The organism is Tumidithrix elongata BACA0141 (assembly GCF_036349135.1).
Lineage (GTDB): Bacteria > Cyanobacteriota > Cyanobacteriia > Pseudanabaenales > Pseudanabaenaceae > Tumidithrix > Tumidithrix elongata.
On record NZ_JAZBJZ010000036.1, the window covers coordinates 1 to 43,746 of the forward strand.

18 protein-coding genes are annotated in these 43,746 nt (G+C 46.0%); 15 read left to right on the forward strand and 3 right to left on the reverse strand.

The genetic code is table 11. The features are described from left to right. The 7 genes from V2H45_RS10815 to V2H45_RS10845 all read left to right on the forward strand — a co-directional run. Positions 1–818 (forward strand): response regulator (locus V2H45_RS10815; RefSeq protein WP_330483656.1); only part of this gene is annotated, 818 nt, incomplete at its 5' end. A 49-nt stretch (positions 819–867) separates the two neighbouring features. Next, a complete protein-coding gene (locus V2H45_RS10820; RefSeq protein WP_330483657.1) occupies positions 868–1,227 on the forward strand; it encodes a response regulator in 360 nt (119 codons plus the stop codon). A 50-nt stretch (positions 1,228–1,277) separates the two neighbouring features. Beyond that, entirely contained in the window at positions 1,278–1,640 is a 363-nt protein-coding gene (locus V2H45_RS10825) for a response regulator transcription factor (RefSeq protein WP_330483658.1), read from the forward strand. Further along, the gene (locus tag V2H45_RS10830) at positions 1,641–2,129 is read left to right on the forward strand and encodes a chemotaxis protein CheW (RefSeq protein ID WP_330483659.1); all 489 of its coding nucleotides are present in this window, start codon (positions 1,641–1,643) and stop codon (positions 2,127–2,129) included. A 76-nt stretch (positions 2,130–2,205) separates the two neighbouring features. After that, the gene (locus V2H45_RS10835; RefSeq protein WP_330483660.1) at positions 2,206–5,022 is read left to right on the forward strand and encodes a methyl-accepting chemotaxis protein; all 2,817 of its coding nucleotides are present in this window, start codon (positions 2,206–2,208) and stop codon (positions 5,020–5,022) included. 213 nt (positions 5,023–5,235) lie between these two features. Next, on the forward strand, positions 5,236–8,121 hold the full coding sequence (locus tag V2H45_RS10840) for a hybrid sensor histidine kinase/response regulator (RefSeq protein WP_330483661.1): 2,886 nt from the start codon (positions 5,236–5,238) through the stop codon (positions 8,119–8,121). 5 nt (positions 8,122–8,126) lie between these two features. After that, entirely contained in the window at positions 8,127–8,654 is a 528-nt protein-coding gene (locus V2H45_RS10845) for a chemotaxis protein CheW (protein WP_330483662.1), read from the forward strand. Between the two features lie 267 nt (positions 8,655–8,921). On the opposite strand, the gene V2H45_RS10850 is transcribed toward V2H45_RS10845, so the two are convergent. The 3 genes from V2H45_RS10850 to V2H45_RS10860 all read right to left on the reverse strand — a co-directional run bounded on the left by V2H45_RS10850 (position 8,922) and on the right by V2H45_RS10860 (position 15,512). Beyond that, a complete protein-coding gene (locus tag V2H45_RS10850) occupies positions 8,922–9,845 on the reverse strand; it encodes a hypothetical protein (protein ID WP_330483663.1) in 924 nt (307 codons plus the stop codon). 242 nt (positions 9,846–10,087) lie between these two features. After that, positions 10,088–13,723: a WD40 domain-containing protein gene (locus tag V2H45_RS10855; protein ID WP_330483664.1), complete on the reverse strand. Its 3,636-nt coding sequence runs from the start codon at positions 13,721–13,723 to the stop codon at positions 10,088–10,090. Positions 13,724–13,772: 49 nt separating this feature from the next. Continuing rightward, the gene (locus V2H45_RS10860; RefSeq protein WP_330483665.1) at positions 13,773–15,512 is read right to left on the reverse strand and encodes an AAA-like domain-containing protein; all 1,740 of its coding nucleotides are present in this window, start codon (positions 15,510–15,512) and stop codon (positions 13,773–13,775) included. 396 nt (positions 15,513–15,908) lie between these two features. Here V2H45_RS10860 and V2H45_RS10865 point away from each other — a divergent pair, with 396 nt between their 5' ends. The 8 genes from V2H45_RS10865 (at position 15,909) to V2H45_RS10900 (ending at position 43,715) form a co-directional block, all read left to right on the forward strand. Next, positions 15,909–19,250, forward strand: coding sequence for a PAS domain S-box protein (locus V2H45_RS10865; RefSeq protein WP_330483666.1), 3,342 nt, complete (start codon positions 15,909–15,911; stop codon positions 19,248–19,250). 147 nt (positions 19,251–19,397) lie between these two features. Continuing rightward, positions 19,398–24,872 (forward strand): PAS domain S-box protein, encoded by a 5,475-nt coding sequence (locus tag V2H45_RS10870; RefSeq protein WP_330483667.1) that lies wholly within the window; start codon positions 19,398–19,400, stop codon positions 24,870–24,872. A gap of 80 nt (positions 24,873–24,952) precedes the next feature. Next, positions 24,953–29,629, forward strand: coding sequence for a PAS domain S-box protein (locus V2H45_RS10875; protein ID WP_330483668.1), 4,677 nt, complete (start codon positions 24,953–24,955; stop codon positions 29,627–29,629). Between the two features lie 357 nt (positions 29,630–29,986). Next, positions 29,987–34,417: a PAS domain S-box protein gene (locus tag V2H45_RS10880; RefSeq protein ID WP_330483669.1), complete on the forward strand. Its 4,431-nt coding sequence runs from the start codon at positions 29,987–29,989 to the stop codon at positions 34,415–34,417. Beyond that, on the forward strand, positions 34,411–38,784 hold the full coding sequence (locus V2H45_RS10885; protein ID WP_330483670.1) for a PAS domain S-box protein: 4,374 nt from the start codon (positions 34,411–34,413) through the stop codon (positions 38,782–38,784). Before V2H45_RS10880 ends, V2H45_RS10885 begins: the two co-directional genes overlap by 7 nt. After that, positions 38,762–39,211 carry a response regulator gene (locus V2H45_RS10890; protein WP_330483671.1) on the forward strand — a complete coding sequence of 150 codons (450 nt, stop codon included), beginning with the start codon at positions 38,762–38,764 and terminating at the stop codon, positions 39,209–39,211. Before V2H45_RS10885 ends, V2H45_RS10890 begins: the two co-directional genes overlap by 23 nt. 75 nt (positions 39,212–39,286) lie before the next feature. Further along, complete coding sequence (locus V2H45_RS10895; protein WP_330483672.1) at positions 39,287–41,284, forward strand: response regulator; 1,998 nt, start codon at positions 39,287–39,289, stop codon at positions 41,282–41,284. A gap of 430 nt (positions 41,285–41,714) precedes the next feature. Further along, positions 41,715–43,715 carry a PAS domain-containing protein gene (locus V2H45_RS10900; RefSeq protein WP_330483673.1) on the forward strand — a complete coding sequence of 667 codons (2,001 nt, stop codon included), beginning with the start codon at positions 41,715–41,717 and terminating at the stop codon, positions 43,713–43,715. Positions 43,716–43,746 lie beyond the last annotated feature (31 nt).

Consider the following 43,746-nt stretch of genomic DNA (forward strand, 5'->3'; position numbering starts at 1 on the left):
CCTATAACTTTGGGGGCTTTTTTTCTACCCTAAACTTCTCAAACACGCTCTTAGTGAGCAAGCGTTTGCAATCTTGGCAAGAGATGGGGCCAACCCTGTTTTCACCCTATCAATGCCCCTATCTAGTTAGCCAAACCATCGCAGAAAAGCGAATGCCCGCTGATACCGTCCAAAGGTTGGGGCGAATGCTTAAAGGATTTAATCTGCGGCAATTAGGAGCCATGCTTGGTCGAGACGATCTAGCCGTTGCCAAGCAGTTGTTGCCATTGGTTCGCGATGGCGCAGTTTTACTCCGAGATCCTGTCTCGCCCTTTGACTTGCTTCCGCGATTCCATCGGTTAGCTCCAGAAAAAAAAGCAGAAAGTTTTGTAGAGGAGGAATCAGCAGGCAGTAATGTCAGCCAAGATCAAGATTTTGACAGCATAACCCAATCCTTAATTAAGGAAAAGGCGAAAACTTGGAAGATTGCCTGTGTGGATGATAGTCAGGCAATGTTAAATGAGATCGAACGTTTACTAGGTGGTGAAGAATATGAGGTCTCTTTAATCAATGACTCACTCAAAGCATTGATGAAATTAGCTTCTATTCGTCCAGACTTGATTTTGCTCGATGTTGGCATGCCCAATGTCGATGGCTATCAACTTTGTACGCTAATCCGCAAAACCCATATTTTTAAGGAAACGCCTGTGGTGATGGTAACTGGACATAAAGGCTTGCTCGATCGCGCTAGGGCAAGAATGGCAGGGGCAACTGACTATCTTACCAAACCCTTTACCCGCGCCGATCTGCTCAATATGGTCATGCGACATTTAATCTAAACAACTCGTTAAAAATCTCACAAACTAAAAATAAAGGATCGAAATCATTATGACGACCGTTCTCGTAGTTGAAGATACGCCTTCCCAGCAAGAGCTAATTGTGAGCTATCTGATCGAAGCTGGGTTTACAGTGATTACTGCGAGTAATGGGCAGGAAGCTCTCAAAAAAATTGCAGGTAAAAGTCTGGATGTGGTGCTAACCGATCTGGTAATGCCCGATATGAGCGGACTGGAACTCTGTCGCAATCTCAAAAAAAATCCAGCTACAAAGGATGTGCCCGTTGTTGCCTGTACTTCTAAAAATCAAGAGCTAGATCGATTGTGGGGAATGAAACAGGGGATTAACGTTTATATCACTAAGCCCTTTACGCGAGAAGATATCCTACGGGCAGTTCGTTCCGTTGTATAGGTTCTTGGGTAAATCCAGTAAATTTAGCTAATTAGCAAGAAGGTAAAAAGATGATAACAGTGATGGTAGTTGATGATATACCTTCAGCGCGGGAATTAGTCAGCAATTACCTACGCGAAGCTGGGTATCAGGTAATCAGTGCTGTGGATGGTCAAGAAGGCTTGCAGAAATTTGAGCAGTTGAAGCCCCAAGTTGTAATTACCGATTTAGTCATGCCAGGTATGAGTGGCTTGGAACTGTGTCGCGCCATTAAAAAGAGCGAACAAACAGTGCCCGTAATTGCTTGCACTTCCAAAAATACAGAGTTAGACCGAATGTGGGGATTGAAGCAGGGCATTAACATCTATCTCACCAAACCTTTTAAACGAGAGGAGTTATTGAAAGCCGTGCGATCGCTAACAGGAGAAGAATAGATGGCAAACCAAGTTATCGAATTAACTGAAAAACGAGTTTTAGAAGTAGCGGGACTACCCTATTTAACTTTGCAGTTGGAGCCAAAGTTTACTGTGGCGGTTCCCTTGCATCAGGTGCAAGAAACATTTGTCGCACCTAGAGATCGCTTGACTTTACTCCCCAATATGTCCATGCATGTCTTGGGTTTGATCGCCCATCGCAGCATGGTGTTTTGGGTGATCGATCTGCCCCAGTTGTTTGGGTTAGGGCTATTGGAACCGAGTTCGCGAGAGTATCAGATTGCAGTTCTGAGATCGGCGGATGGAGAGCCGTTAGGAATTGCTGTGGAGGCAGTAAAAGATGTGATCCGACTGACCTTAGAAGAGATTTCCTCACCCGATGGAATTGTCGAGCCTAATTTAATGCCCTATTTGGAGGGTTGTGTAAGTAGATCTCAAGGAAATTTATGGGTACTTAATGCAGAAAAAATAACATCTCATTCTGCATAATTTTAGAACTTCCAAAAACCTGATTTACTTGCTTAGTTCATTACTGCTTAATTCATTACTTAAAGGGAGAGAACCTATGTCATCTACGAAACAAAGAGAGTCTGAGCCTCAAACCTCAAACCTGAATGGAGCCAGTAATCGTGCTGCAAATCTATCCGATCCAAGGCCTACCTTAGTCCCTCGCAACTTTAGAGTAAACAAGAGAAATGTGATTAGCCGTAAGTCTCTTGGTTCTCGTCTGTTTGTTTGGGTACTTAGCGGCGCTCTGGTTGGAATTGGTGGCATATCGATACTTTTTTATCAGAGAATTGAGAAAGCCGCAGTAAATGATGTGAAAACATCCCTTGACATCCAAGCCTTTGAGGTGGAAATCCAACTTAATCAAGTCAAAGAGTTTACTGAAAGTTTAGCCGCCTCCAGCCGTTTCACCTATAGGAATGGAGAGAGAAGACTAGAGGCTTACAAGGCTTTAGTGTTTGAGTTTTTCAATAAGCGCCCCGCCCTAGCAATGGCGGCTGGTATTGGTCAGACTCCCTATGGGATTTTGCCAAAGCAGGAATGGTTTTGGCCGTACTACTATGTCGATCAGGGGAAAAAAGAACAACAAGGGACTCGCCTTCCTGCGCCTTTTGATAAAGTCTTTTATTCAGAGCTTTTTAAAGATGATAATTACCCTACCCAAAACTACTACAAACAGCCCGTTGCCGCAAACAAACCCCTCTGGACTGAAACCTATCCATGGTACGGCGTTACCATGACAACCTACCTTGCGCCTGTAAGGAACGACGAAGGTAAACTGATCGCGGTAGTTGGTACGGATGTGAACGTTACCACGATCGCAGAGGGTCTCACCAACGATAAGGTCTATCAGGATAGAGGTTACTTTGCCTTAATCAGTGAGGAAGGCAAGATGCTGGCATACCCACCCGATCTCCAAAGAGCGATCGAACGGGTCGATTTCAAACAGATTCCCGAATTTGCCGCGATCGAAACACAGCTAAAACAAGGGAAAGAAGGTTCCATTCGATCTGGAGGCAATCTGATCTATTACAAGCGGTTGCCCAGTACAAACTGGCTCTTTCTGGCGATCGTTCCAGAATCTGTCATTTACACGCCTGTGCTGATCACAACCTTAAGCAGTGCCCTTGGTGTGACGCTTTTGCTAGCAATTATTGTGTTGCTCTTTGTCCGAAATCTCAACAAGCGGCTGCAACCAATTTTGGATGAATGTAACAAAATGGCTGCCACAGACGATATCGCGAACGACTCGACCAAAGACAGCGATGAAATCGATCGCCTGTCCAGTTCTTTCTTTAATCTAGTTGGGCAACAAACCAATCAGTTAGAACAGCAAACGAGAGAAGCAAGACAGCTAGGGATTTTGGCAACCATTTCTAGAATGCGCGATATTATGGGGCTGGTAGAGCCTTTTGAGCAGCTTTTGGCTGAAATCAGGGCAGAGCTAAATTGCGATCGCTTGGTCGTTTATCAGTTCAAGCCCGATTGGTCGGGTGAAATCAATGCCGAATCAACGATTCCAGGTTTACCCAGTGCCAAAGCAGAAGAATTTCACGATCCTTGCATCGGTCAAGTATTAATCGAAGCCTATCAAAAAGGACGGATTGTCGCAAACAATGACGTCTATAATGCGGGCTTCCATCCCGATCATTTGGCATTGATGCAGCGCTTGCGGATCAAGTCCAATCTTGTCGTTCCCATTTTCCGTGCGGGTGAGCTAACTGCATTATTAATTGCCCATCACTGTAACAACCTACATCAATGGCAAGAATCAGAAATCGAACTTCTCAAGCAAAAGGCATTTAGTATTGGGCAAGCCCTAGGCGGTTTGGGTCTTTTGGAGCAAAAGGCTGTAACCGAGTTGGAAAAGCAACGCAGTCAAAAGATTCAGTCCGATCTTTTCAGCCTACTTAACGAAGTTGAAGGCGCTGCCAGTGGAGATCTAACGGTTCGCGCTCAGATCAGCGATGATGAAATTGGGATTGTTGCTGACTTTTTTAACGCGATTATCGAAAACCTGCGGGATGTTGTAACGCAGGTAAAACAGACGACGGCTAAAGTGAATACCTCGATCAGTTCCAATGATGTGGCGATTCGGGGTCTGGCTGAAAGTGCAATGCTCCAAGCCCAACAACTCGACGATGCGCTGCAATCCGTAGAAAAGATGACCATATCGATTCAAGATGTGGCACGCAATGCCAAAAAGGCATCCGATGCTTCAAGTACGGCGGCAAATACTGCAGAATCAGGCAGTCAGGCGATCGAGCGATCGGCAGAAAGTATCTTGCAACTGCGGCAAACCGTGGCAGAAACAGCGAAAAAGGTGAAACGACTGGGTGAAGCTTCACAACAGATTTCCAAAGTGGTCGTGCTAATCGATCAGATTGCGCTCAAGACCAACATGCTTGCCGTGAATGCCAGTATTGAGGCAGCCAGAGCAGGTGAAGAAGGTAGAGGCTTTGCCGTAGTTGCCGAAGAAGTGGGTGCTTTGGCAACACAGTCAGCTACAGCTACGAAGGAAATCGAACGGATTGTTTCCAATATTCAACAAGAAACCAGTGAGGTGGTAGAAGCAATGGAAGCTAGCACCGAGCAGGTTGTGGCTGGTACGCAACAGGTAGAATCAGCGCGAAAGAGTCTCGGACAGATTGTGGAAGTATCGCGGCAGGTTAATGAGCTATTCCAAAGTATCTCAGGGGCAACTGTGTCTCAGGTACAGACATCAGAGGCGGTGAAAGCATTAATGCAAAATCTCGCTACGATGTCTCACCAATCATCCAAAACCTCGCGGGATGTGTCTGAAGCGCTACAAGACACAGTGGGTGTTGCTAACCAACTGCAAGCATCCGTCGAAACATTTAAGGTTGAAGCCTAGGCTTCGACTCAGTTCGACATCGATCGCTGACCTTCACTCAGCCTAGAGTGTATTCCCCCCCTTAATTCCCCCCTGCACTAGCCGCGAAGCGACTTCCCGCAGGGTAGAGGGGGGAAACTTAAATCCTCAAAAACGCTCTGGCATGGAAAAAGGAATAATGTTCTGATGCAAAGGGAATGGATAGCAAAATCGCTTAGATTAGGATAGCCAACTATGGTAGATGCGCAAGAGTGGAAAATTCGATTGCAATTTCTTGACGAAGCCCGCGACTATCTAAATGAGATCGAATCGGAGGTGATCGGGATGAGCGATCGCGGCTTGCAACGACAGTCAATCGATAAGGTGCTACGCGCAGCGCACTCGGTCAAAGGAGGCGCTGCGATGATGGGGTTTGAGTCGCTCAGCGAGATTGCCCATCGCCTAGAGGACTCATTTAAAGTTCTGCGCGTCGGTAAAACTGAGTTAATTACTGGCGAAGTGGAGGGACTTTTTCTAAAAGCGCTCGACACGATGGGGCAGGTGGCGGTCAAGAACAAACAACAGATCGCGATCGAACCGATCTGGTTAGAGGAAAATGCTTTGCCAACCTTTGCGCGACTGCAAGAACTGCTAGGCGAACTGTCCGCTCAAGATGAAACTGCAGCTCTTTCTGCCGAAGTAGGACAGGATATGCGACTCCTGATGTTTGAGACAGAGGTAGATGCCTGTCTGCAACGCTTAGAAGGAGTGATTGCCGATCCTGATACGAAGGTACTGCGGGAAGAATTTGCGATCGCCAGCCAAGAACTCGGTTGTTTGGGCGAGATTCTAGACCTACCTCCCTTTGTCTCGCTCTGTAATGAAATTACTGAGACGCTTGAAGCCAATACCCACGATCTGCATGAGGTAGCAGTGGCGGCTTTAGATATTTGGCGGCGATCGCAAGCCCTAGTATTGGTTAGCCAATTTGCCCTCCTGCCATCTCAGTTTTTCATATCCCCTCTGAGCGATCGAACGCTAATAGAAGCTGAGAAGACAGAAGTTGAGAAGTCGGAAGTTGAGAAGTTAGAGGTTAAGCAATCAGAGAATTTAGCGATACCCAATCAAGCCGAGAAGATTGAGGTTCCGTCACCCCAACTCGCACCACAGCTACCAACTGAACCCACCACAATCGGCGATGACTCCGATGAAGCCACTGTGCGCATTCCCGTGAGATATCTCAAAACCCTTACCAATCAAATTGGCGGACTCAATGCCGAGCGTAGCAGTATGCGTTTGCAACTGCAAAGAATGCGCGATTTGGTGCAGTTATTTGGTTTACGTGTCAATGGTCTGGAGCAGTCCAATACCCAACTACGGGAGACCTACGATCGCGTTGCCACCTCCTATGAGCCACTGGTTGCAGTTTCTGAGCGCGATCGGCTCAGGAGCTTCAGGAGCAGTGAAAGTGAGGATTCTTCGAGCTTTGCCAATCGGTTTGACCTACTTGAGATGGATCGCTATAGCGAAATGCATCTACTCTCTCGCGAAATCATGGACAGCATCGTGCAACTCCAAGAAGTTTTTGGTGACATCGATACGGCTCTTAGCGATACCGAAGGAACAGAACGCGAACTGGGACGCGCCGCCGTTCAACTGCAAAAAGCGATCGCTCAAGTACGCATGCGTCTGTTAGATGACGTTCTCAGTCGATTTCCCCGCATGTTACGAGAATTATCCTTGGCGCATGGCAAGCAAGTAGAACTTTTCGTGCGCGGGAGTTCCACCCTCGTCGAGCGCTCGATCTTGGAAGTGCTCGAAGCGCCATTATTACATCTAGTTCGCAATGCCTTCGACCACGGTATTGAAGACCCTGACACCCGTGTCAAACGCGGCAAGCCCCCCAAAGGCAAAATCGAAATCGCGGCAGGCTACCGTGGTAATCAGATCGTAATTACGATCGGCGATGATGGTGGCGGCATCGATCTCACCAAAGTCCGAGCGAAAGCCTTGGAAATGGGATTGAGCCAAACCGAAGTCGATCGCGCCAGTGACTCCGACCTATTCGATTTAATTTTTGAGCCAGGATTTAGTACCGCCGATCGCGTCACAACCCTCTCAGGGCGTGGCGTAGGTATGGATATCGTGCGTTCCAACCTGCGATCGATTGGTGGCAATGTGATTGTGGAGTCCGTACTAGGGAAAGGTACCGTATTTGTCCTGACCATTCCGATGTCGCTGTCGATCGCCCGCGTACTCTTGGTTGAGAGTAGCGGCTTAATGATGGCAATTCCCACCAGTGCGATCGAGGAAATGCTACTCCTCCGATCGCTAGAAATTACGCCTAATCCCCAAACTATGAATGGCAAAACGCAAGAAGTATTCGATTGGGAAGGCTACGCCGTTCCACTTTTACGCCTGCGCGATCGCTTAAATTTTGCCCGACCCCAACAGCAGATCGACAGCATTATCGAGCCCATTATTGATGAGCCCCTCGCCTTGGTTACAGCTCCTAATAACATCCCCTTTGCCTTCCAAGTCGATCGCTACTGGGGCGAACAAGAGGTCACAACCCGCACGGTGCAGGGACATCTCCCTCTGCCAGAGGGCTTTTCTGGTTGTGCAATTTTAGGCGGTGGACGGATCGTGCCTTTGCTCGATCTAGATAAACTACTGGAATGGTCGTTCTCTACAGATGCCGTGCCTAGACAGACTCAATCGCTGTTTTTTGGCAAGCGCGATCGCCGCACCACCGTGATGGTTGTTGACGACTCGATTAATGTTCGTCGCTTCCTTGCTATGACCCTCGAAAAAGCAGGATTTCGGGTCGAACAGGCAAAAGATGGTCAAGAGGCGATCGAAAAGCTACTGGCTGGAACCAATGTCCGCGCTGTGGTCTGCGATATTGAGATGCCGAGGTTAGATGGGTTTGGGTTCTTAGCCCAGTCCCGCGCTCACGATGCCAGTAAAGATATCCCGGTGATCATGCTGACCTCACGTAGTGGCGCTAAGCACCGCGATCTGGCGATGCGGCTGGGCGCATCTGGCTATTTTTCTAAGCCCTTTAAAGAGCAAGATTTATTACGTACATTGTCTCAACTCACGATTTCAGTTTCATCTAGTTCATCTTCTCAAAGCTAATTATTATGGCTTCACTCTCCTCTTTGCGATCGCGCCGCGCCTCTGACCGCCAAGCTCAGGTTTCACAACAGTATGTTGCGTTTCGTCTGCGAGCTGCCTGGTTTGTATTGCCTGTGACGGCTATCTATCGCGTCCTGCCCCTTGAGAATAAAATATTACCCAAAGTGACATTTGAAGGGAAATCCATTCCAATCGTCGATGCGGGAAGATTGTTGTTTGGCAAAGAACCTGTCAAACCTGCTGCTCCTCTAGTGCTAGGCGGTTCGGCGGTTGCAGAGCAACCATCTCTTTTCGTGATCCAATCTGGTGATGGTGTGATGGCGTCTCTGCCCAGTAATTCTCAGCCTGGGCTCCTCAGACTTTCTCAAGATAAGTTAATGACCTTGCCACCCCAACTCGCTCAACGCTGGCAGGTAGACTTTATGGCAGGGATGATTCAGCCAACAGCAGAACGCCCCGCTCTATTTGCGATCGATCCCGATCGGTTTGTGGCGATCGCAAACGGACTAAACCCACATTCTTCAGGCTTATAGGAATCACAAAAAACAATATTTTACCTGAGTTTGGGTTAAGGATTTCGGAACAAATCAAGCCGACTTGCTGGAACCGAACGGTTTGATCCCCCTGCCCGATAGGGCATCCCCCTTGAAAAAGGGGGACAAGTAAGTTCTCCCCCCTTTTTTCAAGGGGGGCTGGGGGGAATCCTTGGGATGTATAGCGTTTCAGGTTTTCTTATCCCGAACTGACGTTATTTTGATGCCTCTATCTGTGGAATATGGGTTGATTCAGCCTACATCAAATTAGAAAAAAGCCACTCTGGAATCAAAGCCCTGTTTTCTCATCGCCGCATTTAATGCTTCCGCACCTGTGCGATCGGGATAGCCTTGCACTTCAATGTATGGCCCGCGATTAGAGGTTCTCACTTGAGCATTCGGAGAAACCATCTTAGCCCGTTGTAAAACCACATAGGAAGTGGTCGGAATAATCACAAAGTAGCGATATGGATTAGGAATAGCCGTGGGAGTAGGGTCGATCGCTGCGGTTGGAGGTAACGTAGTGGGGACTGGCGTAACAGGAATTGGCTGCACTGAACGATTGATTTCAATGGTTCCACCTGTTTGCTGGTCTATGCTCGTCGTAGGTACGCCAGGAAGCACATTACTATTTTCAATTTGAATGGGTTGTACGTTGGCGATCTGCTGCATACCACCCGTGTTGTTGGGATCGGTAGGTATTGAAGATGGAATGCTAGGTGTAGTTGGAACCGATGGTAATGTATTGGGAAGTGGCGCAGAAACCACAGGAGTTGTCGATTTAGGCGTTGTTGCTACAGGAACTGCGGAAGGAACTGTTGGAAGCGCACTGGCAAATTTTGTCGATACAGGTTTAACCTCAGGAGATAGACCTGCTTGTCTAAGTTGATCGGCTTTTTTTTGGGCTAAGTTCATATTATTAAACCGACCAATCTGCAGCACCTTCTGACCAGAATCTAAACGGCTAAAAAAGGCGTCGGGCGCGATCGCCTTAACCTGTGGCATGACTGTAGGGTTTACGTTAGCTAGGTAAACAATGTATTGACTAGATGGCGTATAAGCCGTTGGTGTTGATGATGTTGATGGTGTAGGGGTTGTGGTCGGTACTAATGCAGCATCATCAGGGAAAGATGAAGAATTTTGCGCGATCGCAGGGGTAGCGATACCGCAGGATAGTGATGCTAACCCCAAGGAAAATGCAATAGATAGCGGAGTAAGGTGTTTTCTCAACATAAAAATCAATGCCGTTGGCGTGAATGAGCCTACTAACTGTGTGGGAGCGATCGCGAAGCGAAAGTTGGGCGAGATTATATCACATTTTATGTATTATGCAATAGCAATATTTTGCATGTTCTTCCAAATTGGCTTTATTTGCCGAATTAAAGATATTCGTGGCTTAGTAAGGTTTATATTTCGCCGAAATCTTTCTGGCTCTAGGGAATATCTTTGCAAAGCAGGTCGCGCTCTTTTTGCGTTACCGCACTACTGTTTTTTAAATAATTTCGCACCCAATTGCAGGCAAAGGTATATTCATCGAGTTGCGAAATCTTGTCCAGATGCCACACGATGACGCGGCGATCGGTGCCAGCCGAAGCGATCGCTTTGCCATCAGGGCTAAAGGCAACAGTTTCTACCGTACCCTCATGTTCTGTGAGCGTTCTCACCAGCGTGCCATCAAGTTGCCAAACCTTAACCGTTCCATCGTAAGAGGCAGATGCGAGTTGCTGACCGTCGGGACTAAATCCCACATCTGTCACGCTGGCTGCGTGGCTGGTGTTGGTTAAACCTGTAGCGCGATCGCTGAACGTTCTCACGAAAGTCCCATCTTTTCGCCAGAGCTTAATCGTATTATCACTAGAGGCAGAGGCGATCCAATCGCCATTGGGGCTGAACTTCACGGAGGTAACGCCAGCCTTATGCTCGGTCAATGTTTTAAGTAAAGTACCATCTGGATTCCAAAGTTTAATGGTCTTATCTCCCGAACCAGACAATATCAGTTTGCCATCGGGACTAAAGGCTACACTGTTGACAGCACCTTGATGCCCTAAAAGTACCCTAGGAAGATCGATAAACTGTCCTGAATCATCTCTAGTCCAAAGTTTAACCGTATTATCGATACTCCCCGCCGCGATCGCCTTGCCATCAGGACTGAAAGCTGCTCCTCTCAAGCCAATTTTGGCATCAAGCTGTTGAATCGAACCATCGCGTCGCCGAACTTCAACTTTCCCTTCTCGAAATGCCATCGCAATTTGCTTGCCATCAGGGCTAAAGGCTAAACCCGAAATTGCCATCCAATTAATAAACTCTTGATGGGGCTTGAGATTAAAATCTCCCCCCGTTTCGCGCTGCCAGAAGTTCATCCGCATATCCACAGAGACAGAGAGCAACTGGGAATTATCTGGTGCGAATGCGATACGGAGAATCACATCTGAGTGACTGGAGAGGATATCCCATAAGGGGCGATGGGGTTGCCAAAACCTTGCCGTGCCATCATCAGAGGCAGAAGCCAACCATTGACCATCGGGACTAAAAGCAAGACCTTGAATGTTGGCTTGGTGTCCGTAAAAGCTTTTATCTAAGCCCCCTTCTACCTGCCACAGGCGCAACGTTTTGTCCGCGCCGCTGGTTGCCATCCATTTGCCATCAGGACTAAAAGCGATCGCTTGTACCTTCGATTCATGGCCGATAAATTGTTTTAACCGTTTGCCATTCATATCCCAGATACTCACATTGCCATCCACAGAAGCCGTTGCAAAGGTTTGGCTATTGGGACTGAATGCGATCGCAAAAATCGGGCCTCTTTCTGTAGGGAACTCCGCGATCGAGCTGCCATCGGTTCGCATCAGTCTGGTGTTCGGTGGTGGCGTTGGTTCGTCCGACGATTCAACTTGAGCGGCAGGGTCAGTGGTTTGCAATCCGCGTTTGCGGCTGGGCAAAATAGGCGCAATCGAAAGGATAAATTGTCCATCTGGACTGAATGTAGCTAATAAGCTTGGTGGTAGTTCCTTAACTAGCGTTCCATTGATATCCCATAGTTGGGTCTTGCGATCGCTATTGATGGAAATAAGCTGTTGTCCATTGGGGTTAAACTCAACTTTTTGGAAAGGAAAATCGCCATTAATCGTTCTCACAAGCGTACCGTCGGGTCGCCAAAGTTTTATGGTCTTATCCGCTGAGGCTGTGGCAATCAGCGTGCCCTCGCGATTAAATTTCACAGAATAGACGATTCCTTGATGTCCTAGCAAATCCTTGATAAGTTTGCCATCAGGCTGCCATAGTTGAACTCTGCCATCTACGCTAGCCGTGGCAATTCGTTTTCCATTGGGGGCGATCGCCACATCCCTAACACCCACACCCACAGATAGGATGTTAGTCTCGGTAATGCCATCTACAATTTTTCGTAAGATAGTTTGGACTTTTTGAGTTAGTTCGAGATCGGGAATTCCTACATTTTTAAGTTTGGTTCTCGCCTCAAGTGCTTGGAGTAAAGCTTCTAGCTGACGATGGGAATCAAAATTCCCTGAAGCGGAAGAGATTAAGGCTTCAACCTCACTCGTTCGAGCTTTAACGGCGCTAATTTTGGCTTCGTCCCCACTCTGGCGAGCTTGGCGATATTGCAGAAAGGTCGCAATCCCCAAGCCCACAGTAGCCAGTAGGGCGAGGCTAACTGTGCCTAAAAACCATCGTTGCAAACGCATGTTTTTTTTCACTGCAATCAGTTGTGCTTCCACGGCCTCAGTTCTTTCTGCCTCCAATGCCTGTTGGACTTGATGGCGATCGCTCTCCACCGAAGAGGCAATAAATTGATAATCCAAATCGCTCAACCATCTTCCATGAGCCCATGCTTGCGCTTCCCGCAGTGCCTGACCGCGTAACAACCGCGATTCATCTTGGCGATCGGAGAGTACCCAGCGATCTAGCATTTGAGAATAGGGGCGCAGGTTGTTCAGTTGCTGCTGAACCCAATCGAGATTGAATACTTCCGCATATATGCGATTTTTAACACAAAGATGACCGCCATCTTTGATGATTAAGCCCGATAGGATTAGTTCGACTTGTTCGCGGCTATCATCGGCAGGAACGGCAGGTGATTTACTCGTGCTAGATTGCAGTACCTGCTGATAAATTCCCAACAGTCGCCCCGAAAATTCGCGATGGTTGAGAATGCGATTGCGAATCGTCCTCAAATGTTCGGGTTCGTCTTGAGATTCCCACGATTTAAGCAATCTCTCTCTCACCATATTCTCAACCCAATAGGCCTCAGTACCAGGGGGAATGGTAAGCTGCCCGCTAACGGCATCTTGACTGTAGCCGATCGCAAGCTGGCATAACTTTTGCGTTAAAAAGGGCTGCCCTCCCGTCCAATTTAAGATTTCCTGAAGTACGATCTGGGCATTTCCTTCCTGTACCACCAATCCCTGCGCTAGGGGTTGCGATTCCTCTAGGGTGAATCCGCTCAAGGCGATCGCTTTGCCCAAATTAAAGGCAGTGCGCTTACGATCGCGAATTAAATCGCCGGGAGTCGCCACACCAAAGATGGCAAAGTTGATGCGCTTATATTCTGGCGCGATCGCACGTTGGTTATAGCAAAAACGGATAAAGGCAAAAAAATCATCCACGGGAAAAGGCAGACTGAGAATGCTATCGATTTCGTCAATAAAGATAACGATCTTTTGGTCGGGTATTTCATTGAGTAGGACATCATCAATAAATCGACTTAAGCGCTGCAATAGGGAGAGATCGCTCTCATCATTCCACCAAGTCTTTAAATCGAATTTTCGTAATGGTTTAAACCCTCGCCATAGGTCAGTGACAATACCTTTGTACCATTGCAATGGCGTAATATTGTCGCTACCAATATTGGTCATATCCACAACCGTACAGGCATAGCCCTCCTGTTGAAGACGGTGACGGGTGCGAACGAGTAACGATGATTTTCCCATCTGACGCGAATTGAGTACAAAGCAGAATTCATCTTGTTTGAGTGCTTCGTAAAGGTCGAGATCGGACTGTCGAGTTATATAGCTGTGATTGTTACTGGTTAGACTTCCACCCACCTGGTAATACATCGATTTGCCTCACTGATCGCTTACTCTCTATCACGCCAATCTTTCTATCCTAGTTTTCTTCCGTTCGTCGTTCAATTTCATCAAGTTGCGTGAGAATATGATCCCAAGTCTCGTCATCTTCAGATGTATGCTCGGGATGAAGGTTAGCAAGTACCAAGCGATCGCGCCCCTGTTGCTTGGCTTGATAAAGGGCTTCATCCGCTGCTAAAAGTAAGCTATGGCGATCGCTTTCGGCATGGGGAATGGCACTGATGATGCCCAAACTCGAAGTAACGATGCCCGAACCCACTCTAGAATTGGCATGGGGAATGGCTAGGTTCCGAATCGCTTGCCGAATTACTTCGGCGATTTTGACAGCGCCATCGGTATCCGTTTGAGGTAAAATCACGGCAAATTCCTCACCGCCATAGCGTGCTGCCAGATCCCCTGGACGCTTGAGGCAGTTATGAATGGCACTGGCAACCCGAAACAAGCAATCATCCCCCGCAGGATGCCCGTAGGTATCGTTGTAGGCTTTAAAGTCGTCGATATCTATCAAAATTAGGCCGATCGGAGTTTTTGTCCGCACGGCCTGTAATAAATTCATGACAAGATAGCGATCGAAATGGCGGCGATTGGCAATTTGGGTCAGTGCATCCGTATCCACCAGACTCTTTAGCTGTAAATTTTCGGCTTCTAAGGCTTTTAATCGAGCAATGCTAACCGATAAGGCATCGTCCGACGATTTTCCCGACAACTGCGTATGAAAGAATTGTCGATAGAGTTCGCAGCTAAAGGTGGCACGATTGCCATGCAGTTTCATTACCCCCAAGCTATTGAGCTTATAAGCAATGTTGGCATCTAATTCTATGGGTGTATTGGATGCGATCGCCTGTTCTAATGCTTTTTGCAGGGCGATATCCTGTTGCAGCCTAAATAGCAGATCTTGGAGATGCGAACCAAAGATTCCCGTAAGAGTAGGGGCAGTTTGGACGATTTGTTCTAGGGATAGTTCTTCGCATTTTAGATAATAGAATACTAGCGATAAATGGTAGGGACTCCCTCCCACCATATCCAATAGGGATTCCAATTGCTTGGTTTCCAATACGTTTGAGCCATCGAAGCCAAAACGTTCTCCTAATTCCCGAACCTGTATCAAGCTAAACTCAGGAAGTCTAACTGGTAACCCAACATTAAAAGGGGATTGATGAATCTTGAGTGGCACGTAAATATCAGTAGAATGCACGATAATCAAGCGTAAGTTCTGAAAGGCTTCTACTTGCTTGGCCTGCTCGTGCCAAAAGCGCAATAATGGCAGAAATTCCTTGGCAATCTCAGGATACTCAAAGATCAGATTGACTTCGTTTAAGGCTAGAACAAGGGGAGTATCTACCTGTTCGAGCAGGTAATCTTCAAAATAATAGGTGCAACTGACCTTACTACCGATTTCATCATCCCAATAGTTATCCAATTGAGGTTTTAAACGTAACCGCCGACTGATATTCAGACTAAACCAGCGCAGAAATTTGTCTAAACTACTAAAGATGGATTCATCAGCTTCCTGAAAGTCTAATCGAGCAACCTTATAGCCTTGTATTTCAGCATGGTCAATTAGTCGGGCGAGCAACGAACTCTTGCCCATTTTACGAGGTGCTTGAATGCGGATAATACTTCCTGGCTTTTGAACTTCCTGACAGACAAGTTCTTCCAATGGAGGTCGATCGATATAAAGATGTGAGTTAAGAGGTAACGGTCCACCTGGAAACTCTAAATCCGCTCTGTTTAAATAACTTGGCTGCTCTTGAACCATAGACTAAGAGGCATAATTAGTAATTCTACTGCGGGGTTTTCCCATGTTTCGTTAACCTCTAGATTGCACCATTAAGGTAGCCTAGTATGGGTTTTTAGCCATTTAAATTCATTCTCTTAATACTTGGGTAAAAACAGATTGAAGTTCACAATATCGTATCACGATTCATTACAGATTAAGGCATTACGAAGGGGGGCGAGATGTTATGGAAGTGAAGATACATTTAGGTTTTTGTTTAATTGCTAAAAATATACTGAATTATTTTTGTTAACTTTGGTTGGGTAAGTTTTTTTGTGAGCTATACTGCTTTAAGGAGAGGGGCGATCGTCATCGTCGGTTTGAAAAACAACTATTTTTGGACATTCATGACTCAAGAAAAATGTCCCGTTAGAGCCTATGTCAGACATCAATCTTGTCCAAATTGACCTAAACTTGGCGATCGATCGCAACCCACCGACGATCGCTTCAACTGCTAGTGCTATGGATGCGATCGCTTCGATCGATGATAGGGATAATTCATCGGGAGTACTGGTCGTGGAGGCAGATCGGCATCTCGTAGGCATTTTTACAGCAACAGATGCGATCCGTCTTTGCAGATCTGGGCAAAATTTGGCAGAAATCTCAATCTCAGACGCGATCGAACCTTCCCCTATCACTTTGCGAGAGTCAGAATTTACCGACATATCCATACCTCTCAGTCTCTTCCAAAGCCATCATATTAGCCATTTGCCGTTAGTGAGCGATCGCGGCGAGTTGCGGGGTAATATTTCGCAAGCTAGCCTCTTGAATGCGATCTCGCGACCAGAAACTTCTAGTGTTTCTTCTGAAAGCGATCGCTCGGAATTCTTACAGATTCATAATTTCGAGCTAGAGCAGGAACTTGCTGCGGCACTTCAGTCCAAAATAGAGATAGAAAATGCACTGCACCAGAACGAATTACAGAAGCAAGCGCTTTTAGGTGCAATTCCCGACTTAATTCATCGCGTTAGTTCAGAAGGTATCTATTTGGAGATCTTCTCAACGAACTGCGTGGCTGATTTGGTGCCAGATGGTTGCGACCCAATTGGCAAACATCTTTCAGAGCTTTTACCCCTTGATGTGGCTCAGCGTAAGTTGCACCTGATCGAACGAGCCTTGGCGACAGGAGAAGTGCAGCATTTTGAACAGCAAAATAAAATTGGCGATCGGCTTCAGTATGAGGAAGTACAGATTGTTAAGGTTAATAACAGCGAAGTATTATCGATTATTCGGAATATCAGCGATCGCAAAATGGCTGAGGAAACCCTACGCCAAAGTGAAGCGCGTTTTCGAAACATGTTTGAAACAGCCGCGATCGGGATATCCTTTGCTTCGCCAGAGGGAAAGTTTTTAGCAGTCAATCCCTATCTCTGCAAAATACTAGGTTACTCTGAAGCTGAACTATTATCACTAACATTTCAAGAAATCACCTATCCAGATGACCTAGAAGCCGATCTTACCTATTACCAACAACTGCTAAGTGCTGAGATTAACAGTTTTCATCTAGAGAAAAGATATCTTCACAAAAATGGTCAGGCGATCTGGGTATCGTTAAGCATTTCCCTCGTGCGAGACCAAGAAGGGAAACCTCTTTATGACATCGCTCTAGCTCAGGATATTAGCGAGAGAAAACGGCTCGAAGCCGAACGCGATCGCATAGAAAAAGCCCTCCAAAACCAAACCTATTGGCTCAGTACCTTGATTGACGCGATTCCTGATTCAATTTACTTAAAAGATGCCCAAGGCAGGTGGCTGGTCTGTAATGACCCCGGACTAAGACTATTCCAGTTGTCAGGCGTGGAGTACTTAGGGAAAACAGATGCAGAGTTAGCCAAACATAGTCAACTTTATCATGATGCCTTAATCGATTGCGGGCGATCGGATGAGCTGACTTGGCGGAGTGGGGCAATTAATTATATCGAGGAAAGAATTCCGCAACACGATGGTTCCATCAAAATTATGGATGTTACGAAAGTGCCACTATTTAATCCTGATGGCAGCCGTAAAGGAATTGTAATTGTGGGAAGAGATGTTACCAAACTCAAGGCTATTGAGGAAGCTCTACGACAGCTCAATCAAGAACTCGAACAAAGAGTTAAAGAACGAACGGCAGAGCTAATCGAAAGCGAAGCCCGTAAACAAGAGATTCTCAGCGCTCTGCCCGATCTGCTCTTGAGACTAAAACGAGATGGCACTTGTATCGACTGTATGATGCCTTCTACTCCCGTAAAAACAACCTTTATACCGATCGAACATCACCTTTCCGAGGTTCTAACGCCCCAAGCGCTTGCGGAGCAGTTAGCCGTGTTTGAGCAAGCTCTCGCTACGGGAGAAACCCAAATCTACGAGCACCAAGTCCAGAAATACAATCAGTTGGAATACGAAGAGGTACGCGTAACTCCCTGTGGCAAAGATGAAGTATTAGTTACTGTCCGCGATATCAGCGATCGCAAAATCGCAGAAGCCCAAGTGCGAGAGGCAAACGAACGGCTTGTTCTTGCCAATATCGAACTTGCCCGCGCTACTCGCCTCAAAGACGAATTTCTCGCTAACATGAGCCACGAACTGCGCACGCCGCTCAACGCGATCTTGGGGATGTCAGAAGGATTGCAAGACGCTGTATATGGTGAAATCAATCAACGCCAAAATCACGCGATCGACACCATAGAAAAAAGTGGTAGGCACTTATTGGAATTAATTTCGGACATTTTAGATGTCTCAAAGATTGAGGCAGGCAAACTAGAGCTTGAACTCTCTTCTGTTTCAGTCAAGCATCTCTGCGATTCAAGTATTACCTTTGTCAAGCAACTGGCATTTAAGAAAAATATTCGCCTGAACCTCAATATCCAGCCTGATTTGGCAAGAATACAGGTTGACGAACGCCGAATGCGGCAGATGTTGATTAACCTACTGAGTAATGCCGTTAAATTTACCCCCCCAGACGGAGAAATCAGACTGGAGGTCAGGAGCGAAACCTCTGGGGAAGAAAATCATGAGGCTTGCTTGATTCCCTCAGCTAAATTTCCCCATGCTATCCGTTTTTCGGTCATTGATACGGGCATTGGCATTGCTGCTAAGGATATTGGCAAATTGTTTAAGCCCTTTGTGCAGATCGACAGTAGTTTGAGCCGTCAATATTCAGGGACGGGGTTGGGATTGACCCTAGTAAAACAGATTGCAAACCTACATGGGGGCGACGTTACAGTGCGCAGTGTCGTCGGGCAAGGAAGTTGCTTTTCAGTATGCTTACCCTACAACAGGAATATGGAGCAATTCACTTCAGCAATTCCATCTACCGACTCACCACAGGTCGATCTTGCTGAAACCCATCAACCCTCTGACTATTTGATTTTGCTAGCAGAAGATAATCTTGCCAGTGTAGAAACCTTCTCTAACTATCTGCTAAGCCGAGGCTACAAAATTATTTTGGCAGAGAACGGACTGGAAGCCATTGAGTTAGCTACTAGCCAAATGCCAGACCTCATTTTGATGGATATTCAAATGCCAAAAATGGATGGGTTAGAGGCGATTCGTCAGATCCGCACCAATTCTCAACTTGCAGGCATTCCCATTATTGCGCTCACGGCTTTGGCAAAATCTAGCGATCGCGAAAGATGTCTGGCAGCAGGGGCGAATGAGTATTTATCAAAACCCGTAAGATTAAAACAGCTCTTAGCAATTGTCCAGAGTCTTTTAGTCTCAAAAAAATCCAATCCTTAAGGGAGGCAAGCAAGATTAAGCAAAATTAAAGGGAAGATTCCAGGAGTAAACCAGTCAATTCTCGCGTAGTATTTATTGTTTTCACGATCGCGATCGTTAGAAATTACAATGGGGAATAGTAGGAGTACCTAGCAATCGCTTAAAAATATGCAGATTCTTTTCATCCAAGCTAGTGGTACAAGTTCGACGACATTTGAAGAATATGTCGCAACCGTCGATTTACCCTACAGGTACGCGATCGCGCCTTCTGTTTCCGAAGCCAAAACACTGATTGCTACCCATAAGTTTGATATTGCAATTTTAGAGGTTAGTACTGGCGTCAGTCCGACATTAGAAATTTTTTCAGAATTACAAGCTCGACAAATTCCTATCATTATTCAAGCCGATTTAGGTGCAGAAGAAGTTGTGATTGACTGGATGCAGCGAGGCGCTCAAGACTACATCCTAAAAACCCCTAACTACCTCAAACTTCTACCTGTGATGCTTCGGAAAGTATTTGAGCATCGGTCATTATCCAAGGCATTACAACAGCGAGACGACCAACTTCAAACCATCGTAGAAAATACAGTCAATGGTTTATTAGTCGTTGATTTTGATGGAGAAATATTATTTGCCAATCCCTCGACCGAGAAAATGCTGGGTAGGCATAAAAAAAGTTTAATTGGGCGGCAACTGGGTATCCCTAGCATAGGCAAGGGTGGCTTTCAAGAAATTGAACTCTTACAGGCAAATGGTAAATTTTTAACTGCCGAGATGCATTCTACCCTTACGATTTGGGACAATCGCCCTGCCCATTTAATTTCTCTTGTTAATGTCACCAGCCGCAGGCAGATAGAAGAATCCCTCCGAGACAGCGAAAAGCAACTATCTCTTGCTCTGAGTGCAGCTAAAGCTGGAACTTGGAAATTACACACACACAATAGATCGATAACTTGGAGCAATGAGAACTACCAACTATTGGGATACGAGCCTAGTACGATCTCACCTGACTATGATGCATGGCTGAACGCGATCTATCCTGAAGATCGGAGCCGAGTCGATCGCTTAATTTGGCAGGCGATCGCCAGTGGTTCTAACCTCGATCTAGAATATCGGGTTCTGCTACCCAATGACAAAATTCGCTGGCTCCATGTTTTTGGGCAAGCAATTTTAGATCATCTCGACAATCCCATAGGCATGACTGGAATTCAGCTCGATATCAGCGATCGCAAGCAGCAAGAGCAACTCCTATCAGGTCAAAGGCAAGTACTAGAGTTACTCGCACAGGATGTTAAGCTTTCGGAAGTTCTAGATTTGATCGTTCGCGTCATTGAGTCGCAGGCAGAGGGAATGTTGGGTTCCATTTTGTTGCTGGATCGGCAACAACTATGGCGTGGAGCCGCCCCGAGTTTGCCAGAAGCCTATAACAACGCAATTAACGGTGTTCAAATCGGAGAACGTGTGGGATCCTGCGGTACGGCTGTCTATCGTAAAGAGCCAGTAATTGTAACAGATATTGCCAGCGATCCGCTCTGGAGCGATTATTGCGATCTGGCTTTACAGCATAACTTACGAGCTTGCTGGTCTACCCCAATTATTGCTAGATCTGGAGAGGTTTTAGGAACCTTTGCGATGTACTATCAAGAACCTAAGACCCCTACTGAGAAAGACCTCGGACTTGTCAATGTGGCGGTTAGTTTGGCGAGTTTAGCGATCGAGCGCAGGCGATCGGAAGAAGCTCTATATGAACTTAACCAAAAATTAGAAAATAGGGTTGAGAAGCGTACCCTTGCCTTAAATGCAAGTGAAGCACGATGGCAGTTGGCATTAAAGGGAGCCAACGATGGGATTTGGGATTGGGATGTTCAAGCAAATACTATCTTTTTCTCCGAGCGATGGAAGCAAATGCGCGGTTATACCAGCGAGGAAATAGTTAATAGCTTAGAAGATTGGTTTAGAAATATCCATCCTGATGACTACGATCGCGTCATGGTAGCAGTTGCCAATCACTTTGCTGGGAACACAGAATTTTTTGAGGTGGAATACCGAGTTCAGCAGAAAGATGGCTCTTTTATGTGGTTTTTAGATCGAGGCAAGGCGTTGCGAGATGGTAACGGCAATGTCATTCGCATGAGTGGCTCGGAATCAGATATTACTCGGCGAAAATCTGTAGAGGAGGCATTACTGACATCCGAGTTAGAATTGCGAACGCTCTTTAGTGCGATGAGCGATCTCGTACTCGTTAAAGATCGAGAGGGTAAATATTTAAAGGTTGCCAACACGCAAGCGTCTGGTTTGATCACTTCTGGTGAGGATATCATTGGCAAAACCGAATACGATCTCCTTCCCCTAGATAAGGCAAAGGAATTTGTGGGCTACATTCAACAGACCTTAGCTATGAATACCGCCATTAATGTTGAGTATAACTTAGACATGAAAGGTCATGAAGCTTGGTTTGCAGCTACGATTTCACCATTATCTCAAAACTCAGTGATTTGGGTCTCAAGAGAAATTACCGATCGCAAGCAGGCAGAAAAAGATTTAAGGGAAAGTGAGGAACGATATCGATCGATCATGGAATGTGCGGGCGATGCCATTATCCTTGCCGATGCTCAGGGCAACATCCTAGAGACCAACGCCAAAGCCGAAGAGATGTTGGGCTATTCAAGGGATGAATTCACGCATTTACACATTGTTCAAATTCATCCAAGAGATCGATCTGAGCAGTACTTTGCCGCATTTTCTGATGTCATCAAAACTGGTTCTGGAAAATTTCTCGATGCCTTTGCCGTGCGAAAAGATGGTCGTACAGTGCCTATTGATATAATTAGCACTGTGGTTGAACTCAACGGACAAATCATTAATCTGGGGATTTTTCGTGATATTTCTGAACGTAAGCGTACAGAAATGGCACTTCGGGAAAGTGAAGCGCGAAATCGTGCCATTTTAGAAGCAGTTCCAGACTTGCTATTACGGCTGAGGCGAGATGGATTCTGTTTGGATTTTATTCAACCCAGAGGCAGTCATGCAGAGGATTTCTTAATCATCAATCGTCACTTATCGGAGGTGCTGCCTCCCGATTTACTGCAACGACAGTTAGAGGCAATTGAGCAGGCAATTTCAACTGGCGAATTGCAAGTTTACGAACATCAGTTTTTAAAACACAACCGTCTGGTTGATGAAGAAGTTCGGATCGTAGCAATCGATGTGGATGAAGTCGTGGCGATCGTACGGGATATTAGCGATCGCAAGCAAATTGAAGAAACCCTAAAGCAACAATTAGAAAAAGAGAAACTCTTTGCCTCAATTTTACAACGGATTCGCGATTCCCTCGATCTAGTCTCCATTCTTGAAACTGCCGTAGATGATGTGCGGCAACTGATTCAATCCGATCGGGTTTTGGTCTATCAGATTTTTGACGATTGTACGGGGAGGGTTGTAACAGAATCAGTGGTTGAACCTTGGGGTCGAGTTTTGGGTGTTACTTTTCCCCCAGAAGCCTTTCCTCTCAGTTGTTATGCACGTTACGCCGTGGGAAATGTCTATACGATCGCCGATCGCGATCGAGATCCTGTTTTAGAATGTATGGTTCAGTTTATGGCTGACTTTCAGATTCGGGCAAAATTGGTCGTTCCGATCGTGCAAGAGGGAGGAAAGCTATGGGGATTGCTGATTGCACACCAGTGTTCTGCTCCTAGAGATTGGCAAGCTTGGGAAGTTAGCTTGCTAGAACAACTTACCAGTCAATTGGCGATCGCCATTCAACAGGTCAACCTTTACCAACAACTCCAAGCCGAGTTAATCGTTCGGAAACGGGCAGAATCCGCGATCTCACGGCAACTACAAAACCAGCAGACCTTAGCAGGTATTACTCAGCAAATTCGCCAGTCCTTAAATGTACAAGTAATTTTGGCAACTGTGACCGAGCAGGTCAAGCAGCTATTAAAGGTAGATCGAGCAATCGTATACCAACTGTTTCCTGACAATACGAGTCGCATTGTAGAAGAAGCTGTCAATTTCGAATACCCCTCGGTCAAAAACTTCTACTGGGATACTAACAATCTCTTGGAAGAGGATTTAGAGAGCCACCTAAGCGGCAAACCAATAATTGCCCACGATCTCCAAACCTTCGATCTCTCTGAAAGTCTGCGAGACTTCCTGATCCAAGCAGAGGTAAAATCGCAAATTGTGGCTCCGATCTTATTGCGCTTGTCTCCATCTGCCACTGAGCCAGAGCAGGAAGCGATCGTAGGCTCAAAATTATGGGGTTTGCTAATTGTTCATAATTGTGCGAAGAAGCGTCTCTGGAAATATTCCGAAGCCAGGCTATTGCAACAGATTGCCAATCAATTGGCGATCGCGATTCAGCAAGCCGATCTTTATCAGCAGCTACAAGAGGAATTGGAGGAACGGCGGCAGGCAGAAGTCAAACTGATGGAGAGTAACGAGCAACTTGCGATTTCCAATGCCGATCTTGCCCGTGCCACTCGGCTTAAAGATGAGTTTCTTGCCAATATGAGCCACGAACTCCGGACTCCCCTAAACGCCATTTTGGGCATGTCAGAGGGCTTACAGGATAATGTGTTTGGCGAACTCAACCCCAGAGAAAAAAAAGCGATCGCGACGATTGAGCATAGTGGCAGACATCTGTTGGAACTGATTAACGATATTCTCGACCTTGCCAAGATTGAGTCAGGCAAACTGGAGCTACAGATCGCACCAGTTTCCGTTAAGAGCCTTTGTGATTCTAGCCTCAGTTTTGTCAAGCAACTTGCCCTTAAAAAGAACATTCAGCTCGTGATGACGATTGCCCCTAATCTACATGCGATCGCAGTCGATGAACTACGCATTCGCCAAGCATTAATTAACTTATTAATCAATGCGGTTAAATTCACTCCCGAAGGGGGTCGCATCACCCTGGAGGTAAATCTCAATGGGATAGAGTCTAAGATCCAGTTTCACATTATCGATACGGGGATAGGCATCGCACCTGAGAATATCCCAAAGCTGTTCCAATCGTTTGTCCAAGTTGATAGTGGGCTCAATCGTCAATTTGGTGGCACTGGTTTGGGATTGGCTTTAGTCAAACGCATTGTAGAATTGCATGGAGGTGAGATTTTGCTTGAGAGCACGCTCGGCATCGGCAGTCAGTTCTCCATTCTATTACCCTATAAAATTACCGCAGAAATCGAAGCAGTCCAGCAGACTCCCACAGATGAATCTGAACCAATCATCGAAAGAGAGGTAAATACAACAAAAACTCCACTGATTTTGCTGGCAGAGGATAATCAGGCAAATATCGAGACTTTTTCTAATTACCTGTCTATTTTTGGCTATCAAATCGTTGTGGCAAACAATGGATTGGAAGCAGTAGACATCGCTCGCAAATCTAAACCTGACATCATTTTAATGGATATCCAGATGCCTGAGATGAATGGATTAGAAGCAATTGCAGAGATTCGTAAAATCTCAGAATGCTTGGATGTGCCAATTATTGCCCTAACTGCCCTGGCGATGGTAGGCGATCGCGAAAAATGCTTGGAAGCTGGCGCTAATGATTACCTATCAAAGCCAGTCAAGCTAAAACAACTCTTAGTAAGCGTTCAAAAACTGTTAGCAGCAAAATCAGATAGTTCAGGCTAAAAAAGCCTGAAACGCTGTATATCCCAAAGATTCCCCCTAAACATCAGTTATAGTTAGGCAAGAAGGATTTACCACAGACTATGTCGTCAGTTAACTTTGCTGAAATCAATCTAGAGTCGGCAATCGTTCGCAGTCCTCTCACGATCGCATCGGATGCCAGTGTTGCTGATGCGATCGCACTGTTAAGTGTGGGTAGTACAACCTGCTCTTTAAGTTGTGACATCGATTCAGCGCTTCAATTGCAGCTTGCTAAGGCTAAAAGTAGTTGCGTCTTAGTCCTTGACCACACGAAACTTGTGGGGATTTTAACGGAGAGAGATTTGGTGCGCCTCAGTACCCAAGGGCGAGATTTTCAGGATACCTCGATCGCCTCGGTGATGACCTACCCAGTTCAGACCCTACAAGAGTCAGCATTCACGGATATTTTTGTACCGCTTAGCTTATTGCAACGGCATCACATTCGTCATTTGCCCCTCGTAAGCGATCTCGATGAGGTGGTAGGCTTGCTCACCCATGAGAGTTTGCGGCAACTTCTCCGACCCATTGACTTGTTGCGACTGCGCTTAGTGTCGGAGGTGATGGTTACAGAGGTCATTTCTGCCGAGCCAACGGATCCGATCCTCACACTGACACAACTTATGTCAAAGCATCGTGTTAGTTCCGTTGTAATTGTCGAAACACGAGAAGGTGAAGATCTCTTTCCGATTGGCGTGGTCACAGAGCATGATATCGTCCAGCTTCTGGCTTTAGGACTTGACTTTGAGCAGATCTATGCCCAAACAGTCATGAGTGCTCCCGTATTTTCGGTGCGATCGGATACCTCGCTTTGGGAAGTTAGAGCCTTGATGCAAGAGCGGCAGATCAATCGCATCGTAGTCACGGATGTAGAGGGGCGTTTAGAGGGAATTGTCACGCAGACAAATCTCTTAGATGCACTCAACCCCTTGGAAATCTGCGATTTGGTTGCCACCCTAGAAACCAAGCTGTCGCGACTGGAACAAGAGAACCTAGAACTTTTGCAAAATCGCAATATAGAACTCGAAAAACAAGTGCGATCGCGGACAGAAGCGCTGTTTGACAGCAATGAGATGTTCCGTCAATTTGCCGAGAACAATCGGAGTACAATTATCATTAGCGCCGTTGGTGACGAGCATTTACTTTACGTGAATCCTGCTTATGCAGAGATTTTTGGGAGATCTAATGAAAGCCTCTACGCAGATCCAACTGCTTGGATGGATGCGATCGCGCCCCACGATCGTGAGAGAGTAACAAATGCCTACAGGATGTCTAGTGATGTTGGATTTTTTAGCCAAGAATTTCGCATTATTCTCCCCGATGGAACGATGCGATGGTTGTGGGCAAGATGCTTCCCAATTCATAATGCAGGGGGAGAGATTTACCGCACGGCAACGATTATTGAAAATATTAGCGATCGCAAACTTGTAGAAGAAAATCTGCATCAGTATAAACGGGTGATTGCCAACACGGCTGATGGCATTGCCCTCGTCAATCGGCAATATATTTATCAACTCGTCAATCAGGTTTACCTAGATCGCAATGCTAAAACCTTTGATGAAATTATCGGACATTCCGTAGCAGCAATTCATGGCGAACAAACCTTTGCTGAGATCATTCAGCCTAAGCTAGATCGATGCTTTGCGGGTGAAACCGTCAGGTATGAGAGTTGGTTTAACTATGCCAACCTTGGCGATCGCTTTATTGCTGTCACCTACTCCCCCTATGTTGATGCCAACGGTGAAATCTCAGGCGCAACTGTAAGCAGTCGTGACATTACCGAACTTAAGACAGCAGAACTAGAAATATCTCAACAGAGGGAATTTTTACATACGATTATCGAAACATCCCCCAACCTCATCTTTGTAAAGGACTGGGACGGCAAATATTTGCTGGCAAATCAAGCGATCGCTGATTTTTATGGCATGACAACCATAGAAATGATTGGGAAGTATGATTTTGATATCCATCCAGATCCTGATTCAGTCAGGAAGTTCCATGAAGAAAATCAAGCAGTGATCGCTAGCGGTCAAGCACTCTTTATTCCTGAAGAAAAAAGTACTAGCCCGTTGGGACAGGGCGAATGGTTGCAATGGCAGAAACATCCCATTACCATTCTCGGACAAGATAGTCTCGCAGTTTTAGCCATTGGTGTGAATATCACCCACCGTAAAGCCATAGAACTTGCCCTTCAGGACAGTGAAAGCAAGCAAAGAGCCTTAATCGTAGCATTGCCAGACTTAATCATGCGCATGTCAGGAGATGGCATATTCCTTGACTTTTTTGCCAACGAAGCATTCAAGGCTTTTGGGAATTCTGATATCGTTGGCAAAAGTATTTACGAAATCGGACTCTCTGCTGAGTTTGTAGAAATGCGGATGAGATATATTCAACAGGCGCTGCAAACGGGTCAAGTTCAAATCTACGATCAGAAAATTTTTATCAATGATGAGTTAAGAACTCAAGAGGTGAGGCTCGTCGTCTGTGGGGACAATGAAGTTTTAGCGATCGCACGCGACATCACCGATCGCAAGGAAGCAGAGGAATCGCTTCAGAATCTGGTAGAAGGTGCAGCCGCAGTTACAGGTGAAAACTTTTTGCCCCTACTCGCAGAATATATCGCCACTGCCCTAGACATTCGTTATGTGGTTGTCTCAAAACGCTTGGATGAAAATTCCCTAGAAACTTTAATTTTTTGGGAAGATGGTCAGATTCAGCCCAACCTTAGACTATGTCTGGATAATTCCCCCTGTGCGATCGCAATGGAAGAGGGCTTTTTTAGCTGTCTGAGCCAAGTGCAACAACGATTTGCGGGCAATGAGGTCATGGAGTCACTAGGGGTGAAATCCTATATGGGAATTGGGTTAACGAACTCCCGTGGAGAAATCTTTGGTAGTTTATGCATTCTCGATCGCAAGCCACTTCTCAACCAGCAACGTGCAAATGACATGCTCTGTGTATTTGCGGCACGGGTGAGTGCCGAACTAGAGCGTCAAGAAGCGATCGATGCGCTCTATCAACTCAACAAAGAATTAGAGTCTCGAGTCGAAAAACGGACTCTCCAGCTAGAGCATGCCAATCATCAACTGTTGGTAGAAATGTCCAAACGTCAAAAGCTGATTGCCCTCGTCGAAAATAGTACAGACTTTATTGCTTTAGCAACCCAAGATGGGCAGCTAACCTATCTCAACTCAGCGGGACGGCAGATGATTGGCTTAAATGCTTCGATTAGAGACCTTTCGATCTTTGACTTCCATTTCCCTGAAGATCGATTAGAGTTACAAAAAAACACGCTTGGTTTATTAGAGCATGATGGCACTTGGGCGGGAGAATTTCGGTTGCGCCATTACCAAACCCATGAAGCCATTCCTGTACTTTTCAGTGCCTTTTTTATTCAAAATTCTTGGATTGATAAGGAGTTATCTCTTGCTTGCATTGTGCGCGATATCAGCGATCGCAAACGGGCGGAGGAAATCGTGCTCAAAGCAAACGAACAGCTCCTACATACCAATCGCGAGCTTGCCCGTGCTACGCGGCTTAAAGATGAATTTCTTGCCAATATGAGTCACGAACTTCGCACCCCGCTCAATGCGATTTTAGGCATGTCTGAGGGGATGTTAGATGAAGTGTTTGGTAGCCTTAACGATCGCCAACGCAAGGCAATTTCTACGATTGAAAGCAGCGGCAATCATCTGCTCGAATTAATCACGGACATCCTCGATGTCTCAAAAATCGAAGCAGGCAAGCTAGAACTGGAAATCTCAGAGGCTTCTATCGATCGTCTCTGCAAATCGAGTTTATCCTTTGTCAGACAGTTGGCACTCAAGAAAAATATTCAACTCACAATGACGATCCCAACCCATTTAAATTTAAGTGCGATCGCTGTGGACGAACGTCGCATTCGACAGGTATTGATTAATTTGCTCAGTAACGCTGTCAAATTTACACCCTCGGGGGGACAGGTTACCCTAGAAGTAAGGTTAGAGAACTTAGAAGGGCAAATCGAACATGAGGCTTACTCCATTACAAGTTCTGAGTTTCCTTGGGCGATATGTTTCTTGGCGATCGATACGGGCATTGGCATTGCACCTGAGAACATGGGTAAACTCTTCCAAACCTTTGTGCAAATCGATAGTAGTCTCAACCGTAAGTACGAGGGCACAGGATTAGGCCTTACCTTGGTGAAGCAAATTACAGAGTTGCATGGCGGTTGTGTTACTGTCAAAAGTGTTTTGGGTGAAGGCAGTTGCTTTTCGGTTTGGCTACCCTATTCCAATCAAGCGAAGGAATCCATTCCTCCTGTCAATCAGCCCGTAAACACGCCTGTAGAAACCGTTAGCTCTCCGAGCAGTCTTGCAACCAAGACTCTGATTTTTCAGGTTGCCGATCGCAAAAGCAAGTACAAGGGAATTAAAGAAACCATTTCTAACTATCTAACCAGTCGCGGCTATCGCTTAGTCTTTGCAAAAAACGAAGAGGAGTCCATTGCGATCGCTACAGCCGAAACAATAAGTCTGATCTTGATCGAGATCCAAATACCAGAACTAGATGAATTAAGGGCAATCCAACAGATTCGGGCAAACCCTAAATCGACCCACATTCCGATTGTTGCGATCGCCGATTTAGAACTAGCTGACAGTCGCGAAACATACCTTCAAACTGGGGCAGATGAGTTTCTGGTCAAACCGATTAAACTCAAGCAACTAGCTGAAACAATTCAACAGCTTTTAGCGACAAGATAATTGCAATAAAAGGGAGAAATCACCAAAGCGTATTGAATTTTTACTCTTTATTTATGTCTTTTTTAGGGCTTTGAAGATTTCTGACGCATCCTAAGATTCGACTTCAAAATACCCGTCACGATCCACCCGATACCAGTTAAACTAGAGCTATTCCTAACATAAATCCGAAAGTTTTAATGCATAATTACTACAAATAGCGATCCTAAAATGATCCCTGAGAAATTCTTGATTTTGCAAAGAATCCTAGGGGCAATTCATGAATTATCCCTACCCACAAATCAAATAGGTTTGCTATACATTATATCGTTTTCAACGATCGTGGTTATGCCGTAGTGAATGAGGGGGTCTACTTAGCTTATGTCATCTCTTAACCTTGCCCAGATCGATTTAGAACAGGCAATTGTTCGCAATCCTCTCACGATCGCAGCAAATGCGCGAGTTGCAGAAGCGATCGCCATGATGAGTGCAGGCGGGACAACTTGCGAGCTAAGTTGCGAAGTTGACTCCGAGCAATATCTGCTATTGACTACAGCGCAAAGCAGTTGCGTATTGGTGTTAGAGGATGGACAATTAGTTGGGCTCTTGGCAGAGCAAGACCTCGTTCGTTTTGGTTCGTTAGGTAAAAACCCTTCCGAGGTGACGATCGCTGAGGTTATGGCGCGATCGGTCATGGCTTTACCAGAATCAGAATTTACCGATATCTTTGTACCCCTCGGTCTATTTCAATTGCATCATCTCCGTCATTTACCCTTGGTGGACGATCTTGGGCAAGTAACAGGTCTCATTACCCAAGAGAGCCTACGCCAAGTCTTGCGTCCTGTCGATCTTTTGCACTTGCGAACAGCGGCGGATGTGATGGACAAAAAGGTAATTTATGCAGAGCCCACAGCATCTATTCTCGAACTTTCGCAACGCATGACTGAGCATCGAGTCAGTTCGGTGCTTTTGATTAAACGAGGAGATCGCGATCGCCTGCTTCCCATTGGCATTGTCACCGAACGCGATATCGTCCAATTTCTTGCCTTAGAACTTAACTTTGCCCAAATCCAAGCGCAGACCGTCATGAGTGCGCCCGTATTTTCCATTCGTCCAGACACTTCGCTTTGGACGACGCGAATGCTCATGCAAGAACGCCGAATCAACCGAATTGCCGTCACAGATGCTCAAGGCTATTTACTAGGAGTTGTCACCCAGAGCAATTTACTGAATGCACTCAACCCGATGGAAATTTATCGCGTCGTGCAGTCACTGGAGCGAAAAACGGCACTACTAGAGGCGGAAAAGCTACAGTTGCTACAAAGCCGCAATCAAGAATTAGAGCAGCAGGTGCGATCGCGTACGGCAAAACTACAGGCACAAGCAAAGCGGGAGCGATTAATTGTCCGTATTTCCGAACGGGTTCATAGTTCCCTCAATCTACAGGATATTCTAAATACAGCGGTTATTGAAGTTCGTTCGTTTTTACACTGCGATCGCATGATCGTATTTCAATTTGAGCCAGATTGGAGTGGCAATGTTGTTGCTGAGTCTGTCGGTGAAGGCTGGACAAAATCGCTCTCCAATCAAATCAAAGATACTTGCTTTCAATCTCAAGCCCAAGAACTATTCACGGCTAGTCGCAATCTTGCTGTGGGAAATATTTACGAGACCGACTACACGCCATGCCACCTAGAGTTGCTTGAGCAATATCAAGTTAAAGCAAATCTTGTAGTTCCCATTTTGGTGTCTGGCAAGTTATGGGGGCTATTCATCGGTCACCAATGTTCTGATTATCGCTCTTGGCTGTCTGAAGAACTGGCTTTGCTAAATGAGATTGCCTTACAACTGGCGATCGCCTTACAGCAAGCAACGGCCTATCAGCAGGCACAAGCCGAACTAGCGGAACGCCAAAAAGCCGAAGCAGCCCTACACAAACTTAATCTGGAACTAGAGCGTAGGGTTGAGGAACGCACTGCTGAGCTTTTGGAAAGCCAGCAACGCTATCAAGCGCTGATGAATGGAGCCAGCGATGCGATTTTGCTAGGAGATATAAAGGGAAATCTAATTGCAGCAAATCAAAAAGCTGAAGAAATGTTAGGTTACTCCAACGATGAATTGACACAATTGCACATGAGTCAAATTCATCCTCCCGAAGCCTTGGCAAATGCGCGCGCACATTTTTTAAACGTCGTGCAGAATGGTATGGGACCGATCTTCAGCAGCACCGCCTTACACAAAAATGGGAAAACAATTCCCGTGGAAATTACAGCTAGCCTAATCGAAGTGGGAGGCGAACAGATTGCACAGGGGATTTTTCGTGATGTGACCGATCGCAGACGCAATGAAATCGAGAATCAAGTATTGCGAGAGCGCTTGCAATTTGTGCTTTCGTCTAGTCCCGCAGCGATCTATGCTTGTTCCTCTGAAGGTAATTACGGTACTACTTTCATAAGTGAGAATGTTTTAGGCATTACTGGCTACTCTCCTGAAGAATTTTTACGGGATTCCAATTTTTGGACGACGCACATTCATCCAGAGGATGCGTCCAGAATTTTTGCGGGCTTAGCCAACCTGTTTGAGCAGGAACATCATATTCACGAATATCGGTTTTTGCATAAAGATGGTAGCTATCGGTGGATGCGGGATGAAATGCGATTGGTGCGCGACGATCGCGGTATGACCATAGAAATTGTCGGGTATTTTGCCGATATCAGCGATCGCAAAATGGTAGAGGTAGAACTTCAAAAAAGCCAACAATTGGTTCAGCAAATCGCAGATTCTTCGCCCAATATTCTCTATCTCTACGATGTCCAGGAGGAACGAAATGTTTATGCCAATCGCGAGATTGTGACTATTCTTGGTTATACAGCCAAAGAGATTCAGGCAATGGGAAACAAATTAAATCAATGTCTTATCCATCCTGATGACCTCGGTCTAATTCCAGCCTATTACGAACAGATCAATGCAGCGCCAGAAGGAGAAATTTTCGATAGCGAACATCGCTATCGACATGCCAATGGAGAATGGCGTTGGTTTTACAATCGCAACACCGTGTTTAGTCGAGACGATCGAGGGAGAGTCAAACTCATCATCGGCACAGCTCAGGATATCACCGATCGCAAACGTTTAGAACAAGAACAAAATCGATTGCTTTCGATCCTAGAGGCATCCACCGACTATATTGGCATTGTCGATGCCAAGGGCAAGGTCATTTGGAACAACACAGCCAAGAAAAAACTCTGTGGGTTAAAAAGTGATGCGGAAGTTCGCCAACGAAATCTCGCAGATTACCTCCCCCCAAGAATCGTGGATCTGGTTATGCAAGAGGGATTGCCCGCTGCGATCGCCACGGGAAGTTGGATGGGAGAAACTGTCTTATTAGACGCTGAGGGACAGGAAGTTCCAGTATCTCAACTGATCCTCGCCCATAAAGCCCCCAATGGCGAGGTCGAATTTTTCTCGTCGATGATGCGCGATATCCGCGCTCAAAAAGAATACGAGCAGAGACTCGAACGTTCTAATGCCGAACTCATCCGAGCTACCCGACTCAAAGATGAATTCCTCGCTAACATGAGCCACGAACTTCGTACCCCGCTCAATGCAATTTTGGGAATGTCTGAGATTTTGCTTGAAGAGGTGTTTGGAGCGCTCAACCATCGTCAAAAGCAAGCGATCGCGACGGTCGAGCAAAGTGGCAACCACTTGCTGGAATTAATTAACGACATTTTGGAAGTCTCAAAAATCGAAGCAGGTAAACTCGAACTTGATATCTCAATGGTTGAGGTTACACGCCTTTGCGAATCGAGTTTGGTCTTTATCAAACAACAGGCAAACCAGAAAAAAATTCAAGTTCAGACTAACTTAGCCACCGAACTAGGCGAAATATCTGTGGATGAACGACGCATGCGGCAGGTGTTGATCAACTTACTCAACAATGCCGTCAAATTTACGCCAGAGGGAGGACAGATCGCCTTAAATATCTATCTGGAAGAAACTCTAGAAACATCTCAAACAGACATTCTACCAAAAAGTAAGCCAATCGTTCCCTGTTTTATCTGTTTTTCGGTGAGCGATACAGGGATTGGGATTGCTGCTACCGATATAGACAAACTGTTTCAGCCCTTTGTTCAACTTGATAGTGGTCTCAGCCGTAAGTACGAGGGCACAGGTTTGGGGTTAACTTTGGTCAAGCAGATCGCCGAACTACATTCTGGCTCTGTCTCTGTCCAAAGCGAACTGGGTAAGGGCAGTTGTTTTACGGTGCGCCTTCCCCTCATGTGCAATCTTGTTGAACCCATTACGCCCCAACGCTCGATTTCAACTATGCTCCCCCAGGGAGAGGGAAGCAATTTATCTATTTCGTCTAATTCAATGGACAAGGTAGATGGCATCGTTGAGACAACAGTCAAGTTACCTCTGCTCCTGATTGCTGAAGACAATCAGGCGAATGTCGATATCCTCTCTGACTATCTAGAAAATTGCGGCTATCGTCTGATTTATGCGGTCGATGGGCTGGAAGCGATCGCGCTTACCAAAGCCCAACTTCCCGATCTAATTCTCATGGATATTCAAATGCCGAATATGGATGGCTTAGAAGCCACCCGACGCATCCGTGCCGATCGCAAAGTTTCTCACATTCCGATTGTGGCGCTCACAGCCCTAGCCATGTCAGGCGATCGCGAAGCCTGTTTAGAGGCGGGAGCCAATGAGTATTTAACCAAACCCGTCAGGTTGAAGCAACTCAACACCACGATTCGAGCCTTATTGGCGGCTAGATCTCAAGAAATCGATGGAGAATCGATATGCTGATGACTGATTCGCATTCCCAGCCTCAACACACAATCCCTTCGTCGATCTTGGCAGCCATTCCAGACTTAATGTTTTGGATCAATGCAGAGGGCATCTATCAGGGATATGTTTCGCCCGATCGCCATCACGATGTCCTCAATGCCGACATCAATCCCATTGGAAAATCGATGGCAGAGGTCTTGCCCCCAGAGCTAGCCCAACGCCATTTACAGTATGCAAAAATAGCCTTGACCACTGGCGAAACCCAGATCTACGAACAGCAAGTTCAGATCGGCGATCGCATCCAACATGAAGAAGTGCGGGTGGTTAAGAGTGAAGACGATCGGTGCTTGTTTGTAATTCGAGATGTCACCGCTCTCAAAACTAGCAGTCATAAGCGGACGGAGGCAAAGCTAGAAGAAATATCGCTCATGCAACAGGCGATTCTTGACAGTGCAAACTTTTCGGTGATCTCAACCAATATCGAGGGCATCATTCAATCCTTTAACGCGGGGGCAGAGAGCCTATTGGGTTACAGAGCCGATGAGGTTGTTGGTAAAGTTACCCCTGCGATTATTCACGATCTAGATGAGGTGATCGCGCGATCGCACAGTCTATCAGATGAGTTGCAACGCACGATCGAACCTGGGTTTGAGGTGTTTGTCGCCAAGGCAAAGCTAGGAGAGGTTAGCGAAGAAGAGTGGAGTTATCTTCGTAAGGATGGCTCTAGAATTCCCGTCTTGCTTTCGGTGACAGCCCTGCGTACCTCAAAAGGAGAAATATTGGGCTTTTTGGGAATTGCCAAGGATATTAGCGAGAGGGTGCGATTGGAAGCCGAACGCAAGCAGTTTGAGGTAACCTTAGCAGGGAACGAAGCCAAATTTCGGCGTTTGGTGGAAAGAGGGAACGATTTAATTTGGTCATCGGATTTGCAGGGCACTTTTACCTACCTCTCACCGCAATTTGAAACATTATTTGGCTGGAAAACTGAAGAATGGATTGGCAAATCGTCTATTCCTCTGACCCATCCAGACGATCGGGCTGCCCTTGGTGATAATATGCGACAGATTGTCACCAAGGGCGAAAAGGTTGCGGGACATGAGTTTCGTCATCTCCATCAAAATGGCAGCTATATTTGGGTGCAAACCAATGTGACGCCCGTTAAGAATGTTGAGGGTGCAACCGTCAGTATTCAGGGAGTACTGTGGGATATCAACGATCGCAAACTGGCAGAAGAAGCCCTACGCCAGAGCGAAGCCAGATTTCGCCGCTACTTTGAGCAGTCGCTAATTGGCATGGCAATCACCTCACCAGAACGGGGTTGGCTAGAGGTCAACGATCGCCTGTGTGAAATTTTTGGCTATCCGCGCGAAGAATTGACCCGCCTCACTTGGACTGAAATCACCCATCCCGATGACCTCGCTGCCGATATAGCTTGGTTTAATCGCGTTCTAGCTGGAGAAATTGAAGGCTATTCCATCGAAAAACGATTTATCCGTAAAGATGGATGCATCATCGATGCAGTCATTTCAGCGAAATGTCTGCGCTTGGCGGATGGAACCGTAGACTATTTTGTGGCATTGGTACAGGATGTCAGCGATCGCAAACGGGCGGAAGCAAGGCTGCAACAAACTACAGAAGAATTAGAACGGTTCTTTACCGTTACCTTAGATATGCTTTGTATTGCCGATCGAAATGGCTACTTTAGACGTCTCAACCCAACCTGGGAAAACGTCTTGGGATACTCTATCCAAGAGCTTGAAGGTCAACAACTCCTAAATTTTGTCCATCCAGACGATCTAGAATCAACCCTTGGGGCAATGGCAACCCTGAGCGACCAACAGCCCGTTCTTAACTTTGTAAATCGCTATCGTTGTAAAGATGGCAGCTATCGCCATATTGAATGGCGATCGTATGCATCCGAACAGTTAATTTATGTTGCTGCACGGGATATTACCGATCGCAAACAAGCAGAGGCAGCAATTAGAGAAAGTGAAGCCAGATTTCGCTATCTAGCAGACAATGCCCCCGTCTTAATTTGGATGGCTGGACTCGACAAGCTCTGTTTCCACTTTAACAAACCTTGGTTGGATTTTACTGGACGGACGATAGAGCAAGAGTTTGGGAATGGATGGGCAGAAGGCATTCATCCAGAGGATGTCCAGTTTTGCTTAGATACCTATGCCAATGTCTTTGATACGCAGCAAAGTTTCTCGATGGAATATCGCCTCAGACGTTTTGATGGGGAGTATCGCTGGTTTCTCAATACGGGAATACCGCGATTCGATCCTGACGGTGAATTTCTAGGCTATATTGGATCATGCATTGACATCAGCGATCGCAAACAGACAGAAAACCGACTCCGTAAGAGTGAGGCACACCTGGCAGAGGCACAGCATATTGCTAAAATTGGAAGTTGGGGATTTCTATTTAAAACTGGAGAAGTTACTTGGTCAGGGCAAATGTTTCGTATCTTTGGTCTCGATCCCCGCCAGCAAGAACCAAGCTATGAAGAATTACTACAACGAATACATCCAGACGATCGCGAGCGACATAACGATGTGGTGCGACTATGCCTTGAAACAGGAGAAACCACTGAAATTGAGTATCGCTTTTTCCGCCCTACTGGTGAGATGTGCTGGAATTGGGTGAAAAGCCAACCCGTTTTTTCCGCCAGTGGTCAAGTCACTGGGTTGATGGGGGTTGCCTTAGATATTACCGATCGCAAGCGCGTAGAACTAGAACTTCGTAACCTCTCCGATCGGCTCACCTTAGCCGTGAAGTCAGCAGCGATCGGGATCTGGGAGTGGGATGTCATTAACAATCAACTGATTTGGGACGATCAAATGTATGAGCTCTATGGTGTCGAGCGTTCGGACTTTTCTGGGGCTTATCAAGCATGGGCTAATGGGCTACATCCTGACGATGTTTTTAGGTCAGAAAATGCTATCCAGCAGGCACTGCAGGGCGAGAAGGAATTCGATCCCGAATTTCGAGTTGTGCGACCAGATAGTTCCATTCGAGATATTAAAGCCAATGCCTTTGTCTACCGTAATGACCATGGCGAACCACAGCGGATGATCGGCGTTAATTTTGATATTACCAATCGCAAGCAGACAGAAGCTGAATTAGAGCGACGAGTTATAGAACGGACGCTCGAGCTAAATGAGGCATACGAACAGGTACAAACCGAACTCGTCGAACGGCAAAAAGCCGAGGCCTCCCTGCGTGAGAGCGAACAAAGATTCGTATCCCTAGCCACTGCTGCACCAGTAGGAATTTTTCGCACGGATCCAGAAGGAAATTGCGTTTATGTCAACGAGCGTTGGTGTCAAATCGCTGGGCTAAGTCCGCAAGCAGCCTCTGGCATGGGATGGGCTAATAGCTTACATATAGAGGATCGAGAAATGATTTCGGCGGAGTGGTATCTGTCGGCTCAAGAGAACCGCCCTTTCCGCTTAGAATATCGATTTCAAAAAGATGATGGTACGGTAACTTGGGTGTTTGGGCAGTCTGTTGCAGAACATGATGCCCAGGGTCGCGTTACAGGTTATGTAGGCACGATTACAGATATTAGCGATCGCAAGCAGGCAGAAGATACCCTGCGAGAGGTAAACGAAACTCTAGAGCAACGCGTTCGCGAACGCACCCAAGCACTCGAGCAACTGACGGAAGCCTTGCAGCGATCGAATCAAGAGCTAGAACAATTTGCCTATGTCGCTTCCCACGATCTACAAGAACCCCTGCGAACGATTACCAGTTATACCCAGCTTCTGGCTCGCAAGTACCAAGGCAATCTGGATGAGAAAGCCGATCGATACATTTACTATGTGGTCGATAGTGCATCTCGCATGCAGCAATTGATCCGAGATCTGCTCTCCTATTCTCGTGTGGGTAGGCAGGAGTTAAAACGCGTTCAGATCGACTGTAATATTTTGATCGAAGAAACCCAGCGAAACCTACAAATGGCGATCGACGAAAGCCATTCCATTATCCATTATGACCCTTTACCTGTGATAACTGGCGATCGTACCCAACTCCTGCTATTATTCCAGAACCTGATTGGCAATGCGATCAAATATCATGACCTTGCTCCTCCTGAAATTGAGATCGCCGCCACTCAACAGGGCAGTCATTGGCGCTTTGCCATCAAAGACAATGGTATTGGTATAGAACCCCAATATGCCGAACGCATCTTTACCATTTTTCAGCGACTCCATACGCGTACTGAATATCCTGGTACTGGACTAGGATTGGCGATCGCAAAAAAGATTGTGGAGCGCCACGGTGGACAGATCTGGGTTGAATCACAATTCGGAAAAGGTTCTATTTTTTACTTTACACTACCCGTTCAACATGCAAACCATGACAACCCCTCGCAATCTTGAAATCGTTAAAATCCTCCTAGTTGAAGATTCTCCCAGCGATGCCGAATTGATGATCGAAACCTTTAGCGATTGTCGGGTTTTAAACCATTTGCACTGGGTACAGGATGGCGTAGAAGCGATCCAATTCCTGCGACGACAGGGAGCCTATAGCAACGCTGTTCGTCCCGATCTGATTTTGCTGGATTTGAATCTCCCCAAAAAGGATGGACGTGAAGTACTCGCCGAGATCAAATCCGACGAAGATTTAAAAATTATTCCCGTGGTTGTACTCACAACCTCGGAAGCAGAAGAGGACATTTTACGGAGCTACAACCTCCATGCCAACTGTTATATGACTAAACCAGTCGATCTCGATCAATTTATTGAAATGATTCGATTAATTGAAGGCTTTTGGCTAGCAGCAGTTAAATTGCCTAAACCTCAATGAAGCTTTTGGAATTTATCATTACAGCAAGTCTCTTACCCATATTGTAGTCATAATCTAGCAACCAAATCTAATCGTATGCCGCTCTCTAATGTCAGGATATTGGTCGTAGAAGACAACCCAGCCGATGCCGACTTGCTGGAAGAATTCCTGTCAGATTTTCAAAAATGGCAGATTACTTCAGTCGATCGCTTAGAATCTGCGATCGCCTTGGTAGGGCAGCAAACCTTTAATGTCGTTCTCTTAGATCTTTCTCTGCCTGATTCTCATGGCATAGAGACGGTAACGCGCCTCCACTCCGCGCAAACTTCTTTGCCGATCGTTGTCTTGACGGGGCTAGATGACGAAGAAATCGGACTCGAAGCCCTTCGGGAAGGAGCCCAAGATTACCTAGTCAAGGGTACATTTGACGATCGCTTGCTCAAACGGGTAATTAGCTACAGCATTGAGCGATCGCAGTTCCAACGAGTTTTGCAACAGACCAACGAACAGCTTGCAGCAATTAATCTCGAACTTGTAAACACCACAAGGCTCAAGGATGAATTTCTTGCCAACATGAGTCACGAGCTTCGCACCCCCCTGAATGCGATCTTAGGGATGTCTGAAGGTTTGCAAGAAGAGGTATTTGGGGAAATTAACGAACGGCAACAGAAATCGATCGCCTTGATCGAGCGTAGCGGCAGGCATTTACTGGAGCTGATTAACGACATTCTTGATATTTCAAAGATCGAGGCAGGTAAACTAGAACTCAATATTAGTTCTGTTTCAGTCCAGCAACTATGTGAAGCCAGTTTTGCCTTTGTAAAGCAGCAGGCAGCCAAGAAATCCATTCATTTGAATATGGATATCCAAGAGAACCTAGGAGAAATCTTATGCGACGATCGCCGCATGAAGCAAGTGCTACTCAACCTGCTCAATAATGCAGTTAAATTTACAATGGTAGGGGGATCTGTAACCTTGGTTGTAAAGCAAGTGGATGATAAAGCGCCATTCGGATCGAATGGCGATCGCGCTTCCAATTCTCTCAGTTTTTCTGTGATCGACACGGGGATTGGCATTTCCCCCGAAGATATGGGTAAGCTCTTTAAACCCTTTGTCCAAATTGATGGTAGCCTAAACCGCAAATATGCTGGTACGGGTCTGGGGCTAACCCTAGTCAAGCAAATTATCGAACTCCATAGCGGAACCATTGAGGTTCAAAGCCAGCCCGCTCGAGGTAGCTGCTTTACCGTAACTATTCCCCAAACCTGTACACTTGCCCCGATTTCACATCCCACTACCCCTAATGCTCCTCTTTCTCCAAGTAACCATTTGGTCTTGATTGTAGAAGATTCAACTTCTGCCTCCGATCAATTGGGTCGCTACCTGAGTGAGATGAATATGGAAGCCATCATCCATCCTAGAGGAGAAGGTACAATCGAAGCAGTATTGCGAATTCAGCCCGCTTTTATCATTCTAGATATTCTCTTGCCCAACCAATCAGGGTGGGAAACCTTAGCTCAGCTCAAAGCCCACCCTAACACCAAAGATATTTCAGTGGTGGTGATCTCAGTCTTAGATGAGCGATCGCAGGGTTTAAGCTTAGGTGCGGTGGAATATTTGGTTAAACCCATTACAAGGGAGCAACTTCGCACCACTGTGGAGAAATTGCGGCATCCACCATTGATGGCTCAAACGCCAGATGCAATTGTGAATATGGAAGCGGAGGATTGTCCTCTGATTTTGATTGCAGAAGATAACCAGGCAAACATTGATACCTTCTCTAGTTATCTTGAAAGTAGTGGCTATCGGATTATTTTGGCAGGAAATGGGCTGGAGGCAGTTAATCTGACTGTGCAGCAACACCCAAATTTGATCTTGATGGACATTCAGATGCCAGAAATGGATGGTCTAGAAGCAATTCGCCGGATTCGTGCTAATGGTCAAGTCGCCTCAACACCAATTGTTGCCCTCACAGCATTGGCGATGGATGGCGATCGCGAAGCATGTCTAGCGGCAGGTGCCAATGATTACCTGAGTAAGCCTATAAAGTTGAAACAATTGTTGGGCGTAATCCAACAATTGCTTAAAGCATAGTCCAGATCGGAGCGCGGTCTTTTCAAAAAATGATGCAACGCAACATTTTTTGAAAATGGTATTAGGTGAGAAATCTAGCCCAAATAATGATACCAATTTTATGAAAATGAAACAGATTGCGATTTGAATTCCGCGCTATGTGCGGTCTTTCAACAAGCTGCGAAACAGTTTGTTGAAAATGGGATGAGATTAAAATTTAGCATCAGGAAATATTAAAAAAAAGAAATTTTGTTTAATATTATGAGATAATACTATAATCAAAACGAGGAATTACTTAATTTGTTTGCAGTCTGAGATTTTAAGGGATGAAGTCAAATGAATTCCAAGAGAACTGTACTGATTCTAAATAACGAACTGAATCATTACTTCTGTGTGAATGGAATCATAAAAAACATTGAGGTGGTATGGAGATGCTACAGGGAGAAAAAATATGACTTCTCCTCCTGAGCGTGAGCTTCAAGATCTAATTCAGTTCCGTTTGGTTGAGAAGTTAACAGAATCAGAGAAGCGCTACCGAGAAATGGTAGAGAATCTCTATGAAGTCGTGTTTGAATCCGATGCGAATGGGAATCTCATATTTCTCAATTCAGCCTGGACAGAAAACCTAGGCTTTGAGCTGTCGCATTCTTTGGGGCTACCACTTAGCCGATTTCTGCATCCCGACGATCGCCATCTCCTGGCTTCCCTTGATATTTCGCCTCAAACTCAAGTCAAAGGATTGCCTTTGCGGCTTTGTAGCGCTGACGAGCAGATCGTTTGGTTTGAAATCTCAGCCCGTGGGAAAGTCGATCGCGGACTATCAGGTTCCTTTGTGAATATTAGCGATCGTAAGCAGGCAGAAGCCAGTCTGCATCAGCTTAATCTAGAACTAGAGTATAGGGTTGAGGAACGCACGATTGAACTTCTAGAAAGCCAGCAACGGTATCAAGCCCTGATGGATAGTGCCAGTGATGCGATTTTGCTAGCAGATATGCAAGGAAATCTGATCGAAGTAAATCAAAAAGCAGAGCAACTTTTGGGTTACACCCGCGACGAATTGACGCATATGCATCTAAGCCAGCTTTATCCGCCTGAAGCGCTAGAAGTAACTCGCACGCATTTTTTGGGCATGAGTCAGAATAGCATTGGATCTATTTTGAATAGTACTGCCCTGCGAAAGGATGGTAGTCGTGTTTCGGTCGAAATCACAGCAAGCCTAATTGAAATTGGGGGGGAACAACTCGCTCAGGGAATTCTGCGTGATGTAACTGCCCGTAAGCGCACCGAAATCGAAAATCAGGTATTACGAGAGCGACTGCAATTTGTGCTCTCTTCTAGTCCTGCAGTTATCTACACTTGCATGGCTTTTGGCGATTATGGAACTACTTTTATTAGTGATAATGTTTTAGAAACCACGGGCTACGAACCTAAAGATTTTTTGCTAGACTCGGGCTTCTGGGCACATCAAATTCATCCTGCGGATGCACCCAAAATTTTTTCGGACTTAGCCGAGTTGGCTGAAAAAAGACATCTCATCCACGAATATCGCTTTCTGCATAGGGATGGAAATTTTCGTTGGATGCGCGATGAAATGCGTTTAATCTGCGATCGCCAAGGAACACCCATCGAGATTGTGGGCTATTTTGCCGATATCAGCGATCGAAAATTAGTAGAACTTGAACTGAAAGAAGCCAACGAAAAACTATCCCATGCCACAAGACTTAAAGATGAATTCTTGGCAAATATGAGCCACGAGCTTCGTACACCCCTCAATGCAATTTTAGGAATGAGTGAATGTTTGCAGGAGGAAGTTTTTGGAGCGATTAATGCTCGACAAAAACAAGCCGTCTTAACAGTCGAACGCAGTGGCAGTCATCTTTTGGAATTGATTAATGACATTCTAGATGTATCAAAAATCGAATCGGGGAAATTTGTGCTTGAGGTCGATTCGGTCTCAATCAATCGTCTCTGTGAATCTAGTCTGGTCTTTGTTAGGCAGCAAGCTGTTAAGAAGAGTATTCAAATTAATACAGAAATCCAGCCAGATCTAGGGGAAATCATTGTTGACGAACGAAGAATTCGTCAGGTGTTAATCAATTTGCTAAATAATGCGATCAAATTTACACCCGACAATGGAATTGTGACGCTTAAAGTTAAAGTTGAAGCCCAGCGAAATCAAGCCCAGAAACTCGAAGCTTCTATTTCCTTCTCAATCATCGATACAGGTATCGGTATTGCCCCCAAAGACCTTGATAGACTATTTCAGCCCTTTGTGCAGATTGATAGCAGTCTAAATCGTCAATATGAAGGTACGGGTCTGGGTTTAACCGTAGTGAAGCAAATCACCGAACTCCATGGTGGTTCTGTTACCGTAACCAGTGAGATTGGGCGGGGAAGCTGCTTTACAGTTCGCTTACCTAATACTTCAAAATTTGGTAATTGCTCAACTTAGAGGAAATAATGCTTCGAGGGGGTTCAAAGCC

Bases quoted from the DNA above. Each gene is read 5' to 3' on its own strand.
- V2H45_RS10830 (WP_330483659.1), top strand. From the start codon at position 1,641: ATGGCAAACCAAGTTATCGAATTAACTGAAAAACGAGTTTTAGAAGTA.
- V2H45_RS10875 (WP_330483668.1), top strand. From the start codon at position 24,953: ATGTCGTCAGTTAACTTTGCTGAAATCAATCTAGAGTCGGCAATCGTT.
- V2H45_RS10890 (WP_330483671.1), top strand. From the start codon at position 38,762: ATGACAACCCCTCGCAATCTTGAAATCGTTAAAATCCTCCTAGTTGAA.
- V2H45_RS10835 (WP_330483660.1), top strand. From the start codon at position 2,206: ATGTCATCTACGAAACAAAGAGAGTCTGAGCCTCAAACCTCAAACCTG.
- V2H45_RS10845 (WP_330483662.1), top strand. From the start codon at position 8,127: ATGGCTTCACTCTCCTCTTTGCGATCGCGCCGCGCCTCTGACCGCCAA.
- V2H45_RS10855 (WP_330483664.1), bottom strand. From the start codon at position 13,723: ATGTATTACCAGGTGGGTGGAAGTCTAACCAGTAACAATCACAGCTAT.
- V2H45_RS10860 (WP_330483665.1), bottom strand. From the start codon at position 15,512: ATGGTTCAAGAGCAGCCAAGTTATTTAAACAGAGCGGATTTAGAGTTT.
- V2H45_RS10885 (WP_330483670.1), top strand. From the start codon at position 34,411: ATGCTGATGACTGATTCGCATTCCCAGCCTCAACACACAATCCCTTCG.
- V2H45_RS10895 (WP_330483672.1), top strand. From the start codon at position 39,287: ATGCCGCTCTCTAATGTCAGGATATTGGTCGTAGAAGACAACCCAGCC.
- V2H45_RS10900 (WP_330483673.1), top strand. From the start codon at position 41,715: ATGACTTCTCCTCCTGAGCGTGAGCTTCAAGATCTAATTCAGTTCCGT.
- V2H45_RS10825 (WP_330483658.1), top strand. From the start codon at position 1,278: ATGATAACAGTGATGGTAGTTGATGATATACCTTCAGCGCGGGAATTA.
- V2H45_RS10870 (WP_330483667.1), top strand. From the start codon at position 19,398: ATGCAGATTCTTTTCATCCAAGCTAGTGGTACAAGTTCGACGACATTT.
- V2H45_RS10880 (WP_330483669.1), top strand. From the start codon at position 29,987: ATGTCATCTCTTAACCTTGCCCAGATCGATTTAGAACAGGCAATTGTT.
- V2H45_RS10820 (WP_330483657.1), top strand. From the start codon at position 868: ATGACGACCGTTCTCGTAGTTGAAGATACGCCTTCCCAGCAAGAGCTA.
- V2H45_RS10865 (WP_330483666.1), top strand. From the start codon at position 15,909: ATGTCAGACATCAATCTTGTCCAAATTGACCTAAACTTGGCGATCGAT.
- V2H45_RS10840 (WP_330483661.1), top strand. From the start codon at position 5,236: ATGGTAGATGCGCAAGAGTGGAAAATTCGATTGCAATTTCTTGACGAA.